Source organism: Devosia faecipullorum (assembly GCF_015158295.1).
Classification (GTDB): domain Bacteria; phylum Pseudomonadota; class Alphaproteobacteria; order Rhizobiales; family Devosiaceae; genus Devosia; species Devosia faecipullorum.
The window spans coordinates 111,991-162,448 of the sequence record NZ_JACDXV010000007.1 but is presented as its reverse complement, the minus strand read 5'-3'; the positions used below and the strand labels follow the sequence as shown (position 1 = coordinate 162,448).

51 protein-coding genes, 1 tRNA gene and 4 pseudogenes (1 of these 56 cut by a window edge) are annotated in these 50,458 nt (G+C 61.6%); 32 read left to right on the top strand and 24 right to left on the bottom strand.

Annotation, left to right across the window (positions count from 1 at the left end; genetic code table 11):
* Nucleotides 1-163: 163 nt before the first annotated feature.
* Both H0482_RS14615 and H0482_RS14610 read right to left on the bottom strand, forming a co-directional pair.
* Nucleotides 164-481: a plasmid stabilization protein gene (locus H0482_RS14615; RefSeq protein ID WP_193730812.1), complete on the bottom strand. Its 318-nt coding sequence runs from the start codon at nt 479-481 to the stop codon at nt 164-166.
* A gap of 180 nt (nt 482-661) precedes the next feature.
* On the bottom strand, nt 662-1,228 hold the full coding sequence (locus H0482_RS14610) for a DNA-3-methyladenine glycosylase (RefSeq protein WP_193730811.1): 567 nt from the start codon (nt 1,226-1,228) through the stop codon (nt 662-664).
* Between the two features lie 108 nt (nt 1,229-1,336).
* Between H0482_RS14610 and H0482_RS14605 the strand changes: the two genes are divergently transcribed.
* Complete coding sequence (locus H0482_RS14605) at nt 1,337-1,879, top strand: DUF924 family protein (RefSeq protein WP_193730810.1); 543 nt, start codon at nt 1,337-1,339, stop codon at nt 1,877-1,879.
* A 92-nt stretch (nt 1,880-1,971) separates the two neighbouring features.
* Here the strand turns inward: H0482_RS14605 and H0482_RS14600 are convergent, their stop codons facing one another.
* Together H0482_RS14600 and H0482_RS16815 are read right to left on the bottom strand one after the other, a co-directional pair.
* Complete coding sequence (locus tag H0482_RS14600; protein ID WP_193730809.1) at nt 1,972-3,765, bottom strand: ABC transporter ATP-binding protein; 1,794 nt, start codon at nt 3,763-3,765, stop codon at nt 1,972-1,974.
* A gap of 406 nt (nt 3,766-4,171) precedes the next feature.
* A complete protein-coding gene (locus H0482_RS16815; RefSeq protein WP_269144704.1) occupies nt 4,172-4,294 on the bottom strand; it encodes a hypothetical protein in 123 nt (40 codons plus the stop codon).
* Nucleotides 4,295-4,446: 152 nt separating this feature from the next.
* Here H0482_RS16815 and H0482_RS14595 point away from each other — a divergent pair, with 152 nt between their 5' ends.
* Complete coding sequence (locus H0482_RS14595; RefSeq protein WP_330998270.1) at nt 4,447-5,688, top strand: aminopeptidase; 1,242 nt, start codon at nt 4,447-4,449, stop codon at nt 5,686-5,688.
* 172 nt (nt 5,689-5,860) lie between these two features.
* Here H0482_RS14595 and ppk2 read toward each other — a convergent pair whose 3' ends face one another.
* Nucleotides 5,861-6,715, bottom strand: coding sequence for a polyphosphate kinase 2 (ppk2, locus tag H0482_RS14590; protein ID WP_193730807.1), 855 nt, complete (start codon nt 6,713-6,715; stop codon nt 5,861-5,863).
* A gap of 69 nt (nt 6,716-6,784) precedes the next feature.
* Here ppk2 and H0482_RS16980 point away from each other — a divergent pair, with 69 nt between their 5' ends.
* A complete protein-coding gene (locus H0482_RS16980; protein ID WP_193730806.1) occupies nt 6,785-8,086 on the top strand; it encodes a sensor histidine kinase in 1,302 nt (433 codons plus the stop codon).
* Between the two features lie 219 nt (nt 8,087-8,305).
* Here H0482_RS16980 and H0482_RS14580 read toward each other — a convergent pair whose 3' ends face one another.
* Nucleotides 8,306-8,866 (bottom strand): GcrA family cell cycle regulator, encoded by a 561-nt coding sequence (locus H0482_RS14580; protein WP_193730820.1) that lies wholly within the window; start codon nt 8,864-8,866, stop codon nt 8,306-8,308.
* Between the two features lie 357 nt (nt 8,867-9,223).
* Here H0482_RS14580 and H0482_RS14575 point away from each other — a divergent pair, with 357 nt between their 5' ends.
* The 6 genes from H0482_RS14575 (at nt 9,224) to H0482_RS14550 (ending at nt 16,113) form a co-directional block, all read left to right on the top strand.
* Nucleotides 9,224-10,423, top strand: coding sequence for an aspartate aminotransferase family protein (locus H0482_RS14575; protein WP_193730805.1), 1,200 nt, complete (start codon nt 9,224-9,226; stop codon nt 10,421-10,423).
* Nucleotides 10,424-10,547: 124 nt separating this feature from the next.
* Entirely contained in the window at nt 10,548-11,477 is a 930-nt protein-coding gene (argF, locus tag H0482_RS14570) for an ornithine carbamoyltransferase (RefSeq protein WP_193730804.1), read from the top strand.
* Between the two features lie 185 nt (nt 11,478-11,662).
* Nucleotides 11,663-12,658 (top strand): Hsp33 family molecular chaperone, encoded by a 996-nt coding sequence (locus H0482_RS14565; RefSeq protein WP_193730803.1) that lies wholly within the window; start codon nt 11,663-11,665, stop codon nt 12,656-12,658.
* A gap of 103 nt (nt 12,659-12,761) precedes the next feature.
* Nucleotides 12,762-13,481 carry a helix-turn-helix transcriptional regulator gene (locus tag H0482_RS14560; RefSeq protein ID WP_193730802.1) on the top strand — a complete coding sequence of 240 codons (720 nt, stop codon included), beginning with the start codon at nt 12,762-12,764 and terminating at the stop codon, nt 13,479-13,481.
* 97 nt (nt 13,482-13,578) lie between these two features.
* Nucleotides 13,579-14,223, top strand: a complete 645-nt coding sequence (locus tag H0482_RS14555; protein WP_193730801.1) for an acyl-homoserine-lactone synthase — start codon at nt 13,579-13,581, stop codon at nt 14,221-14,223.
* Between the two features lie 15 nt (nt 14,224-14,238).
* Nucleotides 14,239-16,113, top strand: coding sequence for a glycosyltransferase family 2 protein (locus H0482_RS14550; RefSeq protein WP_193730800.1), 1,875 nt, complete (start codon nt 14,239-14,241; stop codon nt 16,111-16,113).
* Here the strand turns inward: H0482_RS14550 and H0482_RS16665 are convergent.
* On the bottom strand, nt 16,040-16,315 hold the full coding sequence (locus tag H0482_RS16665; protein ID WP_407925736.1) for a hypothetical protein: 276 nt from the start codon (nt 16,313-16,315) through the stop codon (nt 16,040-16,042). The two genes, H0482_RS14550 and H0482_RS16665, sit on opposite strands and share 74 nt — an antisense overlap.
* Nucleotides 16,316-16,415: 100 nt before the next feature.
* Here H0482_RS16665 and H0482_RS16660 point away from each other — a divergent pair.
* The 3 genes and pseudogenes from H0482_RS16660 to H0482_RS14530 form a co-directional block, all read left to right on the top strand.
* Nucleotides 16,416-16,550 (top strand): annotated as a pseudogene (locus H0482_RS16660) (IS5/IS1182 family transposase); the annotation flags it as partial.
* Between the two features lie 102 nt (nt 16,551-16,652).
* Nucleotides 16,653-17,648: an Ldh family oxidoreductase gene (locus H0482_RS14535; RefSeq protein WP_210319194.1), complete on the top strand. Its 996-nt coding sequence runs from the start codon at nt 16,653-16,655 to the stop codon at nt 17,646-17,648.
* Nucleotides 17,645-19,129 (top strand): NAD-dependent succinate-semialdehyde dehydrogenase, encoded by a 1,485-nt coding sequence (locus H0482_RS14530; RefSeq protein ID WP_193730798.1) that lies wholly within the window; start codon nt 17,645-17,647, stop codon nt 19,127-19,129. Before H0482_RS14535 ends, H0482_RS14530 begins: the two co-directional genes overlap by 4 nt.
* Before the next feature lie 35 nt (nt 19,130-19,164).
* Here H0482_RS14530 and H0482_RS14525 read toward each other — a convergent pair whose 3' ends face one another.
* A complete protein-coding gene (locus tag H0482_RS14525; protein ID WP_193730797.1) occupies nt 19,165-19,851 on the bottom strand; it encodes a GntR family transcriptional regulator in 687 nt (228 codons plus the stop codon).
* A 218-nt stretch (nt 19,852-20,069) separates the two neighbouring features.
* Here H0482_RS14525 and H0482_RS14520 point away from each other — a divergent pair, with 218 nt between their 5' ends.
* The 12 genes from H0482_RS14520 (at nt 20,070) to H0482_RS14465 (ending at nt 31,203) form a co-directional block, all read left to right on the top strand.
* Complete coding sequence (locus H0482_RS14520; RefSeq protein ID WP_230989665.1) at nt 20,070-20,816, top strand: SDR family NAD(P)-dependent oxidoreductase; 747 nt, start codon at nt 20,070-20,072, stop codon at nt 20,814-20,816.
* 8 nt (nt 20,817-20,824) lie between these two features.
* Nucleotides 20,825-22,210: an MmgE/PrpD family protein gene (locus H0482_RS14515; protein WP_193730796.1), complete on the top strand. Its 1,386-nt coding sequence runs from the start codon at nt 20,825-20,827 to the stop codon at nt 22,208-22,210.
* A gap of 42 nt (nt 22,211-22,252) precedes the next feature.
* Complete coding sequence (locus H0482_RS14510) at nt 22,253-23,212, top strand: branched-chain amino acid ABC transporter permease (protein ID WP_193730795.1); 960 nt, start codon at nt 22,253-22,255, stop codon at nt 23,210-23,212.
* Between the two features lie 3 nt (nt 23,213-23,215).
* Nucleotides 23,216-24,997: a branched-chain amino acid ABC transporter ATP-binding protein/permease gene (locus H0482_RS14505; protein ID WP_193730794.1), complete on the top strand. Its 1,782-nt coding sequence runs from the start codon at nt 23,216-23,218 to the stop codon at nt 24,995-24,997.
* Nucleotides 24,990-25,697, top strand: coding sequence for an ABC transporter ATP-binding protein (locus H0482_RS14500; protein ID WP_193730793.1), 708 nt, complete (start codon nt 24,990-24,992; stop codon nt 25,695-25,697). The genes H0482_RS14505 and H0482_RS14500 overlap by 8 nt, the downstream gene beginning before the upstream one ends.
* 41 nt (nt 25,698-25,738) lie before the next feature.
* Nucleotides 25,739-26,971: an ABC transporter substrate-binding protein gene (locus H0482_RS14495; RefSeq protein ID WP_230989664.1), complete on the top strand. Its 1,233-nt coding sequence runs from the start codon at nt 25,739-25,741 to the stop codon at nt 26,969-26,971.
* Nucleotides 26,972-27,052: 81 nt separating this feature from the next.
* Entirely contained in the window at nt 27,053-27,439 is a 387-nt protein-coding gene (locus H0482_RS14490; RefSeq protein WP_193730792.1) for a carboxymuconolactone decarboxylase family protein, read from the top strand.
* Nucleotides 27,440-27,507: 68 nt separating this feature from the next.
* Nucleotides 27,508-28,317 (top strand): N-acyl homoserine lactonase family protein, encoded by an 810-nt coding sequence (locus H0482_RS14485; protein ID WP_193730791.1) that lies wholly within the window; start codon nt 27,508-27,510, stop codon nt 28,315-28,317.
* A 15-nt stretch (nt 28,318-28,332) separates the two neighbouring features.
* Nucleotides 28,333-29,238 (top strand): NAD(P)-dependent oxidoreductase, encoded by a 906-nt coding sequence (locus H0482_RS14480; RefSeq protein ID WP_193730790.1) that lies wholly within the window; start codon nt 28,333-28,335, stop codon nt 29,236-29,238.
* Nucleotides 29,239-29,870: 632 nt separating this feature from the next.
* The gene (locus H0482_RS14475) at nt 29,871-30,263 is read left to right on the top strand and encodes a hypothetical protein (protein WP_193730789.1); all 393 of its coding nucleotides are present in this window, start codon (nt 29,871-29,873) and stop codon (nt 30,261-30,263) included.
* Nucleotides 30,251-30,700, top strand: coding sequence for a sugar phosphate isomerase/epimerase family protein (locus H0482_RS14470; RefSeq protein WP_330998269.1), 450 nt, complete (start codon nt 30,251-30,253; stop codon nt 30,698-30,700). The genes H0482_RS14475 and H0482_RS14470 overlap by 13 nt, the downstream gene beginning before the upstream one ends.
* 17 nt (nt 30,701-30,717) lie before the next feature.
* Entirely contained in the window at nt 30,718-31,203 is a 486-nt protein-coding gene (locus H0482_RS14465; protein ID WP_193730787.1) for a nuclear transport factor 2 family protein, read from the top strand.
* Between the two features lie 261 nt (nt 31,204-31,464).
* On the opposite strand, the gene H0482_RS14460 is transcribed toward H0482_RS14465, so the two are convergent.
* The 10 genes and pseudogenes from H0482_RS14460 to H0482_RS14425 form a co-directional block, all read right to left on the bottom strand.
* Nucleotides 31,465-32,271: an amidohydrolase family protein gene (locus H0482_RS14460; protein WP_193730786.1), complete on the bottom strand. Its 807-nt coding sequence runs from the start codon at nt 32,269-32,271 to the stop codon at nt 31,465-31,467.
* A 2-nt stretch (nt 32,272-32,273) separates the two neighbouring features.
* Entirely contained in the window at nt 32,274-33,176 is a 903-nt protein-coding gene (locus tag H0482_RS14455) for a DUF6282 family protein (protein WP_193730785.1), read from the bottom strand.
* An 88-nt stretch (nt 33,177-33,264) separates the two neighbouring features.
* Nucleotides 33,265-33,615 (bottom strand): hypothetical protein, encoded by a 351-nt coding sequence (locus H0482_RS14450; protein ID WP_193730784.1) that lies wholly within the window; start codon nt 33,613-33,615, stop codon nt 33,265-33,267.
* Nucleotides 33,616-33,712: 97 nt separating this feature from the next.
* Nucleotides 33,713-34,693 carry an aldo/keto reductase gene (locus H0482_RS14445; RefSeq protein ID WP_193730783.1) on the bottom strand — a complete coding sequence of 327 codons (981 nt, stop codon included), beginning with the start codon at nt 34,691-34,693 and terminating at the stop codon, nt 33,713-33,715.
* Nucleotides 34,683-34,850: an aldehyde dehydrogenase family protein gene (locus tag H0482_RS16975; protein ID WP_330998268.1), complete on the bottom strand. Its 168-nt coding sequence runs from the start codon at nt 34,848-34,850 to the stop codon at nt 34,683-34,685. Before H0482_RS16975 ends, H0482_RS14445 begins: the two co-directional genes overlap by 11 nt.
* A gap of 96 nt (nt 34,851-34,946) precedes the next feature.
* Nucleotides 34,947-35,170 (bottom strand): annotated as a pseudogene (locus tag H0482_RS16970) (aldehyde dehydrogenase family protein); the annotation flags it as partial.
* A pseudogene (locus H0482_RS16965) lies at nt 35,114-35,295 on the bottom strand (aldehyde dehydrogenase family protein); the annotation flags it as partial. The pseudogenes H0482_RS16965 and H0482_RS16970, both read right to left, overlap by 57 nt.
* A 99-nt stretch (nt 35,296-35,394) precedes the next feature.
* The gene (locus H0482_RS14435; RefSeq protein ID WP_193730782.1) at nt 35,395-36,207 is read right to left on the bottom strand and encodes a DNA-binding transcriptional regulator; all 813 of its coding nucleotides are present in this window, start codon (nt 36,205-36,207) and stop codon (nt 35,395-35,397) included.
* Nucleotides 36,208-36,276: 69 nt separating this feature from the next.
* The gene (locus H0482_RS14430; RefSeq protein WP_193730781.1) at nt 36,277-36,672 is read right to left on the bottom strand and encodes a lipocalin-like domain-containing protein; all 396 of its coding nucleotides are present in this window, start codon (nt 36,670-36,672) and stop codon (nt 36,277-36,279) included.
* Nucleotides 36,665-38,611, bottom strand: coding sequence for a flavin-containing monooxygenase (locus tag H0482_RS14425; RefSeq protein WP_193730780.1), 1,947 nt, complete (start codon nt 38,609-38,611; stop codon nt 36,665-36,667). The genes H0482_RS14430 and H0482_RS14425 overlap by 8 nt, the downstream gene beginning before the upstream one ends.
* Nucleotides 38,612-38,769: 158 nt before the next feature.
* On the opposite strand from H0482_RS14425, the gene H0482_RS14420 reads away from it, so the two are divergent.
* Complete coding sequence (locus tag H0482_RS14420) at nt 38,770-39,711, top strand: DUF6282 family protein (protein WP_193730779.1); 942 nt, start codon at nt 38,770-38,772, stop codon at nt 39,709-39,711.
* A gap of 47 nt (nt 39,712-39,758) precedes the next feature.
* Here H0482_RS14420 and H0482_RS14415 read toward each other — a convergent pair whose 3' ends face one another.
* The 4 genes from H0482_RS14415 to H0482_RS14400 form a co-directional block, all read right to left on the bottom strand.
* Nucleotides 39,759-40,736: a Bug family tripartite tricarboxylate transporter substrate binding protein gene (locus H0482_RS14415; RefSeq protein WP_193730778.1), complete on the bottom strand. Its 978-nt coding sequence runs from the start codon at nt 40,734-40,736 to the stop codon at nt 39,759-39,761.
* 70 nt (nt 40,737-40,806) lie between these two features.
* Entirely contained in the window at nt 40,807-41,751 is a 945-nt protein-coding gene (locus H0482_RS14410; RefSeq protein ID WP_193730777.1) for a DUF6282 family protein, read from the bottom strand.
* 22 nt (nt 41,752-41,773) lie between these two features.
* Complete coding sequence (locus H0482_RS14405) at nt 41,774-42,670, bottom strand: cupin domain-containing protein (RefSeq protein ID WP_193730776.1); 897 nt, start codon at nt 42,668-42,670, stop codon at nt 41,774-41,776.
* Nucleotides 42,671-42,693: 23 nt separating this feature from the next.
* Nucleotides 42,694-43,470 (bottom strand): HpcH/HpaI aldolase family protein, encoded by a 777-nt coding sequence (locus H0482_RS14400; protein ID WP_193730775.1) that lies wholly within the window; start codon nt 43,468-43,470, stop codon nt 42,694-42,696.
* 181 nt (nt 43,471-43,651) lie between these two features.
* Here H0482_RS14400 and H0482_RS14395 point away from each other — a divergent pair, with 181 nt between their 5' ends.
* From H0482_RS14395 to H0482_RS14370, 7 genes and pseudogenes are all read left to right on the top strand, one after another.
* Nucleotides 43,652-44,395 (top strand): SDR family NAD(P)-dependent oxidoreductase, encoded by a 744-nt coding sequence (locus H0482_RS14395; protein WP_193730774.1) that lies wholly within the window; start codon nt 43,652-43,654, stop codon nt 44,393-44,395.
* Nucleotides 44,392-45,753 (top strand): MmgE/PrpD family protein, encoded by a 1,362-nt coding sequence (locus H0482_RS14390; protein WP_193730773.1) that lies wholly within the window; start codon nt 44,392-44,394, stop codon nt 45,751-45,753. Before H0482_RS14395 ends, H0482_RS14390 begins: the two co-directional genes overlap by 4 nt.
* A 12-nt stretch (nt 45,754-45,765) precedes the next feature.
* Nucleotides 45,766-46,149 carry a carboxymuconolactone decarboxylase family protein gene (locus H0482_RS14385; RefSeq protein ID WP_193730772.1) on the top strand — a complete coding sequence of 128 codons (384 nt, stop codon included), beginning with the start codon at nt 45,766-45,768 and terminating at the stop codon, nt 46,147-46,149.
* A 21-nt stretch (nt 46,150-46,170) separates the two neighbouring features.
* Nucleotides 46,171-46,680, top strand: a pseudogene (locus tag H0482_RS16960) (MBL fold metallo-hydrolase); the annotation flags it as partial.
* Nucleotides 46,589-46,921, top strand: coding sequence for an NAD-binding protein (locus H0482_RS16955; RefSeq protein ID WP_330998273.1), 333 nt, complete (start codon nt 46,589-46,591; stop codon nt 46,919-46,921). The pseudogene H0482_RS16960 and the gene H0482_RS16955, both read left to right, overlap by 92 nt.
* A 19-nt stretch (nt 46,922-46,940) precedes the next feature.
* On the top strand, nt 46,941-47,405 hold the full coding sequence (locus H0482_RS14375; RefSeq protein WP_193730770.1) for a tripartite tricarboxylate transporter TctB family protein: 465 nt from the start codon (nt 46,941-46,943) through the stop codon (nt 47,403-47,405).
* A gap of 2 nt (nt 47,406-47,407) precedes the next feature.
* Nucleotides 47,408-48,913, top strand: a complete 1,506-nt coding sequence (locus H0482_RS14370; protein WP_193730769.1) for a tripartite tricarboxylate transporter permease — start codon at nt 47,408-47,410, stop codon at nt 48,911-48,913.
* Between the two features lie 163 nt (nt 48,914-49,076).
* On the opposite strand, the gene H0482_RS14365 is transcribed toward H0482_RS14370, so the two are convergent.
* Both H0482_RS14365 and H0482_RS14360 read right to left on the bottom strand, forming a co-directional pair.
* A tRNA-Gly gene (locus H0482_RS14365) sits at nt 49,077-49,150 on the bottom strand.
* Between the two features lie 169 nt (nt 49,151-49,319).
* Nucleotides 49,320-50,458: the 3' portion of an ROK family transcriptional regulator gene (locus tag H0482_RS14360; RefSeq protein ID WP_193730768.1), read on the bottom strand. Its footprint extends 52 nt past the window's final position; the window shows 1,139 of its 1,191 coding nt (coding positions 53-1,191); its start codon lies beyond the right edge, outside the window — the gene reads right to left on this strand; its stop codon occupies nt 49,320-49,322.

The window sequence follows — 50,458 nt, the reverse complement described above, 5'->3', positions numbered from 1 at the left end:
GTCTTCCCCCGCCTCTCCGCCGTCGCCGAAGCCGGCTGGACAATCCCCGAGCGCAAGAGCTGGGACCGCTTCCAGGCCCTGGTCGGCCTCATGCCCATCATGTACGGACATTGGGCAGAGGAATAAGCGGTCCGGGCAACGACCAGCAGAAAGCGGGTGCATCTCAATGATGCGCCCGCTGCTCCTCGTGGCGCTTGCGGGTGGCGGCCGCCTTCTTTGCCGACGCCGATCGTTCCGCTGCCGGGCGATTGGCTGAGGCCCTCCCGCCTTTCCGGCCGCCTTCATGCGCAGCGGGATGGCCTTTCTCCTTGCCGCGTCCGGAGCCGGATTTCTTGCCGCCGCCATCATCCTTGTTGACACTCGCCCAGGCCCGGCGCTCGGCTTCCTCGTGGGATATTCCGCGCTTTTCGTAGCTGTCCTCGATATGCTCGGCCTTGCGCTTCTGCTTGTCGGTATAGGCGCTCTTGTCACCCCGGGGCATGATCCGTCTCCTTGTGGAATAAAAGGCCGGGCGGGTGGGACAAGGACTTTGGCCTGGTTGAGAGGCTGGAGCGGGAAACCGGAAAAACCTGTCTCGTTGCCCTATACCACCATGTCCGGTTGACGCGCGCCGGCCTGCCTTTTCAACGGATTTGGGCCGCAGCCGTTGCGCTGAACGCGATCACAAAATTGCCTCTGGCCGCGGCAGGGGCCGGCTCAGGAAGGGCGATCCCGCCAGCACCAGGCGCCATGGCGCCTCGGCGCCCTTGGTGATGCCGATGCGCGGGCCGCTGGCTATGGCCGGCCGGCCCTCCGGCGGCAAGAGCGCAAAGGGTTCCGCGTCCAGCGCCAGCCCATCATGGCGCAGATCGATGCCCAAAGCTTGCGCCAGCTTGCCCGGCCCCGAGCATAATTGTTTCTCGCCCACACCGCCGCGCCGCTCCCGCATCTTTTCGAGGCCGGCAAGGGGCTGCAAGGCACGGATCAGCACCGCGCTGCCCGGACGGCAGACGAAATTGAGGCAGAAATGCATGCCGTAGATCTTGTAGACATAGGCATGGCCGGGCGGGCCGAACATTGCCGCATTGCGTGGCGTCATCCCGCGATAGCTGTGCGAGGCGGGATCGGTGCGGTCATAGGCCTCGACTTCGACGATTTTTCCCCCGATTCCGGCAAACAGCAATTCGGCCCCTATCAGGGCGGCAGAGACGTCGAGCACGGGACGGTCGAAGAAATCCTGGTCAAGCATGGCGCTATGTGGCCCAAAACGGGGCCGTGGGGAAATGGGGACGGCGTATGACGAACCATGCCGCGTTCGAATCTGTTATTGAGGGGTTCATTTTATATGGAGGTCAGAATGCAGGAACCCCAGGCATTGATCCAGTTCTGGTTCATCGATCACGGTCACGAGGACTGGTTCAGCGGCGCGCCTTCATTCGACGCCAAATGCGCCCAATTCTCCGATCTTCACGCCGAGGTGGCGCGGGGCGAGGCCTGGGCCTGGCGCGAGACGCCAGAGGGGCGGCTGGCCGAACTGATCCTGCTCGATCAGTTTTCCCGGCAATTGCATCGTGGCCGGCCCGAAGCCTTTGCCCAGGACAAGATGGCCCTGGCCCTGGCGCAGGAGGCTGTTGCCGCCGGCGCCGACGACGCGGTCCGGCGCGAATGGGCGTCCTTCTTCTACATGCCCTATATGCATGCTGAATCACTGGTGATCCAGAACGAGGGCGTGCGCCTGTTCGAATTGCATGGCGATGAAAAGAGCCTGCAATTCATGATCGACCATCGTGATACCATCGCCCGCTTCGGCCGCTTTCCGTTCCGCAACGCGGCGCTAGGGCGGCAGAGCACCCCCGATGAACTGGCCTATATGAGTGAGCAGCAGGGCCGGGTTTTCTAAAGCGCCGCGCGAAGACCTGAGCGAGCGGCGCGCACCGAAACGGAAAAGCGAGCCGCGTGCGATAGACAGAGGCCGCCCTTGGGCGGTCTCCACTACGCCACCAATCCCTTGGTCAGTTCCAGTGCCTGGCGTTCGAATAGCCGGCGATAGATGCCGCCCTCGAGACGGATCAGGGCTGCGTGATCGCCTTCCTCGACAATTTTGCCCTTGTCGAAGACGAGCAGCCGATCCAGCGCCCGCACGGTGGAGAGCCGATGGGCGATGACCAGCGTGGTGCGTCCATCCATCAGTCGCTCCATGGCCTGCTGGATCATCACTTCGCTCTCGCTGTCGAGGCTCGAGGTCGCTTCGTCGAGGATGAGGATCGGCGCATCGGCGAGGAAGGCGCGGGCAATGGCGACGCGCTGGCGTTCGCCGCCCGAGAGCTTGACGCCCCGCTCGCCCACCATGGTTTCGTATTGGCGCGGCAGGGCCATGATGAAATCATGGGCATTGGCCTGACGCGCCGCCTCCATGATCTCGGCGCGGCTGGCATCGGGCCGTGCATAGGCGATGTTCTCGGCCAGCGTACGATGGAACAGGATCGGTTCCTGCTGCACGATGGCGATCTGCCCGCGCAGCGAAGCCTGCTCGACATCGGCGATGTTCTGCCCGTCAATGCTGATGCTTCCGCCATTGATGTCGTAGAGCCGCTGGATCAGCTTGACGAAGGTGGTCTTGCCCGAGCCCGAATGCCCCACCAGTCCCACGCGCTCGCCCGGTTTGATCTCGACGGAGAAGTCGTGATAGAGTGGGCTCGTATGCGCGCCATATTGGAAAGTGACGTCATCAAAGCGGATATGGCCATCGCCAATGGCGATGGGTCCGGCTTCTGGCCGATCGGCGATCCCCAGCGGCTGGGCATGCAGATTGACCAATTCCTCCATGTCATTGACCGATTTCTGCAAGTTGCGGATGTGCTGGCCCACGTCGCGCAGATGCCCCTGCAACAGGAAGAACATGGTGAGCACGAAGGTGATGTCGCCGGCGCTTGCCGCGCCGTTCCGCCACAGCATCAAGGCCGTGCCCAGAATGGCGGTCTGCATGGCGACCATCATCACCCCCTGCATGCCGCCATTGATGGTGCCGCGCCGCCAGGTCCGCCGCGTGCGCTTGCGCCATTTGGACACCACCTTGTCGATCAACCCGTCCTCGCGCGCTTCCGCGCCGAAGGCCTTGACCACGCTGTTGCAGCTCACCGCATCGGCCAGCGCCCCGCCCACCTTGGTGTCCCAGGCATTGGAGAGCGTGGCCGCGGGGGCGACGAAACCCACCGACATCCAGACGGTGACCGAAATATAGGTCAGCGAGCCGAGGCCCACGACGAGACCCATGATCGGCCAGGACGCGCCCAGAATGATGGTCGCGCCCAAAAGCATGGTCAATGAGGGCAGCAGCGCCAGCAGGAGCGTGTCGTTCAAAAGGTCGAGCGCCCACATGCCGCGCGTGATCTTGCGCACGGTCGATCCGGCAAAGCTGTTGGCATGCCAGTCGGTGGAAAAGCGCTGGACGCGATGAAAGCCCTGCGCGGCGATGTCGCTCATCATCTTGAGCGTCAGGGGAATGATGTTGAGGAACACCAATTGGCGCAGCACCACCGAGGCGAGATAGAGCCCCGACATCAGCCAGAAGGCGGAAATGGCCGTGTCCCAGCCGCCCGTTCCCGAGGCGACGGCATCCACCAGCCGTCCGGCAAAGATCGGGCTCGTCGCTTCGGCGAGGATGGCAGTCAGGATCAGCCCGGCAATGGAGGCGATGCGGATCGGTTGGTGTCGCCAATGGCGAAAGGTGAAGCCGAGCACATTGCGGAACGCATCGGCCCGGAAATCGAGTTTCTTGCGGCTCATCTATATGTCCGGGGCCGTTTGCGGCACCCGTTTCCTTGCAAGGGATTATGAAAGAGGCAGCGCGAGCCAGGGGACATCTGAGCCCAAAGGCATAGGCGGCTGCGGAAAACGCTTGGAGCCGGCCTCTATGGGCGAGGCGGCCGAAGGCGCAAAAACCTAGTTTCGGCTCTTGCCCATGAGGGAAGCGACTTTAAATACTGTCATCCAAGGCCTCCCTGTCTCTGAAAATAAAGCGGCAGACGGTTTGTAGCCAAACCGTCTGCCCTTGCCAATGGCGTTTGCAGCACATTCTCGCTTCTGACGCAGATGCGTCACACCCTTGGTGGTGCGGGGCGATCATGCCTGCCGCCACGGCAGCCCCATTGCCGGCGCAACTCCCGGCGCGGTCCGGCAATGGAGAACAGCGTCAGTCGAGCTTGCGCGCACCGGGGGCCACGATGCCCCTTGTGGAGATTTCCGCGTAGAACAATGCTGCCGCGAAGATGCCGAAAATGCCGGTAATGGCCGCGACTAGGAAGGTGATGCTCATGAAAGCCTCCTGTGGACTGCCCATTCAGTCCCATCGCCGGGCCGCGCGAACTTTGATTTGAGTCAATGGATTTTACGAATTGGCCGGGTGGCGTCGGGCGCGGCGGGGGGATAGGCTCGCGCCAAACGATTCAAAAGCAGAGGCATGGTCCCGTGAGCAATTCCCCCATCGATCCGGTCAAGCTCGACAAGCTCGGTGAAGTCGCCGTCAAGGTCGGACTGCAACTGGCCGAAGGCCAGGATCTGATCGTCACCGCCCCGATGACGGCCGCGCCTCTGGTGCGCCGCATCGCCGAGCATGCCTACAAGGCCGGAGCCGGCCTCGTGACCACGATCTATTCGGACGAAGAAGCCACCCTCTCGCGGTTCCGTCACGCCAATGACGCCAGTTTCGACCGCGCCGCCGGCTGGCTCTATTCGGGCATGGCCGAGGCGTACCGGAACAATGCCGCGCGCCTCGCTGTTTCGGGAGACAACCCGATGATGCTGGCCAATGAGGATCCCGACAAGGTGGCTCGCGCCAACCGCGCCAATTCGGCGGCCTATCGTCCGGCGCTGGAATTGATCACCGGCTTCGACATCAACTGGAACATCGTTTCCTATCCCACGCCCAATTGGGCCAAGCTGGTCTTCCCCAACGATTCCGAAGACGTGGCCATCGCCAAGCTGGCCGACGCTATCTTCAAGGCGTCAAGGGTGGATCAGGACGATCCCATCGCCGCGTGGAAGACGCATAATGCCAATCTCAAGGCCCGCTGGACTTGGCTCAACGGCAAGAATTTCTCTGGTCTGAAATATAAGGGGCCGGGAACCGATCTCACCATCGGCCTAGCCGATGGCCATCGCTGGAAGGGCGGCGCCTCGGAAGCCAAGAACGGGGTCACCTGCAATCCCAATATTCCCACCGAGGAAGTTTTCACCACCCCCCATCGCTTGCGCGTCGACGGCATTGTCGCCGCCACCAAGCCGCTCAGCCATAATGGCACACTGATCGAGAATATCGCGGCCCGCTTCGAGGACGGCCGCATGGTCGAGCTCAAGGCCAGCAAGGGTCAGGACGTGTTCAGCCGGGTACTCGACACCGATGAGGGCGCGCGCCGGCTCGGTGAAGTGGCGCTCGTGCCCCATTCCTCGCCGATTTCGGCCTCGGGCATCCTCTTTTACAACACGCTCTACGACGAGAACGCCTCCTGTCACATCGCCATGGGCCAGTGCTATGCCGATTGCTTTGAAAACGGCAAAAATCTCACGCCCGAGCAGATTTTCGCGCAGGGCGGCAACAAGAGCCTTATTCACATCGACTGGATGATCGGTTCAGATCAGGTGGACATTGACGGTGTTCACGCCGACGGCTCGAGCGAGCCCGTCATGCGTAAGGGCGAATGGGCGTTCTAACAGAGCAGAACATCGCTCATCACCCTCGCGCTTGACCCGAGGGGCCTTGTTGACTGAGCTGCACCCATCTCCGTCATTGCCGAGGACAAACTTGTCCCCGGCAATCCATCAAGCCGCGCCATGGTCCACGCGGACTAGCCGGGTGGCGACGCGCGTTGGCACAGCCGGGATCTCATTCCCCCTCCATTCCCAGAAATTCGTCCGCACTCAATACGATCCTGCCATCGATTTTGCCGATTTCCGTCTCGTCCTTGCCTTCATAATCCAGCCCATGCAGCATGGTGCGGATGGCGTTGAGGCGCAGGCGGTTCTTGTCATTGGCGCGGATCACCGTCCAGGGCGCGTGGCGGCTGTCTGTGGCCTTGAGCATCTTGTTGCGGGCCTCTGAATACTCGTCCCACAGATCGAGCGCCTTGAGATCGACCGGCGACAATTTCCAGGTCTTGAGCGGGTCATGACGGCGGTCATGGAAGCGCTTGAGCTGCATTTCGCGGCCGATGGACAGCCAGAACTTGAAGATGCGAATGCCGTCTTTGGTCAGCCGCTTTTCGAATTCGGGCGCTTCCTCAAGGAAGTGAGCGGTCTGTTCTTTGCTGCAGAACCCCATGACCGGCTCGACCCCGGCGCGATTGTACCAGGAGCGGTCGAACAGCACCATTTCTCCCGCCGCCGGCAGCCAGTCGATATAGCGCTGGAAATACCATTGCGTCCGCTCGCGGTCATTCGGCTTGGGCAGCGCGGCGATGAGATTGTAGCGGGAATTGAGGTTCTCGAGAAACCGCTTGATCGTGCCACCCTTGCCGGCGGCGTCTCGCCCTTCGAAGACGAGAATGGTGCGCGTGCCCGCCTTGGCCATATGCGCCTGATGCAGCACCAGCTGCTTTTGCAGCTTGTACATCTGCGTGTCATAATCGTCGTCATCGAGCTTGTCGGCATAAGGGTAGCCGCCGGAGGTGAAGGCGGCTTTCCTGATGGCCTTGGGCAATTCGGAATTGTCGATGTCAAAAGCCTCGAACGGATCGGGCATTCTGTCTCTCCTCTGTCACAAAGGGCATGTTATGAAGCCGTTTCCTGCCTGTAATGCAGGCAAATGCCGGTGATCCAGCCTCCTGACATGGACGACAATCATAATTTTTCGCCCCTGACCCCGGCCCAGGCCGTGCGCAGCCGCCTCCTCGGTTACGGGCCTTTGATCGTGGGGCTGGCCGGAATTATCCTTGGCTTCGTGGTGCTTGGCAATCTGCGAACCGATCTGGCTCTGCTCGGCTTTGTCCTGCTCGTCGCCCTGCTGGCCATATTGCCGCTGCCGGTGGTGACGCTGACCCGCACGTTGGATGTGCCTGTGTCCCCGGGAGAGGCCGGGGAAGGCGCGATTGCGGCCGTCGTCGAAGCGCTGGCCGATCCTTGTTTCGTGCTCGACCGGCGCGGCGCCGTGCTCCATGGCAATAGCCCCGCCATGCGGCAATACCCCTCCCTGCGCCCCGGCCGGGTCATGACCCTGGTGCTGCGCAATCCCGAACTGGTGGCCGCCATCGAGGCCGCCCTCCGCACCGGCGAGCCGCGCAGCTTCGAATTGCATGAGACGCTGCCCGCCGAAACCTGGGACAAGGTGCTGGTCTCCCCGCTCCATCGGCCCGGCATCGACTGGCTGGAAGACGAAGGCCGGCAGGTGCTGGTGAGTTTCCAGAGTCTCACCGACCTCAAGCGCGTCGAGGCGATGCGCACCGATTTCATCGCCAATGCCAGCCACGAATTGCGCACGCCGCTGGCCTCGCTCATGGGCTTCATCGACACCCTGCTGGGTCCGGCCGCGCGGGACGAGGCGGCGCGCGGCAAATTCCTCGGCATCATGCGCAGCCAGGCCGACCGCATGAGCCGGCTGATCGATGATCTGTTGAGCCTGTCGCGCATCGAAATGCATCAGCATGTCCGTCCCACGGGCTCGCTCGATCTGGCGGGCCTGCTGCGCGAAGTGCGCGAAGGATTGCAGATTCAGGCCAAGGCCGCCGAACTCGACATCGTCCTCACCGTGCCGGATGGCCCCGTCATCGTTACCGGCGACCGGGGGCAGCTTTATGAAGTGTTCGAAAATCTCATCGACAATGCGATCAAATATGGCGCGGGCGGCAAGAGCGTCGAAGTGAGCCTGGTCCGGACCGAGCGCTCTGGTCTCCACCATCTGGTCAGCGTCCTCGATCATGGTCCAGGCGTTGATCCCGAGCACGTGCCCCGTATGACCGAGCGCTTCTATCGCATCGACGCCGAAACCAGCCCCAAGAAAAAGGGCACGGGGCTGGGCCTCGCCATCGTCAAGCACATCATCCAGCGCCATCGCGGCCAGATGACCATCAAATCCGCCCCCGGGGAGGGATTGCGGGTGGACGTGCTGCTGCCCTAACGCATCGCCCCCCTTGGACCGGCTCCACTTGATCCAGTTCCGCCGTCATTGCCCGGCTGGCTCGGGCATGATGATTGGCAGAGGTGTTCGCCGCTGTGACGGCAATTCCATGTCCCGGAAAAGCAACAGATCCTGTCCCCGCGAAGCCGGGATGCTTCGCGCAACAACAAAAAAGGCGCCCCAGGGCGCCTCTTGTTTACTGACTTCTTCGAGCTGGTTTCAGCGCTTGCGCTTGTCCAGCTGATGATAGGCCCGGCGCGAATGAAATTCGCAATAGGGACCGGTTTCGAGGCTGTGCTGGCCGCAGAAATAGAAATCCTTGGTCAACGGATCGCCGATCGGCCACTTGCAGGTATGCTCGTTGAGTTGCAGCAGGTTGAGGCGCTTGTCCTCGGGAATGAACAATTCCTGCGTCGCCGGGGCGACATAGAGATCAACTTCCATTTCCGGCGCCATGGCCAGGGCCGTTGCACCCATGACCTGCGGACGCGGCATGCTTGCCGGGCGCGACTTGGCGCTGACATGGCTCATCCCGGCCGAGGGGCTGGCGACGCGCCGCGGCGCGGGACGCGCGGCCGGGCGGGCCCGGGGCGTCGTATTGGTCGGCTTGGCGCGGGCCGAGAGCTTGAGCCGGTGCACCTTGCCGATCACGGCATTGCGCGTCACCCCGTCACCCAACTCACCCGCGATCTGACTAGCGCTGAGCCCTTCCATCCAGAGCTTTTTCAAAAGTTCGACGCGCTCGTCAGTCCAGCCCGCCGCTTGTGCTCCTGAAACCATCGTCAAAACAGAATCCTTCACTGCGCTGCCGTTAGCCTCCGGCAACTTATAAGAATCTACAGCTCGTATGTTGAGCGGGTCCGCCGCACGAGATGTCGTGCCCCCAACGCCTTGCAGACTACGCCATGGCTGGAATCAGGATCAAGAGTCGCGGGCGATTTTCCCCGTTTATTCATTGGTTAAGATTGTCCTAACAATCCATGAGTCAAATCAGCCACTTGGCGCAGTCTCATTGACTTCGGGACGATTTTTCGCCTAATTCCCATGGCGAAAATGCGCTGCCATGAGGCGCGTTTTTGTCTTTTGTGGCAGCTTTGCCACGCCCCGATCTTTGTACTTAACCGAGGAAGTTTCATCATGTCTGCGCTCTATGGCACCTATGCCCGGTCCGATCTCGCTTTCGAGCGGGGCGAGGGCATGCGCCTTTATGACCAGCATGGCCGAGATTATCTCGATTTCCATTCCGGGGTCGCGGTCAACGCCCTGGGGCATGGCGATCCGCATCTGGTCGGCGCGCTCAAGGCCGCTGCCGACAAGGTCTGGCACACGGCCAACACCTTCACCATTCCCGAGCAGGAGCGGCTGGGCCAGCGGCTGGTCGAGGCCACTTTTGCCGACAGCGTCTTCTTCACCAATTCGGGCGCCGAGGCGCTTGAATGCGCCATCAAGACGGCACGGCACTATTTCTGGGCCAAGGGGCAGGCGGATCGCTATGAGGTCATCGCCTTTTCCGGCTCGTTCCATGGCCGTACCCTCGCCACTATCGCGGCCGGCGGCAATCCGGACTATCTTGAGGGCTTCGGTCCCGTCACGCCCGGCTTCAAGCATGCCAAACCCGGCGACTTGGCCTCGGTCGAGGCGCTGATCAGCCCGCAGACCTGCGCCATTCTCATCGAGCCGGTGCAGGGCGAAGGCGGCGTCACCGCCATGAGCAACGAGTTCATGCAAGGGCTGCGCGACCTCTGCGACAAGCATGACATGCTGCTGATCCTTGACGAGGTCCAATGCGGTTTCGGTCGCACCGGGCGCTTCTTCGCCTATGAATGGAGCGGCATCACGCCCGATATCGTGGCAGTGGCCAAGGCTATCGGCGGCGGCTTTCCGCTTGGGGCCTGCCTATCCAAGGGAGACGTCGCTGCCTCCATGGTGCCGGGAACCCATGGCTCGACCTATGGCGGCAATCCCTTGGCGACCGCCATCGGCAATGCCGTGCTCGACCGCATCCTGGCGCCCGGCTTCCTCGATCAGGTCAATGCCATGGGCCAGAAACTGACCTGGCATCTCCAGCAGCTGGCCCAGAAATATCCCGATCACGTGCTCGAATTGCGCGGCAAGGGCCTGCTTTCGGGCATCAAGATCGGCACCCCGGTGCGCGATATGGTGACCCGCCTGCGCGACGATCATGGCCTGCTCACCATCAGCGCCGGAGACAATGTGCTGCGTCTTCTGCCGCCCCTGATCGTCACCGAAGCCGACATCGAGGAGGCCATGGCCAAGATCGGTGCGGCCTTCGACGCCATTGACGCCGAAGCGGCCAATCCAGCGGCGGCGTCCTGATGTATCTGACCTTTTATCATTTCGGACGCCGCCGAAGCCGGTGACATGCTTTGTTAGCCGTCACCGATCATGGTGGCGGCGTTGATCCTGAAGTGAACAAGCGTCAATAAAAGGAACCCGGCCCATGACGACCGGCGCCTCAAGGCATTTTCTGTCCATCGATGATTTTACTCATGCCGAATTGCGCGGCATGCTCAACCAGGCCGTCGCGCTCAAACAGCGCCTCAAGGAGGGCGACCGGCCCCTTCTCCTCAAGGACAAGGTGCTGGCGATGATTTTTGAGCGCCAGTCCACCCGCACCCGCGTCTCCTTCGATGTCGGCATGCGCCAGCTCGGCGGGCAGACCCTGATGCTCTCCGGCCAGGAAATGCAGCTTAGCCGCGAGGAAACCCTGGCCGATACGGCAAGGGTGATGAGCCGGTATGTCGATGCGATCATGATCCGCATTCTCTCCCATGCCGATTTGCTCGAGCTGGCCGAGAACGCCAGTGTGCCGGTGATCAACGGCCTCACCCGCCGCGCCCATCCCTGCCAGATCATGGCCGATCTCATGACGTTCGAGGAGCATCGCGGCTCGATCAAGGGTGCCAAGATCGCCTGGGTCGGGGACAGCAACAACGTGCTCCATTCCTGGGTCAACGCTGCCGAATTGTTCGAATGCGAACTGACCATTGCGACGCCCGACGAATACAGCCCCGAAAAGGATCTGATGGAGGACATCCGTCGCGCCGGTTCCTATGCGCGGCTGATCGAGGATCCTCGCGAGGCCGTCGAGGGCGCCGATCTGGTCATCACCGATACCTGGGTGTCCATGGGCGACGTGGATGCCGCCGAGCGCCGCCGGGTCTTGAAACCCTATCAGGTCAATACCAGCTTAATGGACTTGGCGAACAAAGACGCCTTGTTCATGCACTGCCTGCCCGCCCATCGCGGCGACGAGGTGACCGACGAGGTGATCGACGGTCCGCAATCGGTAGTGTTCGACGAGGCCGAAAATCGCCTCCACGCTCAGAAAGCCATTCTGTGCTGGGCCTTCGGGGTTGAAACGAACTAGGCGGAATTCCCCGCCTTTCTGCCAGCCTGTCAAAACCGCACCCCCGCGTCAGCGGGGGCCTCTTTTTGTCTGCAATGAGGGGCTCCGCTTCGGCGCGGGTGACGCGGCGATGGTTTGCTGGCATCTCGCCTCCCGAAGGCGTAGCCTTTAGGAAAGACCTTGTTATCATGTCCACGGAACCGACAATGAGCCAGAACCTGCTCGCCTCACTGGGACTCGACCGCCCCGAGAGCGGGGACGATACCGTGGTGCCCTTCACCCTCGACAAGCTCGACAGCCGCGGTCGCACCGTGCGACTGGGTGCGGCGCTCGATGCCATTCTCTCGCGTCACGATTATCCCCTGCCGGTTGCCCGTCTCCTGGGCGAGGCGGTGGTGCTGGCGGCGCTGATCGGCTCCTCGCTCAAATTTGAGGGGCGCTTCATCCTCCAGACGCAGACTGACGGACCGGTCAACCTGATCGTGGTGGATTTCGATGCGCCCGACGGCATGCGTGGCTATGCGCGCTATGACCATGACGCCTTGGTGAAGGCCTCGGAAGCGGGGAAGACCAGCCCTGCCGAATTGCTCGGTAACGGGCATCTGGCCATGACCATCGATCAGGGCGCGCATATGGAGCGCTACCAGGGGATCGTGGCGCTGACCGGCAATTCGCTGGAAGAGGTGGCCCATACCTATTTCCTGCAATCGGAGCAGATTCCTACCCGCGTGCGCATGGCCGTGGCGCAGATGAGCACCAAGGGCGATCATCGGCCGCGCTGGCGGGCCGGCGGCATGCTGATCCAGCATCTTCCTCCCAGCGGCATCGGCGCCATGGCGGACCTGCCGGGCAATGGCGATTTCGACGATCCGGCCATGGCCGATCCCGATCATGTCGAGGCCGATGGCTGGACCGAGGCGCGCTCCATGTTGGCGACGGTGGACGATCTCGAACTGGTCGATCCGGACCTGTCGCCCGAGCGGCTGCTGTTCCGGCTCTATCACGAAACCGGCGTCCGGGTCTTTCCGCCGCAGACCTTGGAAGAGCGCTGCACCTGCTCGGTCGAGCGCATCGAAGACATGCTAGTCAACAGCTTCTCCGACGAGGAGCGCCAGGACATGGCGGTGGATGGCGAAATCGAGATCGTCTGCGAATTCTGCTCGACCGCCTATCGCTTTAATCCGCACCAGTTCCAGAACTGACCCCAGGCTGGCGGCGTCTTGAAACAGGCGCTGACAGTAGCTTGCCAATAGAGCGACAAGTCTGCACATTGTGAACATTCTGACGGCGAGGGGGGTAGCCGGAATGAATGCCGACCTGATGGCAAATATCGAGGATGTCCAGCGCGCCTCCAGCGCCGGCGACATTCTCGAACTTGTCTATAAATCCATCGATCAATACGGCTTTCGGAAATTCATTATTTCCGGCCTCCCCGATCCGGGCCTCGATGTGCGGCCTTTCGTTCTGCTTTCGGGCTGGGATGCCGAATGGTATGAACGCTATACCGGCCTCGATTACGTGCATCTGGACCCGGTGGCGCGGCATTGCTTCGCCACGACCCTGCCCTTCGATTGGTCGGACGCTCCCTATGACCGCGCCTCCGACGCTCCAGCCCGCCGGGTCATGGATGAGGCGCGTGATTTCGGCATGGGGGAGGGTTTGTGTGTTCCCGTCCATATGGAAGGGGGCATGCAGGGCGTCGTCTCCCTCGTCGGCGAGACGGCCCATCTCGATGAGAAATCCCGGCTGGAACTGCATATGCTGGCGCTCTACGTCCATGGCCGGCTGCGCTATCTGCATGGCAGTGACGAGCAGGCGGCGCCCCGGCGCGCCATAACGCGGCGCGAGGCCGAAATCCTCAAATGGGTGGCCGCAGGCAAGACGGCGGCCGAGATCGCCGATATTACCGGGCTCACGGCCCGCACCATCAACCAGCATTGTGAAAACGCCCAGCGACGCCTTGGCACCAATAACCGTCTGCAAACGGTGGTCGAGGCCATCCGGCACAAATTGATCACGCTCTGAGCGGGTTTGCGTCCTTGGGATTTATGCCAATACCGGACCCCATATCGGCTATGCGTTACTGAAAGGAAAAATTAACGGAATTCTTGGGGGGCGAGCGATGCAGGTGCATATCGTCCGCAATTCGGCGGACCGGCAGAGCTTTGATCTGCTGGAATGGAATTATCGTCTGCGGCACAGGATTTTTGTCGATTTGCAGGGCTGGCATGGCCTGCGCCGGCCCGACGGGCGCGATGTCGATGAATTCGACAATGACGATGCCGCCCATATTCTGATTGTCGATGGCGAGGAATTGGTGGGCGGCTCGCGCATGACGCCGCTCGATCGGCCAAATCTGCTGCAAACGGTCTTTTGCGACCTGGTGCAGGCTGAATTGCCGGATCATCCCTCGCTGGGCGTCGATTGGACGCGTTTCTATGTCCGGCCCGATCGTCGCGAAGGCCGGCGCCGCGCTCCCGAATCCGCAACCCTTTTCTGCTCGGTGATGGAATATGCCCTCCAACAGGGCTTCAGTTACATCACCTTCGTGTCCTCCATCTACATGCTGGAGCATGGCACCGCGGTCGGCTGGCGGATTACCCCGCTCGGAAAGCCCCGCGACATCGATGGCAAACCCACCGTCGCCGCCTGGATCGAAGTCGATGAGGAGGCGCTTCACAATGTGCGGCGAGCGACCGGGCTGAGCCGCGCATTCCTCGCTCCCGCCGACAATATCGCTGCAAACGCGGATCGTCCCGCTCTTTGACCCATGGAGGCGGATATGTCCGAAGCGGCCAGTCTGATGCAGGCGGTGCTGGGGCCCGCCCATGGCTCCCAGGATGCCGTCGCCTTCCTGGAGCGGGCATTGTGCAGCGAGGTCGATCCCCTGCATTTCTGCGCCGTTCATCTCGGTCTCAGTCCGTCCGAAATCATGCGCCGCGCCGCGGCCTGGGCCGGACTGAGCTATTATGACGTGGTGCCGCGTCTGGCGCTCGGCGCCATCCAGCCGCCGCGGCTCGAGGTTTTGAGAGATGTGCGCATGTTCAGGGTCAGGGTGCTGGATCGGAACGTGGCCTTCACCTCCCCCGATTTCTTCGGTTTGCTGCGGTTGAAACGCGCCTACGAGGCCAATCCCCGACTGCACCGCTCACTCTGTCTTGTCCCTGCTCCTGCGCTCCGCGAACTGATGGTGGATCTGGCCCAGGAGGGGCTGATCGATGGCGCCCGGCAGACGCTGTCGCGGTCATGGCCTCACGCCGCCGCACAACTGGACCTGCCCCGTCCGGTGCGCTGGGGTTTCGTGTTCGGTCTGGTCTTGTTGGCCGTGCTCGTGCTGGCCGCGCCCCTCACCGGCCAATATTGGCTGCTGCCCCTGTGGCTCCTCCTAGTGGTTCTGCCGATCCTGCTCCGGCTTGGCGCGCTACTGACCCCGGTTACGCCGCCTGCCGCCAATGTCTCGGAGATCGAGGATACGGACCTGCCGGTCTATTCCGTGCTCGTGCCGCTGCGTGACGAGGCCAATATGGTGGACCAATTGTGCCGCAGTCTCGGTCAGCTCGACTATCCCCGCGAAAAGCTACAGATCATTTTCGTGGTGGAAAGCCGTTCGCCTGAAACCATCGCCGCGGTGCGCCGCCATCTCGACGATGCCCGTTTCTCCCTGACCGTGGTGCCCGACGCGCCGCCGCTCACCAAGCCCAAGGCGCTGGATTTCGCCCTGCCGCTATGCCGGGGAGAATTCGTGGTGGTCTATGACGCCGAGGATCGCCCGGCGCGCGATCAATTGCGTGCCATAGTCGGCCAGTTCGCGAGCCAGCCTGATCTGCATTGCATCCAGGCACGCCTGCTGATCGGCAATGGTGCAGACGGTCCCTTGCCGGCGCTGTTCGCCGGCGAATATGCCGGTCTGTTCACCGTCATCCTGCCCGCCCTTGCCCGCTGGGGCGCCGTCATGCCGCTGGGAGGAACCTCGAACCATTTTCGTCTGGAGACGCTGCGGCAACTGGGTGGCTGGGACGCCTATAATGTTACCGAGGATGCCGATCTGGGGGTGCGGCTGGCGCGGCGGCGGCGGCGGACGGCCACCCATGTCAGCGTCACCATGGAGGATGCGCCAACCGCACTGGGCCCCTGGCTGGGGCAGCGAACGCGCTGGACCAAGGGCTGGATGCAGACTTACGCGGTGCACAATCGCCGCCCTCTTCTGCTGCTGGCGGATCTGGGCTGGTGGCGCTTCGTGCTGTTTCAGGTCACCATGCTGGGCATGCTGCTGGCCCCGCTGCTGCATTCGGCCTTCTCGATAACCGTCCTGACGGTGCTGGTCGGCGGCCTTCCGTCCGTCATCGAGCCCCATCCCTGGCTCATTGCCTGTGTTGCGGCCTGCCTCGTCGGTCAACTTGCGGCAATCGCCACCAATCTGGTGGGATTATATCGGACGGGGCAGACCGATCTGGTCCGGTGCCAGGCGCTGCTGCCACTCTATTGGCTGCTGATCGCCTGGGCCACCTTGCGGGCGCTGCGTGAATTCGTCCACCAGCCATTCCATTGGTTCAAGACTCCGCATGAAGCCAATCCCGCCACCCTCATTCTCCGTTCGGGCCGCCGGGCCGCATCGCCGAGCCCTGCTGCGATTCAGGAATCGGACGCCGGCTCATGATGAGCCGCCTTGGCCTCACGATGATGGAACTGGCCAGATAGTCGAATTCCGCGCGCTGGATGCGGCGGTCGAAAGCGGTGCAGTCGGGAAATTTTTGCAACAGGCTGGTCATGCACCAGCTGAAGCGTTCTGCCTTCCAGATGCGGGCCTGCGCTTGGCGGAATAGGAGGCGGTACGGGGCACTCCGGGCGTCAATGGTCATTTCCACTACCAAGCAACTGCTAAACACGTGCAGGTCGGGCTGATGTGAGGTCTTGCCGGGGAACTGGTGCTGCGTCGCATCTGGATTCTTTCCGTCAGTCTATCGCCGCAGACACCGGATCGAAAGCCTCTTCGCTCGCCTCAAGGACTGGCGGCGCATCGCCACTCGCTATGACCGCTGCGCAGGCACCTTGATGACCGCAATCACCATCGCAGCCATCAGAATCTGCTGGATCAATAAGTCCCAAGTCGGGCAGCGATATTCAATATGGCAATCATACAATCATTCTTGTTCTCCATCGGCAGCCGCTCTATAGGGGGGTGTGAGGGGAATGATGATGAAAGTTGAACTTGCCCGCGCCCGCGCACTGGCCGAGAACGGGCTGGGAGCCCTGGGCTATGCCGACGAGGAGCGGAAGCTGATCGCCGGCCATCTTCTGGACTGCGAATTGCGCGGACTGGGATTTTCCGGGCTGGCTCGCGTGCTGTCCATTGCCGAGCGGCTTCAGGCCGCGCCCAACACGCCTCGCCCGATGGCGGTGCTGCGCGAGACCGGTGTTTCGGCGCGGATCGATGGCGGCGACAATCTGGGCTATCTCGTGGCCGAGCGCGCCACCGATATGGCAATCGCCAAGGCCGAGGCCGCCGGCATCGCCGTTATCGGCGCCAGCGATACCTGGTATACCGGCATGCTCTCCTATTATGCCGAACGGATTGCCGCTGCGGATCTGGTGGCGATGATTGCCTCCAATGCCTCGCCCTGGGTGGCGCCCGAGGGTGGCTCTGAGGGGCGCTATGGCACCAATCCGATCTGCTTTGCCTTTCCCTCGGCCGATGAGTCGGTGATCTGGGATATCGGCACCTCCGCCATTATCCACGCTCAGGTGGTGGAGGCCCTGCGCCTCGGCAAGCCCTTGCCGGAGGGATTGGCGCTCGATGGCGCCGGGGCCATGACCATCGACCCCCAGGCGGCGCTCAATGGCGCTTTCATGCCCTGGGGCGGGCACAAGGGCAGCGGACTTGGGCTGGTGGTGCAGATGCTGGGCATGCTGGCGGGATCGCCCATGATGCCCGGCCAATTGCAGGATTTTGGTTTTCTCGTCATCGCCATAAAGCCGGACCTTCTGGTTGATATTGACATGTTCAAGCGCCAGATCGCCGATTATGCCGATAGCGTCCGCAGCACGAGGCCGCTGGCCGACGGTGCCGCCGTGCGCATGCCATTCGACCGGTCCCGCGCCGAGCGGGCCAGACGCCTTGCCGAAGGCTTCATCGAAGTTCCGACGGCCATCATCGCCGCACTGGACGATTTGCAGAAGGATTTCCGACCATGACTGTCTCGTCCGCCCTGGCCTCGCGCCTCTCCGATCCTCGCCTGCTGACCGATCGCGCCCTTGTGGGCGGCAAATGGATGAGCGCGGAGGAGGCTGGCAAGAGTTTCGAAGTGACCAATCCCGCGACCGGCGAGGTGCTGGCCGTCCTGCCCGACATTCCGGTGGAGGAGACGCGCCGCGCCATCGATGTCGCGGAACAGGCGCAGAAGGCCTGGGCGCGGCGGACCGGCAAGGATCGTTCCGCCGTGCTCAAGGCCTGGCACCGGCTCTGGACCGAAAGCGCCGATGATCTGGCCGCCATTCTGACGGCGGAACAGGGTAAGCCCTTGGCCGAGGCCAAGGGCGAAGTGCTCTACGGCGCCGCCTATCTCGAATGGTTCGCCGAAGAGGCCAAACGTATTTATGGCGACACCATCCCCGGCCATGCCGAAGATGTGCGCATCATTGTGCTGAAGCAGCCGGTCGGGGTCGTCGGCGCCATCACCCCCTGGAACTTTCCCAATGCCATGATCGCCCGCAAGGTGGCTCCGGCGCTGGCGGTGGGCTGCGCCATGGTGGCCAAACCGGCCGGCGAAACGCCGCTTTCCATGCTGGCCCTGGCGGTTCTGGCCGAACGCGCCGGCGTGCCCGAGGGGCTGTTCTCGGTGATCACCACCAGGAGCGGATCAAGCTTTGGCAAGGAACTGACCGACAATCCCAAGATCGCCAAGATCACCTTTACCGGCTCCACCGAGGTGGGCCGCATCCTGATGCGCCAGGGCGCCGAGCAGATCAAGAAACTGGGGCTCGAACTGGGCGGCAACGCTCCGTTCATCGTCTTCGATGACGCCGATATCGATGCCGCCGTGGAGGGCGCGCTGGCCGCAAAATACCGCAATGCCGGCCAGACCTGCGTCTGCGCCAACCGCATCTATGTGCAGGCCGGCATCTATGACGCCTTCCTCGACAAGCTCGTGGCCCGTGTCGGCCAGCTCAAGCTGGGCGACGGCTTCGAGCCTGGCGTCACAATCGGGCCGTTGATCAACCAGGCCAGCGTCGACAAGGTTCGGGAACATATCGCCGATGCGATCGAAAAGGGCGGGCAAGTGCGGCTCGGCGGCGACGCGAGCGCGCGCGGTCCGTTGTTTTTCAATCCCACGATCATCGCCAATGCCACGCGCGACATGAAGGTCGCGACCGAGGAAACCTTCGGTCCCCTGGCCCCGGTCTTCCGCTTCGATACCGAGGATGAGGTGATCGCGCTGGCCAATGATACCGAATTCGGGCTGTCGGGCTATTTCTATGCCACCGACATCGCCCGCGTCTTCCGGGTCGCCGAGGCGCTGGAAGTGGGCATTGTCGGGGTCAATACCGGGCTGATCTCCACGGAAGTCGCGCCCTTTGGCGGCGTCAAGCAGTCCGGCCTCGGGCGTGAGGGTTCCAAATATGGAGCCGACGACTATGTCGAGATCAAATATGTCTGTATCGGCAATGTGAAGTAAGGCGGGCGGGCAGGGCGCTTTCGGGCGCCCGCCCATCAGGCCAGATTATAGCTCATCAGCGCCGTGCGGGCGGCCTGCTGCACGTGGAAGACGGCGAGCCGCCGAGCCTCCGCCCCGTCATGGGCATCGAGCGCGGCAATGATCTGTTCGAGCTCCCTGAGGCTCTCTTCCGAGCGCGCCGGCATCTGTAGCGACCGGCCGCGCAGGATCATGGCGCGGGCATTGAGCATGTGAAGCAACGCTCCCAGCGCTTCATTGCCCGATCCCTGGATCAGACAATCATAGAACCGGTTCTTGGCGGCGAGTCGGGTCAGCACATCGCCCGTTTCATAGGCGCGACGCACCGCCTCGAAGGCAATATGGAGGGCCTTGCGATGCGTATCGCGGGCGCGCGTCGCAAACAATTCCGCCGCCAGGCCTTCCAGCACTTCGCGCACCTGATAGATGCCGATGGCCTGCTCGGCGCTGATCGTGGCCACGACCGGCCCCTTATGGGCGATAACCGTGACAAGCCCCTCTGATTCGAGCTGCCGCAGCGCCTCCCGCACCAGGGTGCGGCTGACGCCGGTCATGTCACAGAGATCCTTTTCCGGCATGCGGTCGCCGGCGCCAAACCGGCCTACGGCAATGGCCTGGCGAATGCTTTCGGTTACGCTGTGGCGAAGGGTGGAGGCGGGCCGATCCACCTTGAAATCATATTCTTCGCCGTTGACCTGGCTCATTTTTTTCCCCGGGAAATCCCCGATTATCAACATGGGCCGCTCTGTCGCAATGCGTCGCGCCGCTTCGGAACTTCTACACGGTCCGTGTCACCTCATCAAACGATATGCTCGTCATACAATCCTAAAATCATCTTGTAATAGCCGATCTGATGTTTTAGGGTTCCGGAAATTGCGGCTGAGTGCCGGACTGAGCGCCAAAGGCGTCGTGGAGGTTTATCTTGAAGCTTGCTGGCAAGGCAGCGGTGATCACGGGTGCAGGTGGCGGATTGGGTCAGGCTATGGCCAATACCTTTGCCGCCGAGGGTGCTCAGGTCGCTCTGCTCGACGTCAATGCGGACCTGGTCACTGCCGCTGCTGCTGCCGTTCCGGGCGGTCGTGGTCGTGCCTATGTTGTCGATGTGCGCGACCGTCTCGCGGTAAAGGCCGCCATTGATGATTTCGCCGCGCGTCAGGGTGGTCTGGATATTCTGGTCAACAATGCCGTGGCCTTCAGCTATGCGCCGCTTGTGGACATGGAAGAAGATATTGTCGATCGCATGCTCGATATCGGCATCAAGGGCGTGTTCTGGTCGTTGCAGGCCGGTACGCCCCATCTGATCGCCCGTGGCGGCGGTGCCGTGATCAATCTGTCGTCCATCGCCGTCTCCTTCTCCATCAAGAATGCGGCTGTCTATACCTCGATCAAGGGCGCGCTCGATGCCCTGACGCGCCAGCAGGCCGTCGAACTCGGCGCTCATGGCATTCGTGTCAACGCCATCGCGCCCGGTTCAGTCGAAACCCCCGGCGCCAGCTCGGTCATCGATGCGCAGGGCTGGGAAAGCCGCAAGGCGCGCACCCCGCTCAAGCGTTTGGCGACGCCCGAAGAGGTTGCGGCAGCGGCATTGTTCCTGGTGTCCGACGATGCCAAATCCATTGCCGGGGTGACCCTCAAGATCGATGCCGGCATAACAATTGCTGGTCCCTGAGGTGCATGATGGGGGGTCTTTGGGATCGGCGTTCAGCGACCATTGCCGGCCGGATTGCCGCCGAGGCGCATTCGGCAGGTGATTTTGACGCGGCAATAATCAACAAGGCAAAGCTCTGCCTCATCGATTATCTCGCCTGCGCCCTGGAATCGCGCGATCTGCCCTGGGCGGTTCAGGCGGCGGGGATTGCCGGTGAAAGGCCGGTCGGTGCGTCCCTGATCGGTCGCGCCAGAAAGGCCGGCGCCGCCGATGCCGCGTTCGCCAATGCGGTCGCCGGCCATGGTCTGGTGCGTGAAGACATGCATACCGGCTCCATTGCCCATCTCGGGGTCGTGGTCTGGCCCGCGCTGTTGGCCGCGGCGGCAAGTCACAAGGCTTCCGGCGCCGCCCTGCTCGATGCCGCCATCGTTGGCTATGAGGTTGGCGCCCGCGTCGGTCGCGCCCTGATGACGGCCGAACTGGCGCGGCTTTTCCGGCCCACTGGCCTGGTCGGGGCTCTCGCCGCCGCCGCCGCCGTCAGCCGGCTCCACGGGCTCGATGCTGACCAGACGCTCAACGCGCTCTCCCTCGCCGCCAATACCAGCGGCGGCCTCAATCAATGGCCGCATTCGGGCGGGTCCGAAATGTATTTCCATCCCGGCTTCGCTGCCCGCAACGGCATTGTCGCAGTCGAGCTGGCCCGCGCCGGCGCCATTGCCTCGGCGGATATTTTCGAAGGTGAGGCCGGTCTTTTCCGCGCCTTTGCCCGCCGCCCGCTGGCCGAGCCGATCAGCTTGTTTGCCGATGGCGCGGAAATTCTCTCGGTCTTCAACAAGGCCGTGCCCGCCTGCAATTTTGCCCAGACGCCCTGTCAGGCTGCGCTCGAAGCCGCCCGTAAACGGGGCGGGCTGCGGGTCGAGTCCATCCATATCGCCGCCTCCGATGCCGCCCTGCGCTATCCCGGCTGCAATGCGACCGGTCCCTTCGGCAATGCGCTCCAGGCCAAGATGAGCATTTTCTTCGGCGTGGCGGCGAGCATTGCCCGCGAGGCCATCGCCGAGGACAATTATTCCCGGCTCAATGATCCGGAAATTGCCCGGCTGATCGGCGTTACCACGCTTGTCGCCGACCCCGCCTTCAGCGCTGCCTTTCCCGGCCGCCAGGGCGCGACGGTTACGCTGGGTCTGGGGGACGGCAGCTCGGTTTCCGCTTCGCTCGCCGACGTGGTGCCGGCCAGTCCCGAACTCATCCGCTCCCGCTTCCAGGAAGCGGCGGGCAATGTTCTCGGCTCCGCCCAGGCGGACGAGCTCCTCACCATGATCGACTTGCTCGAAAACGAGCCTGATTGTGGCCGGCTCGATGCGCTTTGCGCGTCATCAGGCCCCACCAAATCCCTGCGGCAGGCCTCAACTTGACGATGCCTCTCGCTGCTTTCACTCCAGCCAATGGGTCAATCCATGACTGAGTTACAAATTGCTACCGAGGCCTTTCTGCAGGCCCTGGCGACCGGCCTGCAGGTTGGCGCCATCTATGGCCTGATGTGCGTCGGCCTCGCCATGATCTTCGGCATTATGCGGGTGATCAACTTCGCCCAGGGCGATTTCATGATGCTGGGCATGTTCACCGCCCTGTTCTTTTTCTCCCTGCTCACCCAGGCGCTGTTCGGTTCCTATATCGGCCCCTATGTGGCGGTGGCGCTGGCCGCGCCGATCATGTTCGGGGTCGGCTATCTGGTCCATATGACGCTGGTGTCCCGCGTCACCGGCAACCGCACCGCCAAGCTCGACGGCGAAGGCCATTATGCCCAGCTGATCCTGACGCTCGGCATTTCGCTGATCCTGCAGAACGGCGCCATGATGCTGTTCGGGCCGCAATTGGTGTCCATCCGCACGCCCCTTTCCTCGCGCGCCATCGAAATCGGGCCGCTCTGGGGAGAATGGGTGACGGTCTTCATCAATCAGGGGCGCGGCATTGCCGCCATTATCGCGGTGATCGTCATCGCGGGCCTGACCATGATGATCAATCGCTCGCGTCTGGGCAAATCGCTGCGCGCCGCCGCCGACAATCCGGAAGCCTCGACCTATATGGGCATCGACGTGAACACCGCGCACCGCGTGGCCTTTGCGCTCGGCACCATGATCACCGCGGTCGCCGGCGGCCTGCTGGCCACCAATTACCCTTTCCACCCCTTTGTCGGCGTGGAATTCGTCATCATCATGTATGCCGGCGTGGTGCTGGGCGGGGTCGGCTCGATCCTCGGCGCCTTCTGGGGCGGCATGGCCATCGGCCTGGTGCAGCAGCTCTCCACGCTGGTCCTGCCCACCCAATTGCAGAACGCGGCAATCTTTGTCGTCTTCCTTTTGATCGTAACGCTCAGGCCGCAGGGTCTCTTCGGGCGCGTGTCGGAAAGAACCTGACCCATGACCATCCTGCGCTCACTTCTTCCCGTCTTCATCATCGGCGCGCTCTATCTCGCCACCGCGATGATGGTGACCAATTCCTACCATCAGCTCCTGTTCACGCTGGTGCTGGTCTGGGCCTGTTTCGGCCTCGCCTGGAACATGCTGTCCGGCTATACCGGGCTCATCTCCTTCGGCCATGGCGCCTTCTTTGGTCTGGGCGCCTATGCCACGGTGCTTGCCCAGATCAATTTCGGCATCTCGCCCATCATCATGATCCCGGTTTCCGGCCTTATCGGCGCGGCGGCGGGTCTGCTGATCGGCCTGCCGACCTTCCGGCTGCGCGGGCATTACTTTGCCCTCTCCATGCTCGCCTACCCGCTGGCCATGGTCTATGTCTTTGACTGGCTGGGCTATCAGGAAGTGACCTTCCCGCTGGTGCGCGAGAATGCGGCCTGGTTCATGCAATTCTCCGATCCGCGCGTCTATACGATCATCGCGCTGCTCATGCTGCTGGCCTTCGTCATCGTCACCCGCATGGTCGAGCGCAGCCGCTTCGGCATGTCGCTCATCGCCATCAAGCAGAACGAGGCCGCTGCCGAAGCCGCCGGCATCAACACGCTCGAATGGAAGCTCAAGGCCATTGCCCTTTCAGGCGGCATGGCCGGCATGGTCGGCGCCTTCTATTCCATCGTGCTGCTGGTGGTGACGCCGCAATCGGTGTTCGGCATGCTGGTCTCCGCCCAGGCGCTGACCGTGGCCATGTTCGGTGGTGTCGGTACCGTTTGGGGCCCGATCATCGGCGCGGCCTTCATCATCCCGGTGGCCGATATTCTTCATGCCGAGCTGGGCTCGTCCTTCCCCGGCATCCAGGGCGTGCTTCTGGGCATTGCCATCGTGCTGGTCATCCTGATCGCGCCCGAAGGCGTGTTCTGGAAGGTCCGGGACCATCTGGCTCGCCGCAAGGGGGGCGCGCCTGCCGATGCAGCCGCGACTGTGGAAGCCGCCGCCGCCGAGGCCGCCTATGCAGCCGCAGGCAGCGCCGAAGTCGCGCCCAAGCGCGTCATCTCGGACGAAGTCATCCTCGACGTGCGCAATATCTCGAAGAGCTTTGGCGGCCTCAAGGCGGTCCAGAATGTCTCCTTCGAAGTGCGTCGCGGCATGATCCTGGGCATTATCGGTCCCAATGGCGCCGGCAAGACGACACTGTTCAACCTGCTCAACGGCTTCATCAAGCCGGACCAGGGCAATGTCATCGTCAAGGGCGTCGAAATGGTGGGCAAGCGCCCCCATGCGCTGGCCTCGGCGGGCGTCGGTCGCACCTTCCAGGTCATGCGTCCCTTCATGCGCATGACCGTGGCCCAGAACGTCAAGGTTGGCGCCTATGTGCGGGCCACGTCCGAGGCCCATGCCGAGGAACTGGCAGCCGAAGCCGTCCGTCGCGTCGGTCTTGCCAATGTGGCTGGCGAACTGGCCTCCGCGCTCACCACCAAGCAACTCCGGCTGATGGAACTGGCGCGGGCTCTGGCCGGTCAGCCCGAAATCCTGCTGCTCGATGAGACGCTTGCCGGGCTGGGCCATTCCGAAGTCGGCGACGTCGTCGATGCCATCAAGTCGCTCGCCGATGAAGGCGTCACCATCGTCATCATCGAACATACCATGCAGGCCATGGTGCGGCTGGTCGATGAATTCCTCGTGCTCGACCACGGCGAAGTCCTGCTCCAGGGCGAGCCGTTGGCCGTCACCAAGGATCGTCGTGTCGTAGAAGCCTATCTGGGCAAGAAGTGGAGCGAAAATGCTTAAGATCAGCCAGTTGCGCTCCGGCTATTCGGCCGTCCCCGTCCTCAAGGATATCGACGTCGTGGTCGAGGCCGGCCAGTTCGTTTCCATCGTCGGCCCCAATGGCGCAGGCAAGTCGACCCTGTTCAAGACCATCTCGGGCACGGTCGAGGCAATGGCGGGAACTATCGAGTTCGAGGGAACAAACCTGCTTTCCGTGCCGCCCGCCAAGCGTCCGCACATGGGCATCGCCCATGTGCCCGAGGGCCGGCAGGTCTTTGCCTCCCTCACCGTGCGCGAAAATCTTGAAATGGGCGCCTATACCCAGGCCGGCCAGGACAATTGGGCCCGCAATATCGAGCAGATCTACGAATGGTTCCCCAAGCTCAAGGAGCGCGAGGACCAATTGGCCGGCACCCTGTCGGGCGGCGAGCAGCAGATGGTGGCCATCGGCAGGGGCCTCGCCTCCTCGCCCAAGCTGCTGATGCTGGACGAGCCATCCATGGGCCTGGCGCCCGCCGTGGCCGACTTCATCTTCGACCGCCTCATGGACATCCGCAAGGCGGCGGGCCTGACCATTCTTCTGGTCGAACAGCGCGTGGCCGAAGCCCTGCAATTTGCCGACCACGCCTATGTGCTCGAAACGGGCCAGATCGCGCTGGAAGGCGACAATGAAACGCTCAAGGCCGATGACCGCATCCGCCAGGCGTATCTCGGCATGTGATGCCGCAATCTGCAAGAAACCATTCTAAGGGGAGTGAGACTATGACCAGAATGAACCGCCGCATGTTCGGCATCGGCGCCATCATGGCGCTGCCTCTGAGCTTCATCGGCGCCTATGCGCCGGCGCTGGCCCAGGACGTGGAATCCGTCAAGGTCGGGCTGATCGCTCCGACTTCGGGCATCTATGCCCGCTTCGGCCAGATCATGCAGATGGGCGCCGAAATGGCCATCGAGGACATCAATGCCGCCGGCGGCGTCGCCGCTCTGGGCGGCGCGCCGCTGGAACTGGTGGTCATCGATTCCGGCGACACCACGGAAAAGGCCAAGGCCTCGGCGCAGCGCATGGTCGCCGACCATCCCGAGATCGTCGCCGCCACTGGCGCCTATCTGTCCTCCTTCACCCTGGCGGTGACCGAAGTGACCGAGCGGGCCCAGCTCCCGGTGCTGACCTTGTCCTATTCCGACCAGATCACCGCCCGTGGCTTCAAATACGTTTTCCAGACCTCGGCTTCGGCCGGCGCTCAGGCGGGCATTGCCATCCCGGCCATTCTCGATCTGGCTGAAGCCACCACCGGTGTGCGCCCGACCACGGTCGGCATCATCACCGACAATACCGCCGCTTCGCTCTCCTCGGTCAACGCCATGAAGGAAGGCGGCCTGCTCGCGGCGAACAATCTTGAACTGGTGGTGGATGAAGTCTTCACCCCGCCGCTGTCGGACGCCTCTTCGCTGATCCAGCAGCTGCGTTCGCGCAAACCCGACCTGTTGTTCTTCCTGCCCACGGTGATCTCGGATTCCAAGCTCATCCTCGAGAAGATGAACGAGTTCAACGTCAAGATCCCGACCGTCTCCTTCGGCACCGCCATTGCCGAGCCGGACGTGCTCAACACGGTCAGCCCCGACCTGCTTCAGGGCGTGATTTCGGCCGTGGGCAATTATGCCTTCAAGGGCCATGAAGGCCTGATCGAGCGGATGAAGACCGAATATAACGAGCCCTGGATGTCGCAGAACGCCATCTCGACCTATGGCGATATGTGGATCTTCAAGGAAGCGCTGGAAATTGCCGGTGTCGCCGATCGCGAAGCTGTTGCCGAGACGCTGCGCACCATGGATGCCGGCCCCTCGCCCTATTTCCCGGGCGGCACGCTGGCCTTTGACGAGACCGGCAAGCGCGAAGGCGCTGGCCTCACCATCATCCAGTGGCAGGATGGCGTGCCGCGCACGGTCTTCCCGGCCGATATCGCGCTTTCCCCGCCGCTCTGGGAAACCAACTGACCTCACCATACCGCCCGGCGCCGCGGCGCCGGGCCATTCTAAAACGCTCCTCCCGTGGCGTTGCATCAAGGAAGTAAGATTATGAGCAAAGAAGTTTTTGAACGCGGCCTGGAAATCCGCAAGAAGGTTCTCGGCGCCGAATTCGTTGAGGCCTCGTTCAAGGCCGCCGATGAATTCAACCTGCCGATGCAGGAATTGACCACCGAATATTGCTGGGGCGCCGTCTGGGGCCGCGATGAGCTGTCGCACAAGCAGCGTTCCATGCTCAACCTGGCCATGATCGCGGCCCTCAACCGTCCGCACGAGCTCAAGATGCATATCAGGGGCGCCCTCAAGAATGGCGTGTCCAAGCTGGAAATCCGCGAGATATTCATGCAGGTCGCTATCTATTGCGGTATTCCGGCGGGCGTGGATGCGTTCCGCCTGGCCAAGGAAGTGTTCGAGGCCGAGGCTGCCGCCGCCAAGTGACTTTGGTCAGGGCGATCGCCGTGCCCCCGGGGGCGCGGCGTCTCCGCCCGATTTCAGAATGTGAGAGAATGAGCGACGATATCTACGAAGCCTTCGCTGTGGCCTATGCGCGGGTCGATCGCAATGCGAGCGAGAACTTCATCGGCGGTGATCCGCACAACGCTCCCATGCCGCTCAATTATTACGTCTGGGTGGTGCGCAACAGCGCCCGCACCATCGTCATCGATACCGGCTTCGACCAGCGCGGCGCCGAAATGCGCCATCGCACCATCGTGCATCCGGTGCGCGAGGGGCTGGCGGCGCTGGGTATCGATCCGGCCAGGGTCGATGATGTCATCATCACCCATATGCACTACGACCATGCCGGCAATAACGACCTGTTCCCCAATGCCCGGTTCCATCTGCAGGACCAGGAAATGGCGTTCGCCACCGGCCGCTGCATGTGCCATCAGGCCATGAACCATCCCTATGAGCTGGACGACGTCCTGACCATGGTGCGGCGTGTTTATGCCGGGCAGGTCTGTTTCCATGATGGCGAGTCCCAACTCTTTCCCGGCATCAGTCTGCATCACATGGGCGGGCATTCGCGCGGGCTCCAGGCGGTTCGTGTCAAGACCGCGCGCGGCCATGTCGTGATCGCCTCGGATGTGGCCCATCACTACGCCCATCTCCAGCAGCGCCGCGTCTTTCCGGTCATCGACAGCGTCTCCGCCGTGCTCGAAGGCTATGATCGCGTCGAGCGCCTGGCGAGCTCCACATCTCACGTCATTCCCGGACACGATCCGCTCGTCGCCTCGATCTATCCGGCATTTTCTCCCGCCACCCAGGAATGGATCGTGCGGCTTGACCAGCAGCCCCTCCCGCTTCCGGCACATTAGGAAAGAACATCTTCTATGGCTGATCTCATCGTTGGTTTCGTCGGTCTCGGACGCATGGGCGGCAATATGGCCGCACGCGCCCTCGCGGCCGGATTTCCGCTCGTCGTCTTCGACACCGCCGATGCGGCGACCAAGCCGCTGACCGATGGCGGCGCCACACGGGCGGCGTCCCCCGCCGATGTCGGCGCCAAGGCGGACATCGTCTTTGTCTCGGTGCCGACCCCCGACATCGTCCATGCCGTGGCGCTGGGCGAATCCGGTATCGCCAAGGGCGGCCGCGCCAGGATCATCATCGATTTGTCCACCACCGGCCCGTCCATGGCCAAGCGCGTCTCAAGCGAACTCGCGCCCCTGGGCATTTCCTGGATCGAGGCGCCGGTTTCGGGCGGCATCAAGGGCGCGCGCGAAGGCACGCTGGCCGTCATGGTCTGCGGCCCGAAGCCTGCCTTTGACACTGTCGAGCCGGTGCTCAAGAATTTCGGCAAGCTGTTTTATGTCGGGGAAGCGGCCGGCCTCGCCCAGGTGGCCAAGCTGGCCAACAACCTGCTCGCCGCCTCGGCCATGGTGATCTCGTCGGAAGCCATGGTGATGGCCGCCAAGGCCGGAATCGAGCCCGAAATCATGCTCGACATCATCAATGCCGGTTCGGGCCGCAATTCCGCCACCCAGGACAAGTTCCCCAAATCGGTGCTCCCGCGAAGCTTCGATTTCGGCTTCGCCACGGGCCTGTCCTACAAGGATGTCCGCCTCTGCATCGACGAAGCCGAAGCCATGGGCGTCCCCATGGTCGCCGGCGCCGCCGTGCGCCAGATGCTGGCCGTCACCCAGGCCAAATACGGCCCGACCTCCGACTTCACCTCCATCACCCGCGTCGTCGAGGAATGGGCCGGCGTGGAAGTAAAAGGCAAATCCGCGCCGTGATCGACTGAGAGCTTGAGGAGAAATATCTGGACCGGGTAAAATGCTCTGTGTGCTTTCCGGTGCCGACTTAAGTAATTGATATTCCGTTCATAGAATATGCAGAATGCAACGCGTTTTGTAACTCTAGATGCGAGCGGTGCCAGCGGCGTGGAGTGGACCCCGATTGCCCGGTCAAACGGGATCCACTCCACCGGTCCGGTCCCGCCCCCGTCGTCAGTTCCTTTTTGTCCAATGAACTGACGACGGGGAGGTCTGTTTTGCCGCGAAGACTTATCGTGCCTTACGGCTATACTGCGGGCGAGACACATCGATTGGGCTATTCGCTTAGCGTATATTTTGGACGGGAAGATCGATTTCGGCGTGATGACTCCGGCTTTTTGCTGACAAGCCCAATCTCGCCATCACTGCCATATGTTATCAGACTGAAGCCGGGCTCAAGGTTTGGCTCGCCTGGAGGCTAGTTTCGCTTCCGACTATTCTCGGTCTATGCGTGGCACGAGACGCTAGCTGTTGCGGTATCAAATTTCAGCATCAATTGCGGCCAACGCTGCATTTCATAGGACGGAATGTGCTCGCCCAACAGGTGGTACCGAAACCCTCACTCCTCTAAGTTGGAGGAAAATAGGGAAGGTATGCATCTGTCACTGTCCACATGGGCATTTGCTCGTCTGGCGCTGGAGGAAGTCCGCGCAGTTGCGAGTGCCATAGGCATTCATGCTATCGACGGCAACACGCGCTACCGGCCCGGTATCAGCGAAGACGCGCTGCTGGCCGATCCACTGGCCCCCGCAGCCCAGCTCCAGAACCTCGGGATCACGCTTTCCGACTATTTCCATAAGTTGGGCGCCGATACAGTGGACCGCAATCTGGCTCTCAAGGGAAGCATTGAAGCAAATGTCCGCGATCTGGAAAAGGTGCTGACCTTCGCCGATGCGGCTACCATACTCGCCGTCTTCTTTCTCCCCGACAGACCAATCCCGGTCGGGCAAGCCGCGAAGCGCTGCAGTCGCCTGTGGATTGTTTGAAGGCCATGATGCAAGTGGCCTCGCATTTCCGAACGCGTATCTGCATCGAGCCTGCGGTCCGTTCTCTGGCGGAAACACACTGGATCGCTGGGGAATTGGTGCGGCGGACCGGCATCGGCTTGGCGCTGGACTATTCCCACTTCGTCTGCTTGGGATACACGCAGGAGCAAATTGACACGTTGGTGCCGTATGCAAAGCATATCCATCAGCGGCAGGCGCGCCCAGGCCACCTCCAGGCGGCTTTTGACAGGGGCACCATTAATTTTCCGGCTCTTTTTGGGAAACTGCGGGATTCAGGCTATCGCCGGGCCTTGGCGGTAGAGTTCATACGCCAACTCTTTGCCAATGACAGGCCGGATGATGTCCGCACTGAGGCAGTCCTCATGCGTGACCGTTTCAACGGGTGGGCAACCGGTTTCCCCGACGGGTCTCTCTAATTCAGGTAGTAGCAGATATGGATGTTTCCGAACGCAGTGCTCTTTCGAGATACCTCGAAGAGAAGGTCATCGCCTATTGGCACGAGGTGGACTTCCGCTGGGGCGAGCGCGCGGAGGAGCACTACACACAAATGGCCGTCTTCGTGAGCCCGAATGCCAGATACGAAGGGCGCGACCAGATCCGCGAGTTCTACTCTTGGCGCAAGAGCAGGGGGGCGCGGGTCAATGTCCACCTCGTCAACAACTTCCACCTTCTTCATCTCGAGGGGGGACGGGCTGAAGTGAATTGGATCTGCACGCTCTTTGCAAGCGACGGAGAAGCGCCACAGCCATCAGCGGCGCCGGTGGCCATTTCGCTTGTGCATGACCTTTTCCTGCGACAGGAGGACGGCGAGTGGCTTTGTGAGGAGCGCCGCTGGCAAACCCTCTTCCGTGGCGGCGAAACAACGGCTCTTTCCACGAAAGAAATGGCGCGCCGGCTCGCCAGCAAGCCGGCTTCCTGACAGCTCACTCCGCCAGACGAAACGCATTCCGCCATTCCTCGGCCAGACCCTTTGCCCACGGTGTCCCCAGTGCACCCATAGGTGGATAAAGAATGAACAAGAGGGCCTTTATTCCGGGGGCTGACGGAGGTGTCGAAGCGGCCAACGCCAGGCGGCTGCTGCATGAGGTTGGGCGGCATGACGAGGTCTTCACCGAAGCGGTTTAAAGAGAAGGGGCCGGCTTTTGAGCCGGCCCCTTTGTTTGGCCAGGGTTCAGTGTGCCTACGCGAAGTAGAGCTTGAGCGGCGTTCGGCCGCCGATAGCGTGGCGCATATTGCTGTCCGGAACCCAACGCTTCAGTGCCGAAATCGTGTCTGCATAGGTGACGGTGCCTTCAAAGCCTGCAAAAGGCCAGTCGCTGGCCCAAACGAGACGCTCCCAACCGCCAGCGGAAACGAGGGCTGACGCACATCGGTCCGCCAGCCCAGGCTGCTTGAACCGGAAGCCTGCCGACAGCTTTACCCAAGTACGTCCCCGATCAATCGCATCCAGGATTGCGCGGAATGCAGGGTCGTCGATGCCGGCCTCGGTGTCGATGAGCCCGATGTGGTCGAGCACGACGCGAACGCCTGCCGCCTCGATAGCCCGGATTGTCGCGTCTATCCGATTCGGCCGATCTGTCAGGTGGATATGCCATCCCAGATCCGCACAGCGACGCAGCAGGCGGCGATATTCCTCCGAGGCAAGGTCCGGAATTGCTTCCAAGGGCCGCCACAGGAAACGCAAGCCGACAAAGCCGTCAGCGCGCAGGCTTTCGAGCTGGTAGATGTCCCAGGCGGTATCGACCATCGCGGTGCCCCGCAGGCGCTTGTTCGCCTTGATAGCCTTTCGGACATAATCATTGTAGGTACCATAGAGGCTGGCCGCGGAGACAACGCCAAAGCTTACCCCGTGCGCATCGAACGTGGCGAGGCATTGTTCGATGGAGGCGTCGTGATCGGGATGATGCCAGGCGGATTTCGCCAACGGCATGTCGGTCGTGTAGAGGTGAAAGTGAGAATCCACCAGTGGCGCGTCGTATATGGTCATTGTCACCTGTCTCTCGTCGGCAAGCCCAATAGCCGACCGGCATTGGTAGACACCATCTGTCGAATTTCCTCTGGGCTGTAACCGAGGTCCAACCCGCATCGAATGGTCGTGGCCATCCGGCCAAAGATACCGTCCTCATCAGTCCGGCTCTGCCTTGGGACCAGAATGGTCCGATCGATACTGATTGCCGAGATGAAGGCGCGCGAATGCTCGAACGGAGCGTAGTCACCCAAGCAGTCGATGCCGGCATCGGGGCAGTGCTCGACAAAGGCGCCCAGGGCCGCAAAGTCACGCATGTCCGACATGCTCATGCCGACGTCTATGCCCGAATGCGTGATCAGCATGCGACTGACGCCGCGCTGGCTCGCTGCATGGAGCAGGGGGCCAATCTCGCTTGTGTGGAGAAAGCCGGTCGCAAGCACCGCGTCGTGCGCGGCGATGATGTCGAGAATTTCCTTTACCGCATCGAGTGGTTCGCCGAATGGGTCGAGTACTTCGAGGGCCGGGTGCCGCACTGCATTCTGACGGTCGAGCGATCTGCGCCCGATCTGGCGGAAATAGTTGGCGGCAGACGTCGTGGGCATGCTCACGATGCGCCCACCAATCATGAGTTCGTGCTCCGCGGCGTAGACGTTTAGCCCACCAACGCAAATATTGAGCTCGATGCCCGACAGCAGGCGCGTTTTAGTGTCGGCACATTCATGTCGCTTGAGCGTCTCCACGAGTGGCGTCGGCGAGAAGTGCGGATCCATGAAGGTGATGGCTGCAAGGCCAGCTTCCGAGGCGTCACGCGCAATGTCGAGAAGATCTTTCGAGTTCCCCTTGGGAGCAACGCTCCGGCCGTGCAGATCGATGGAGCCCGCGACCAGAGGAATGAGCGCGTTGTTCGAGAGGTCGAAGGTCATGCTGAGAGGTTCCGTCAATACACCTCTAGTATGACATTGATCACGTGGGGGCCGCACCATGCCGACGCCTGTGTTTCGGTGCGTGAAATCAATTCAAGGATTCATCGAGGCGCGTCGGGAATTCGGCTCGACCGCGCTCGGGCCTGTCCAGCAACAGATAGTGTGTGGAATTCTTTGCCTGCCCGTGGGTTACATCCGATGTGCGATAGAGGTCATGGCAGAAGACGTCCATGTCGGTGTCGCGGCAGCGGCCGTCATATTTCGGGTTCGCGATGAAGACCGGGCGGGTGATCTGGCGGGCGTGAAAGAGTTTTTGACCAGTTGTGCCCATTAGATAGAGGTTCTCGAGCATGCCATTCGGGCTGCGATAGGTTGGTGGATCCCGATCGCACGTGGTCGGGTCGCCGTCCTGCAGGACCTCCCGGAAGACGGTGACCATTGCCGGATCGCGCCATGCCGCCTTGTCGGCAAGGGCAGGCTACCGCGACGGAGCGGCGAGCAGTTTGGAGAGATCGGCGCCGCAAGGTCGGGCGAGATCAGCCGTGACCGGCGACGGGTCGCGGTTGGTAAGGCGCCTCGAGTTCAGCGATGTCTTCGGGAGAGAGGGTGACCTTCAGTGAGGCCAACGCGAATTCAAGTTGTGCCACCGAGGTAGCGCCAAAGATCGGGGCGCTGACGGGTTGTTTCTGTCGCACCCAGGCGAGGGCAATCTGGCTGCGTGCCGCTCCGTGCCGCTCAGCTACCCGGCCAACCGCGTCGATGATTGCGACGTCAGCAGCATCATTTTCGCCATACATCCGGGCTGTGACCCGGTCGGTCTGATCACGGCTGGTCTGCTCGCCCGCAGGGCGGGCCAGCCTGCCGCGTGCCATCGGACTCCAGGGAAGGAGGCCGATATTTTGGTCGATGCAGAGGGGAATCATCTCCCGCTCCTCTTCGCGATAGAGAAGGTTGAGATGGTTCTGCATGGTCACATAGCGCGCCCAACCATGCCTTTCCTGCAGATTCAATGCCTTGGAGAACTGCCAGGCGTACATGGATGAAGCGCCGATATATCGCGCCTTTCCGGCGCGGACCACGTCGTCCAAGGCTTCGAGGGTTTCCTCGACGGGGGTATTCGGGTCCCAGCGATGCACCTGGTAGAGATCGATGTAGTCGGTTCCCAGGCGTCTGAGGCTGGCGTCGATCTGCTCCATGATGTGGCGACGAGACAGGCCCGCTCCATTCGGACCGGGACGCATCCGGCCATGAACTTTCGTCGCGATAACAACGTCTTCCCGTCGGGTGAGGTCCTTGAGGGCGCGGCCAACAATCTCCTCGCTCGTTCCTGCCGAATAGACGTTGGCAGTGTCGAAGAAATTTAGCCCTGCATCGAGTGCGCGACGAATGATCGAGCGGCTCTCCTCTTCGCCTAAGGTCCAGCTGTGGTCGCCTTCGGTCGCAACGCCAAAGCTCATGCAACCAACGCATATTGGTGAGATTTCCAGGCCGGTATGGCCGAGGCGTCTATAATTCATGCCCGTCTCCCAGGGGGTGCCGTCCGCCGAGGCAGACATATTTCAAGTCGAGATATTCATCGATGCCGTATTTGGAACCTTCGCGGTCGAGACCCGACTGCGTGACCCCACCAAGGGGCGCCATGTCGTTGGCAAGTGCTCCGCGATTGACGCCCACCACCCCGACTTCCAGGGCCTGCCGCCGAGTTCGAGCGACAGTCGCATGATCGTGTCGGCCCCGTTGCGTATCGGCCGGCGACCGACTTTGGTCGATCCAGTGAAGGTAGTTTTGGCGACCTTGGGATTGCGACAGAATTTTTCTCCGATCGGCCGGGAGGGGCCGGGGATGACAGAAAAAACGCCGGGAGGTCCGCCGGCCCGTACGGCTTTCCATGTTCGCGGGTCAGGATCAGCGCGAGGTTCTCTGGGTTTTCGATGATCAGTTCGTGCCAGCGGCGGAGGGTCTGAGCCCGCTCCTTGGCCGTCTTTTGCGCCCATGCGGGCTGGGCCGCTGCCGCCGCGCCAATGGCCGCTCGTGCCTCATCCACGCAAAGGGCAGGCACTGTGCCGACAAGTCCACTGTCAAATGGATTGGTGACGGCTATCGTCTGGCCCTTGGGCATCGTTTGCCAGGCGCCGGCAAAATATGCCTTGCTGGTCAAAAGTGTCGGGTCGTTGAGGGCGAAGTTGCTCATTGGTTGTCCGGGTTTGGCGAGCCGGCGCTAGTGCACGAGCTCCGTTTCGACATCCATGGCCGCTTGCATGCGTGAGACGTTTTCGCTGATCCCGGAGGCCGCGATTTTGAGTTGCGGTACGTAGCGATCGAGAATGTCCGCACGCTTCACGGCGCTCGCGTAGTAGGTTAGGCCGATAGTGCCAAGCACACGGTCGGAGCCGTGTTGATAGATTGGCACGGCGACGCTCGATGAGGCCTCAGGTTTGACCGCGCGTTGCCTCTCGGCAAAGTCCTGGCGGCGCGTCATCGCGATCATCCGATCTACTGCCTCCGGGGCGGTCATCAGTTCCTCGTCGGGATGTTGTTCGGTCGCCAGAAGTCTATAGATCAGGCGCCGTTCTTCGGGAGGACAGAATGCCAGATAGGCTCTGCCAAGCGCCTTCGTGATGAGCCCAAGTCGCGTATAGATCAGCCCATGATAGGGCGCGATCGGGCTGTCACCGCTCGTCGTGTAGCAGACCAGCATCGCGTTCCGATCAAGGACGGCGATGGCTGCCGGCCAGCTGAACATGCGTGTCAGTTCCAGCGCCCAAGGGCGGCCAGCCTCCACGACCTGCGGAGCTCCATGAAACCCGCAGCTCAGCTCCCCAACTTGCGAGGTGACCTGATAGCCCTTGCCACGTGTGTCCCGCGCGACATAGCCGGCGGCCATCATGGTCTCAAGAAGCCGAACGATGGTTGGTTTGGGCAGGCCAGTCAGCCGGTGCATGTGCTCGATGGTGGAAACGCGCTGGCGATTCAAAATCGCCAACAGCTCCAGTGAGCGCATTACGGACGTAACCGGTTCGTAGGATGTCATGATTTTCCTCCCAAAAATCACAAACACGATGGCTTCAGCTGGCCCGCTCGGCAAGCAAAACTCACCCCGTCAGGCGATCTTCTCCCAGGTGAGATCGCGATATTGGATGATGCCATCGATCTCGACCGGCGGCGCCGTCAGAATGACGCGGTTGCCGTCGAAGCGCGCCGGGCGAACCTGATCGGTCCCGACGCGTGGCGGATTGGTCAATGTCGAGCAATCAACTGCCGTCACCAGGGTCGTGCCGTCAAACCGGTAGGTGCCCGCGTAGGAAGTATATTCGCGCTGGGTCATGCCCTCTGGAAGGTGCTCGCGTCCGTCGCAGATCACCACCATCATGCGATTGTGCTCGGTGAAGGTGATAAGCCCCATCTTGAGCGGACCGTAGGATGGCGGCAGGATATTGCCGTCCTTGTCCTTGTTGGTGATGTCGACGAGGCGCCAGACGCCAATAAGATTATGCACTTTTGCGCTCCGTTTCAGATGTTTCGCCTGCCCGAATGAATGTGTAGGCCGCTCGATCTGGCTGGCGAGTCATGTGCCAGTAGTCGACCAGAGACCACGGCGAGTTGGTCGTCACTCGACCTGTCGAATTCTTGTACCAGTTCGTCACGCCTTCAAAGGACCACACCATTTCCGCCAGGGTTTCATCGGCCTTGGCGTTGTAGGCGTCGTGCGCATCTTGTGTGCAATCCATGGCATCGGCACCAGCATCCGATAGCGCCGCCAGGCACGACAGGATGTAGTGAACCTGACACTCGGCGTGGAAGATGATGCTCCCGCCATGAGCCAAATTGGTATTGGGCCCATAGGTGAGAAAGAGGTTGGGGAAGGCTGGGACCGTAATGCCGAGATAGGCGCGCGGATTATCGTCCCCCCAGAGGTCCCGGATCTTCCGCCCCCCAACCCCGACGATGTCCATGGGGTAGAGCATGCGGCTGGCCTCAAACCCCGTTGCATAGACGATGACGTCCGTGGGGTAGTGGCGACCGTCGCTGTCGATGATCCCGTCGGGAACGATCTCGGTGATGGACTTGTTGACCAGCTCAACGTCCTCGCGGCGCAGGGTCTGGTACCAGTCATTGTCGCGAAGCGACCGCTTGCCATAAGGCGGATAGTCGGGAACGACCTTTGCATAGAGTTCCGGCAGGTCACCCATTTCCGCTTCGACATATTTCAGCCAGAGCTTGCGGGTCTCGGCGTTTCGCTCGGAGATGGAGCCAGCAGACTTCCATGAGCGGTCGATCTTGAGCAGCGGGTAAACGCCATCCCCATACGCCCAGAACAGGAGAAACCTGTACCAGCGCGCATAGTGAGGCACATGAGCGAGGACCCATTTGACGCTATCAGTGACAGTGTTGTGGTAATTGTGCCGCGGCAAAACCCAGGGCGCCGAGCGCTGGAAAATGGTGAGGCGTTCCACCTCGTCGGCAATCGCGGGTCCGACCTGCATGCCGCTTGCGCCAGTGCCGATCATCGCGACCGACTTGCCCTTGAGGTCGACATCATGGCGCCACCGGGCAGTGTGCATGCTGACGCCGGCAAAACTGTCGATGCCCTTCAGGCGTGGAAACGCCGGTTGGTTCAACTGCCCGACCGAACTGATCACAGCGTTGACGACAACTGTGCGCTCGGCGCCATTGGCCACGCGGATGGTGACGTGCCAACGGGCAGTCTTTTCGTCATAGCGTAGTGATGTGACTTCCTCGCGCAGTCGGACATACGGCATCACCCCGTACTTGACCGCACAGTCGTGGAGATAGTCGCGAAGTTCGGCCTGCTTGACGTAGTAGCGCGACCAGTTGTGGTTGAGTTCGAACGAATAGCAGTAGAGATGGTTCGCGCTGTCGACCCCACATCCGGGATAGGTGTTCTCGTGCCAGACACCGCCGACATCGTCATTTCGCTCGATGATCTGGAAGTCGATCCCCGCCTCTTTGAGGCCGATGCCCGCGCAAATGCCCGAGGCCCCGGCGCCGATGACCAGCACCTTGAAATCAGCCGCTTTTTTCCCCTGGTCGGAGCTGGCAGGCGCGAGCGGTGGCTCCGATTTGCGGAAGCCCAGGTCTTCAAGCAGCATGGTGAGATGAAGATCGGAGATGTCTTCGCCAACAAAGGCTGACATCATCCGACGCAGCACTTCCGGATCAATCTCATGCGGCGCTGGCGTTGCATCCGTTAGACGTTCTGCCAGTCGGTCCAGAAGTTCATCCAGCATAGGCTGCGGAATGGAGTGGGTGAACTCGCCGGGACGACCCAACAAGGGCGCGTAGCGATCCAGCAGGTCCATGTCGCCGGTCAACTGCACCAGTACCATCAGCAAAACGGAAACGTCTGCATCTGCTAGTGCCGCACGTACCTGGGATGGTTCGCGGTCGATCGGCAATGCTGCACTTTGTGTCATGGCAATCCCTGCCGTGAATGAAGGTGGACCATGCCTATCCAAGCCTTCAAACCGGATCGTCCGCCGTGTCGGCTGATTTCACTAGGTGAAATTAAGGGGCTTCAAGGCTGTGTATCGGGTGGGAGTGCGATGAGGTTCTGGAAGCAAAAGGGGATCAAATGTCTGACACTCACGATCGCGCTGAACTGGTTGACCTCCTCCTGCGCGGTGCAGTGGACCTGCACTGTCATTCCGGTCCTTCCGTGATGGAGAGGAAGCTCGATCACCTTGAGCAGATCGCGGACGCAGAAGAGGCAGGTCGCCATGCCGTGCTTTTTAAGGATCACTTCTATTCCAACGCGCCCGTCATGAATGTTCTTTCGCGGTACAGGCGCGGCAACCGATCCATCCACCTGTTGTCTGGCGTGCCGCTGAACAATCAGCTCGGTGGCTTCAATGCCCATGCGGTCGAGTACGGTCTTTCGCTGGGTGCGCGCATGGTGTGGATGCCCACCTTGTGCTCGCGCAATCACCTGACGACCGCATTTCGCTACAATCTCCATGGACGCCTGGGCATGCGCGCGCCACAAGCGCTGAGCGTGCTGGATGACTTTGGGCACTTGCGGGACGAGGTGAAGCCAATCCTCGAGCTCATCGCCGAATACGATGCCGTGCTGTGCGGCGGGCATCTGCATATCAGCGAAATGTATCCGCTATTCAGCGAGGCAAAGTCGCGCGGTGTTCAGCGGATGGTCGTCAGTCATCCTACATATTGGATAGAAGCCAGGCGTGAGGATCTTGCAGAGCTTTCGGCGATGGGGGTCTATCTGGAACACTGCGCCTGCATGTTGATCGAGGGCGTGTCGCGGAAGTTCGATTTCGACACCCTGCGCGATTATGTCGACGTTGCCGGCATTGACCGAACCATAATCGGTTCAGATCTCGGCCAGACGTTCAATCCGCGGCCTGTTCCGGGTTTTAGGGCCGTTATCGAACTCTGTCTTGATCTCGGGTTTACCCCGCAGCAGATCCGGCAGATGACCTGCGAGAACGCGTGCCGGCTGGTTGGTATCGACGCGCCGGAAGGAGTCGAGTTTCGCAACGTGGCGCCAACGGCATGAAAAAGGGCGGCCAACGAGGGCCGCCCGATTTATCTGCTGATTGGAAACTACTGAAGGGTAATGCCGACGTCTTTGATGATCGGACCCCAGGTTTCTAGCTCCTTGGTGATGGTATCTGCCAGGCCCTGCGGGGCGGTGGGGCCAGGCGTGATCATCAGCTTGGCAAGCGCATCGACGGTTTCCGGCAGGCCGAGATATTCCGTCACCGTTGCATTGATGACGTTGACAGCTTCTTCGGGCATGCCTGCCGGTCCGAGCAGCGAGTACCAGATGTAGGAGTCGAACTCGATGCCACTCTCGCGCATGGTTGGGACGTCGCCGGGCATTAGCGGATTCCGCTCTGGGCCGAGCTGTGCGAGGTAGCGAACACTGCCTTCCTGAACATAGGGCAGGTAGGAGGGCATGCTGTCGCTCGATGCCTGAATGTGACCAGCCAACAGATCGGGTATGAGCGTACCAGAACCGGTATAGGGGATGATCTTCACGTCGATCTCGGCTTCGCGCTTGATGTATTCCATCGCGACGTGGCCAAGTCCGCCGATACCGGGATGGGCTACCGAGATAGCACCTGGATTGGCTTTGGCGTAGGCGATGAACTCGCTCATGTTGGTATAGGGCTGCTGGGCGCCTGCAGCTATGACCATCGACGATGTTCCCAGCTTCATGATCGGCTGCAGATCGGTCTGGGGATCATATGGCAGGTTGGGATAGAGCAGCTTGGCATTGGCTGCATTTCCATTGGTGGCGAAAAGAATGGTGTAGCCATCCGGCTTGGCAGAAGCCACCACCTCGGCTCCGATCGTGCCTGATGCGCCGGGGCGGTTCTCCACCACCACAGGGACACCGAGCTTGTCAGTCATGTATTCGGCGATCATGCGGGTGAACACGTCCGCTCCGCCCGGCGGGAAGCCGATGACAATAGTGATCTGCCGTTCGGGAAAGGCAGCGAGGGCCGTGCCGGTGGCAAGAGGCAGGGCGAGCAAAGTCGCCATCGCCCCAAGGGCGAAGTTGCGTAGACGTTTCATGATTTCCTCCCAGGAATGTCGGGGTTCCGACGGTTGGATTTTATCGTACTTGGTATCGAAAGGAACAGAGTCAGGCTGCTGTTTCACCTGCTGAAACAGGCTCGTCGAGGTTGAGCCAGAGCGCGCCATTGCGCGAAATCATCGTGGTGATGTCGTCCGGCGCAACGCCGAGATCAAGGAGCTGGCCGACGAACGTGCGGTAGCCATCGACCGGCCGAGCCGAGCCGCTTAGCCCCAGGTCAGAGCCAAAGATGGTGTTCTCCACGCCAGCGGCCTCGATCAGATGCACCGCGAACTCCTTCTCGAATTTTTGGGCTCGCCCGGGGATGAATTGGCAGATGGAATGTTCCATCTTGGCACCGAGTTCGACCATTGCGCGAATGTCGTCGTCCGTGCAGCTGATGACGTAGGTGGGGTGGTTCACCATCATTTTTTTGACCCCACGGCGGCGGCCTTCTTCGAAGAGGATCAGCAGTTCTTTGGCACTCAGGTGGCCACCGGCCAAGATCACATCGGCGGCCGCGATCAGGTCCAACACTTGAAGCGTCTGGTCGGTCAACCGACCATTGGCGTCAAGTACGGAGAGCGGGATTGCGTCTAGTGCGCCAGCAACCTTGGGAAATGTCTTCGCTTCGGTTGCCATCTTTGCGATGTGGTTCGCCGCAGACAGGGTGGGCATCCACACGATCTTGGCGCCAAGTTTAACCGCGTGATCGACGGCGTGCGGGTTGATGCCGCCCGATGCGTTGTTGAGCGCGATGCCGGAGAACATCCGGGTTCCTGTATCCGGAAAGAGCGTTTCCAGCAGGAGGGCGTGTGGCGTACCAAGGTAAAAGTGGTCCTTGGTGACCACAGCACGGAAACCGGCCGCTGACGCCTCCATTAATTGCTCATGGTGATCGAGTATGCGCGGCATGACCGCCGGGCCACTGTGGCAATGCAAGTCTACGGCACCGACGAGCAGCGCGGAGATCGCATCATCACGCTCCTGGCCGACGAGTTTGACTGAAGTCATTTTGGATGTCCTTGGTGTCAAATCAGTCGAAGGAGGGCTCTGGGTACTCATCCGCATTGAGCACCCAGCCGGGCTGCTTGGAAAAGTCCTCGCGCGGTGGGCTGAAGATGTCGATGAGGAAATTCGTATCGCTGCCAATTGCTTCAGATGTGTGGATCACCTGGGCGGGGATAATGGTCACCGAGGGGGAGTTGCAGAGCGCGTGCTCGTCCGCCCGCCAGAGGTCCGCATCATTGCCCCAAGGCCAGCGGAGGTGATGCATGTAAGTGCCTTCAAGGCTCATCGAGCATTGCTGGAAGTCCGCATGGCTGTGCGGCGACATGCTCGAGCGCGCGCGCGGACCGCTGCGGGGATAGATGTAGTTGATCATGAAATTCCGACTGCGGAAAATACGGCCCAGGCGGCCCTCTTCTTGAGGAATGTCCATCGAGTAGTGGCGAATGCGCCAGCCGCCGACGGGCTCGGGCCACGGCTCGAGCGGGGGAACATTGGGGTCCTCGTCATATCCGGGCGGGCAGGCGGCGACGATGTCTGCCGCAGCGGTGCTGAACAGCCGAATGAGCCGTCCGCCCGACAGAACCTCGATGACACTATCGCCCGGTGGCACGAAGACGATGGCTTGCCCTCCGACTTCAACACGATCCCCGTTCCATTCAACCGCGATGCGGCTCTGCGGATCGACCAGCAGCAGCGCGTATTCGTCCGGCTGGCTTGAACGCGGGAACTTTGCGCGTGCATCTGCTTCGGAATAGACGGTCACAAAATTCTGGGCACGCGCATACCACGACCGGCTCAGGTCTGAACGTTCCTGAGGTTCCGTCTCGTAGAATCGAGCGTAGTTTGCCGAGGACTGCCGAGCGGAAGCCTTGCTGGAAGCAGAGGGTGCGAGCTTGGCGCGCGGGTCTGAGGTGACGTACATGAAATTCTTCCTCGTGGTCTAGGCTAGGTGCGGGAATGCTCGGTGAGGGACTGGGTGGCGGCGCGCCGGAGAAAGGCGAGGTCCGATCCGACAAGGAACGAAGTTGCGCCTATAGCCTGCATGGCTTCTCGATCGGCCACGCTTTCCGCCAGAGTCAGCAGCAGCTTGCCAGCGCGTCCAACCCCGTCGGCGATGGTCTTTACTGCTTCGACAACCCGGGGCGCAGAGCTGGTGATTTCCCCCATCGCGACTGAGAGATCGGCGCGTCCAATGAAGATCGCATCGATCCCCTCAACGGCAGCGATCTCTTCGACATTCTCGATCGCGGCCACATCTTCGATCATCGCAATGCAAAGGACCTGTTCGTCCTGTCGCTCGATATGTTCGGTGACGCCCGCCATGCCATATCCTCCGGCACGGCCCGTCCGTGAGAAGCCTCGCGTTCCCCCGCGATATCGGCAGGCCGACGCAACCTGACGCGCCTTCTCTGCGGTATCGACATGGGGCACGAGCACACCTGCCGCGCCGCAATCGAGCACGCTCAGGATATTGGCGGCAGAAGCATCACCAACGCGGACAAGCGTCGGCAAGTTATTGGCATATCCAGCAAGAATGATCGTGTCGATTGCTGCGCGATCAAACGGCGCGTGCTCCTGATCGATCACCACGAAATCATAGCCTACCGAAGCGATCACCTCGGTGGCATGCGGCGTGGGTATCTTGACGAATGTTCCATAGAGAGTTTCGCGCGCCTTCATGCGCTGCGCAAAGGTGGGCAACGTGCCCTCTGCTTTAGTCATTGTGACCCTTCTCGGCCTTGTGTCAGGCACAAGCTAGCCATTGACGTGGGGGCGCGGGACTTCTCAGTCCCTCCATTTCGCAGAGTGAAACGGGGTTAGGTAGCGTTCGACAGTTTGGGCTCCTGGGCCGAGTAAGCGAACCAACAAGCGGCCACCGCGAACAGCATCGGAGGACCTCCAATTGGGCAAACTACACGGCAAGCGCGCATTCATTACAGGCGCGGGCGGGGGCATTGGCGCTGCCATCGCGCGGCGTTTCGCCGAAGAGGGCGCGACCGTCGCACTGGCTGACATCAATGCCCCGCTGGTCGAAAGCGCCGCGGCTGCCATTCCCGGTGCCAAGGCCTATGTGCTTGACGTTCGCAATCGCGCCGCCGTGCATGCGGCCGTCGATGACTTTGCCTCTCAGGGCGGTCTCGATGCGATGGTCAACAACGCGGTGGCCTTTCACTACGCGCAGCTGACCGACATGCCTGAAGACATCATCGACCGCATGCTCGATGTCGGGGTCAAGGGCACTTACTGGAGTACCCAGGCAGCGACGCCGCACCTGATAGCGCGCGGTGGTGGCAGCATCATCAGCCTTTCGTCGGTGGCTGTTTCCTTCGCCATCAAGAACGCAGCAGTCTACACCTCTATCAAGGGTGCGGTCGATGCATTCACGCGCCAGCAGGCCGTCGAGTTGGGCGTCTATGGCATTCGCGTCAATGCGCTTGCGCCGGGGGCTGTAGAGACGCCGGGGGCCAGCTCTGTTATTGACGCGGAGGGCTGGGAAAAGCGCCGCAACATGACCCCGCTTGGGCGTCTCGTAACAGATCGCGAGGTGGCATCGGCCGCTGTCTTTCTTGCTTCTGACGAAGCGGCAAGCATTGCCGGCGTCACGCTCAAGATTGATGCCGGTATCACCATTGCGGGGCCCCGATGAGCCTGAATACGAGCGTAGTGGAGTCTTTTGCCGCTGCGCTCGTTGCATGCCGCACCGCCCCTATGCCGGAGCACGTGCTTGAGAAAGCCCAGCTCTGCCTTGCCGACTATTTCTCGGCTGCCTACGAGGCCCGCAACCTTCCGTGGGCGCAGCAGGCTATCGGGCACGCCGAGAAGAATGCGAGCGGCGCTGCCTCAATCCCGCTAGGTGCTTTCTCGGCGGCAGGTGACGCAGCCTTTGCCAATGCGGTGGCCGCACACGGTCTCGTTCGGGAAGACATGCATGTCGGGTCGATCGCACATCTCGGCATCGTTGTCTGGCCAGCCTTGCTGGCAGAGCTTTCCAGAACCGGCCGTCAGGTGACCGGACATGAGCTTCTGGCCGCAGCCGTGGCCGGTTACGAGGCTGGCGCAAGGCTTGGCAGTGCAATCATGACCGCCGAGCTTGCGCGCCTGTTCCGGCCGACGGGTATTGTTGGCCCGTTCGCCGCCGTGGCTGCGTTGTGCCAGTTGCGAACCCTGGATGCCAACAGCACGTCCTCGGCGCTTTCGCTCGCCGTCAACTGCGCCGCCGGCCTCAACCAGTGGCCCGTCGCCGGTGGCAGCGACATGTATTTTCACGCCGGGTTCGCTGCCCGCAATGCGCTGACCTGCGTAGATCTTGCCGCATCCGGAGCCTTTGCCACACGCGACGTGGTTGAGGGCGAAGCCGGCATCTTCCGCGCCTTTGCGCGCCGTGAACCGCAGCCGGTCAAGGGGCTTTTCCAGGATGGCTTTGAAATCCTCAAGGTCTTTCACAAGCAAGCGCCGGCCTGCAACTTTGCCCAGACGCCCAGCCAGGCGGCACTCGCCGCTCGTTTGAAGCTGGAGGTGGACAGCGCCCAAGTTGCCGCTATCCGCGTCGACGCCACCCAGGCGGCCTTGCTTTATCCGGGCTGCAATGCCGTCGGGCCATTCGACACCATGCTCGCGGCCAAGATGAGTATCCAGTTTGGCGTTGCCAGCGTAGTACGCCGAGCGCGGCTCGACAGCGACAACTATGCTGACTTGGAAGACGCGGAGATCGCTCGCCTCATCAGCCGCACCAGGCTCGTCGCAGATCCCGAACTCACCGCTGCCTATCCCGGGCGCCAGCCCGCGCGCGTCACGCTGACTACGTTCGACGGGCAGGAGATCTCATGCGCGCTCGACGATGTCGAGGTGGCCTCTTCGGATCTGGTCTACGCCCGCTTCCTGTCGTCCGCGCGCGCGGCCCTTGGCGCCAGTCAGGCTGCGGAACTGGTCGATCACGTCAACAACCTCGCCACTGGCGATGCATCCCCCCTCAATGCGCTGCAAGTGCCGCGCAACGTTCACTAAAGAGGACATCCAATGGATCAGAAGACCTTCGATATCGGCCTTGAAATCCGCAAGTCAGTATTGGGCGCCGAGTTCGTCGAGAAGTCGTTTGCCTCGGCGGACGACTTCAACCGCCCCATGCAGGAACTGACCACAGAATATTGCTGGGGCGCCGTCTGGGGCCGTGACACGCTCGATCGCAAGACCCGCAGCCTTCTGAACTTGGCGATGATTAGCGCGCTCAACCGCCCTCACGAACTCAAGATGCACGTCAAGGGTGCGCTGAAGAACGGCGTTTCAAAGGATGAAATCCGAGAGGTTTTCCTCCAGGTCGCCATCTATTGCGGTATACCGGCAGGCGTCGACTCGTTCCGCATCGCCCGCGAAGCTTTCGCCGATATCGACGCCGGCAATTAACGATTAAGCGGTTTGCCGGTCATGAGCGATCATCTCTGCGAGGCCTATGTCATAGCCGATGCCCGGCACGACCGCGGCGCCGCTGAGAATTTTATCGGCGGTGATCCGCATAAGGGCCCCATGCCGCTCAATTACTACGTCTGGGTGTTGCGCAACGCCCATCTGCGCGGGCGGATGATCACGCATTCAGCCCGCGAGGGGCTGGAAGCGCTGGGTGTTGACCCCGAGACGATCGAGAACGTGGTCATCACTCACATGCACTACGACCACGCCGGAAACGATGGCCTGTTTCTACGCGCTCGCTTTCACATCCAGGACAGCGAGATGGGGTTCGCCACCGGGCAGTGCATGTGTCATCCGGGTATGAGCCATCTCTATGAACTGGATGACGCCGTGGTGTGGGTGCTCCGCGTCTGTGCTGGCAGGGTGTGCTTCGACGATGGCGATACCGGACTGTTTCCCGGCATCACCCTTCACCACATTGGCGGACATGCTGGGGGGCGGCAGGCGCTTGGGGTGCAAACGCAGCACGGCCCTGTCGTCGTCGCCTCGGACGCCGCGCATCGCTACGCTCATATTTGCGACGGGCCTTTTCTTCAAAGACGTGCGGATGTGCGTCAACGAGGCAGAAGCCATGGGCGTGCCCATGGTGGTAGGTGCCGTCGTGCAACAAATGCTCGCAGTAACAAATGCCAAATACGGCCCCAACTCCGATTTCACCTCCATATGCCGGGTGGTTGAGGGATGGGGTGGTGTCGAGGTGCGAGCCTGACGCTCTAGGGGGAGTAAGGATGTCAATCAACCGCAAGGATCTCGCCACGGGGCTGATCTTCATCGCGTTCGCTTTGACCTATGGTTACATGTCCGTTGGCACGATGTCGGTGGGGTCGCTGACTCAGATGGGACCGGGATTTTTCCCGGCCATGCTGGCGGGCTGCCTTGGATTGACTGGTGTCGTCGTCATCGGACGCGCCTTCTGGGTCGCGAGTGAAAGTCCCTTCGGCGTTGTGCCATGGCGCGCCATGATCTTCATCTCGGTCGCCACGGTGATTTTCGCGGCCTTTGTGGATGACCTGGGGATGCTCCCCGGTACGTTTTTGACAAGTTTCATCGCGTGCTGGGCTGATCCTCGTATCTCCCTCCGAAACAATATCCTGACCAGCATTTGCATCGCCGTCTTCTGCAGCGCGGTGTTCAGCTTCGGTCTCGGAGTGCCGCTGCCGATCTTCGGTGACATTTTTGCGTGGAGGGCGTGACCATGGACGTCTTTGGTAACCTCGCACTCGGCCTTGCCGTCAGTTTCCAGCCCATCAATCTGCTTTATTGCTTCATTGGGACCTTGCTGGGAACGGTGATCGGCGTGTTGCCGGGTATCGGGCCGCTCGCGACAATTGCCATGCTCTTGCCGATCACCTTCGGTCTTTCGCCCGAGGGCTCCCTGATCATGCTGGCGGGCATCTATTACGGCTCGCAATATGGCGGCTCGACCACCGCTATTCTGCTCAAGCTACCCGGCGAAACCTCGTCGGCGGTCACGACAATCGACGGCTACAAGATGGCGCAGCAGGGCAGGGGCGGGCCGGCCCTCGCCGCCGCGGCCATCGGGTCGTTCTTTGCCGGCACCGTCGCGACGCTTCTCATTGCGCTGGTCGCCAAACCACTGACGCTTCTAGCTTTCAACTTCGGACCAGCAGAGTATTTCTCGCTGATGGTGGTTGGCCTGGTCTCCTCCATAGCCCTGGCTTCCGGCTCCATCGTCAAGGCGCTGGGCATGATCTTCCTGGGGCTCTTGCTGGGCCTGACAGGTACCGACATCTATACCGGGGCCGCTCGCTTTACCTTCGGCGTTCGCCAGATGCTCGACGGCCTGGAATTCGTCGCCATCGCCGTCGGCCTTTTCGGTATCAGCGAAATCATGCGCAATCTTGAGCAGCGCGATGGCTCCACTGGGAGCGTTGCCAAGGTAATGCGGCTTATGCCAACGCGCGAAGATTTCAAGCGCATGATTGCGCCCATGGTCCGCGGCACTGCGATCGGCTCCATGCTGGGCGTTCTGCCCGGGGGCGGAGCGCTCCTGTCATCCTTTGTCGCCTATACGGTGGAAAAGAAGGTCTCGCCGCACGGGAAGGAGATGGGACATGGCGCGATCGAAGGTGTTGTTGCGCCTGAATCCGCCAACAATGCGGGCGCGCAAACGTCCTTCATCCCGATGCTGGCTCTGGGGATCCCGTCCAATGTGATAATGGCGCTCATGATCGGCGCATTGATCATTCAGGGCGTCGTGCCCGGTCCCGGTGTCATCAACAACAACCCGACCCTGTTCTGGGGGCTTATTGTCTCCATGTGGGTCGGCAATGCGATGCTGCTGATACTGAACCTACCGCTTGTCGGACTTTGGATTAAGCTCCTGCAGGTGCCTTACACCGTGCTCTTCCCCATCATCATCGCCTTCTGCTGCATAGGGGTCTACAGCGTCAACAATTCGTCTTTCGGGGTCTACCAGATCACCATCGCGGGCCTTCTCGGCTACGTATTGATCAAGCTCGAATGCGAACTCGCGCCACTAATTCTGGGCTTCATCCTTGGGCCCATGATCGAGGAGCATTTCCGGCGCGCAATGCTGATTTCGGGTGGCGATGCGTCCGTGTTCGCAACCCGTCCCGTCAGCGCATTTCTGCTGGTGCTGGCGGCGGTCGTCTTGGCGATCATTCTGCTCCCAGCGGTTACCAGGAAGCGAAATGAGGTCTTCGTTGAGGAAACCTGAGGCGTCGGGTGCCTTCTAGAGACCCCTCCGTAGCCAGTGGTCCTTCGATTCTGCTGCCGCTCAGGAACCGGATATTCCGGTTTCTGTAGCTTCGAATGCTGGGAGCAAATCTCGGCAACCAAATTCGATCCGTCGGTGCCGGCCGGACGATGACTGTAGATTCTGGAGCGGGTGAAGGGAATCGAACCCTCGTCGTAAGCTTGGGAAGCTTCTGCTCTACCATTGAGCTACACCCGCCCGAGACCCTGATGGGTCCGCGCCTCCGGTTTCGGAAGCGCGCAATCAATGCTGGAATTCGGCCGGGGCGTCAAGCGGCCTTGGCGCCGGTTTTGGGCACCGGCGAGAATAGCGCGTGCCGGCTCTTGCAGGGCCCGAGGCGCATTGCGGCCAACCTGGGCGGCGCGCGCTACAGCCGGATATTGCCGTTCATGAAATAGCGTTCGAAAAGCGGGCTTGTTGCCGCGCCGATGGCCCTGGCATTGCCGCCGACGGCACCGGCCTCGATGCGTGGAACGATCAGGCCGCGCATGTCCTGATTGACCAGGTAGCGCCGCGTCCGCTCGACCAGTTCCTGCTTGACCGTTTCGGGGAAAGCCCCGTCGATCAGAATGGCTTCGAAGTCGATCACCGCGCAGACCGAAAGGCTGGCCCGCGCCAGTTCCTGCGCGGTGCGGCCAAGCCAGGGTTCGACGAAACGGGCGAAACGGCTCCAGTCCTGCGGCTGGTCCCAGAGTTCCTGTGGATCCTGTCCGTTTTCGGTGAGCCGGGTTTCCAGGAGATGGATCGAGGCGGTGTCGATCAATTGCTGGCTTTCGCCCTGCGGCCCGAAACTGCGCAGCGATCCCAGCGCCCCGGCATTGCCGTAATGGCCCTGATAGACCGAATGATTGAGCACGATGCCGCCGCCGACAAAGGCGCCGATAAAGAAATAGGCATAGTCGCGGAATTCCTTGCCACGCCCATAAATATGCTCGGCCTGGCAGCCTGCCGTCGCGTCATTGACCACGCTGACCGGCAGGTCGGTGAATTTTCCCAGTTCGGCGGCGAAGTCCACATCCTTCCAGGCGATGAATTCGGCGGCGGGCGCGCCCACCAATTCGTTCCATCGCCACAGCTCAAACGGGGTGCCGATGCCGACGCCACAGATGCGCTGCCGCTCGGCGGCGCTGCACTGGCCCAGAATCGTTTCGAGCCCGGCGCGCAAAAAGGCAAAGATCGGGCCGGGCAGGGGATAATTATAGGTCAGCTGCAATTCGTGACGCACCGTTCCGCGAAAATCGGCCAGCAGCAATACGGCGCTGCGCCGCCCGATCTTGACGCCGAAAGAGAGCACTCCGTTTTCGGCCAGGCTCATGGGCACGGAGGGTTTGCCGACCTTGCCCTTGACCGGGGCGCCGCGCGCCAGCAGCCCTTCGGCCTCCATCTCGCGCAGGATGATGGAAATTGTTTGCGGAGAAAGGTTTGCGAGCCGCGCCAGCTCGCTTCCGGCAGTCGGTCCATTGCGCTGCAACAGCGTCAGCAACAGGCGTTCATTATAGTCGCGAA

Excerpts from the sequence above, each read along its gene's own strand:
- H0482_RS14515 (WP_193730796.1), top strand. The coding sequence starts at position 20,825 with ATGGGGGGTCTTTGGGATCGGCGTTCAGCGACCATTGCCGGCCGGATT.
- H0482_RS14480 (WP_193730790.1), top strand. The coding sequence starts at position 28,333 with ATGGCTGATCTCATCGTTGGTTTCGTCGGTCTCGGACGCATGGGCGGC.
- H0482_RS14385 (WP_193730772.1), top strand. The coding sequence starts at position 45,766 with ATGGATCAGAAGACCTTCGATATCGGCCTTGAAATCCGCAAGTCAGTA.
- H0482_RS14425 (WP_193730780.1), bottom strand. The coding sequence starts at position 38,611 with ATGACACAAAGTGCAGCATTGCCGATCGACCGCGAACCATCCCAGGTA.
- H0482_RS14600 (WP_193730809.1), bottom strand. The coding sequence starts at position 3,765 with ATGAGCCGCAAGAAACTCGATTTCCGGGCCGATGCGTTCCGCAATGTG.
- H0482_RS14390 (WP_193730773.1), top strand. The coding sequence starts at position 44,392 with ATGAGCCTGAATACGAGCGTAGTGGAGTCTTTTGCCGCTGCGCTCGTT.
- H0482_RS14435 (WP_193730782.1), bottom strand. The coding sequence starts at position 36,207 with ATGACATCCTACGAACCGGTTACGTCCGTAATGCGCTCACTGGAGCTG.
- H0482_RS14580 (WP_193730820.1), bottom strand. The coding sequence starts at position 8,866 with ATGGTTTCAGGAGCACAAGCGGCGGGCTGGACTGACGAGCGCGTCGAA.
- H0482_RS14415 (WP_193730778.1), bottom strand. The coding sequence starts at position 40,736 with ATGAAACGTCTACGCAACTTCGCCCTTGGGGCGATGGCGACTTTGCTC.
- H0482_RS14465 (WP_193730787.1), top strand. The coding sequence starts at position 30,718 with ATGGATGTTTCCGAACGCAGTGCTCTTTCGAGATACCTCGAAGAGAAG.
- H0482_RS14615 (WP_193730812.1), bottom strand. The coding sequence starts at position 481 with ATGCCCCGGGGTGACAAGAGCGCCTATACCGACAAGCAGAAGCGCAAG.
- H0482_RS14605 (WP_193730810.1), top strand. The coding sequence starts at position 1,337 with ATGCAGGAACCCCAGGCATTGATCCAGTTCTGGTTCATCGATCACGGT.
- H0482_RS14490 (WP_193730792.1), top strand. The coding sequence starts at position 27,053 with ATGAGCAAAGAAGTTTTTGAACGCGGCCTGGAAATCCGCAAGAAGGTT.
- H0482_RS14455 (WP_193730785.1), bottom strand. The coding sequence starts at position 33,176 with ATGACCTTCGACCTCTCGAACAACGCGCTCATTCCTCTGGTCGCGGGC.
- H0482_RS14505 (WP_193730794.1), top strand. The coding sequence starts at position 23,216 with ATGACCATCCTGCGCTCACTTCTTCCCGTCTTCATCATCGGCGCGCTC.
- H0482_RS14500 (WP_193730793.1), top strand. The coding sequence starts at position 24,990 with ATGCTTAAGATCAGCCAGTTGCGCTCCGGCTATTCGGCCGTCCCCGTC.
- H0482_RS14575 (WP_193730805.1), top strand. The coding sequence starts at position 9,224 with ATGTCTGCGCTCTATGGCACCTATGCCCGGTCCGATCTCGCTTTCGAG.
- H0482_RS14485 (WP_193730791.1), top strand. The coding sequence starts at position 27,508 with ATGAGCGACGATATCTACGAAGCCTTCGCTGTGGCCTATGCGCGGGTC.
- H0482_RS14375 (WP_193730770.1), top strand. The coding sequence starts at position 46,941 with ATGTCAATCAACCGCAAGGATCTCGCCACGGGGCTGATCTTCATCGCG.
- H0482_RS16815 (WP_269144704.1), bottom strand. The coding sequence starts at position 4,294 with ATGAGCATCACCTTCCTAGTCGCGGCCATTACCGGCATTTTCGGCATC.
- H0482_RS14525 (WP_193730797.1), bottom strand. The coding sequence starts at position 19,851 with ATGAGCCAGGTCAACGGCGAAGAATATGATTTCAAGGTGGATCGGCCC.
- H0482_RS14405 (WP_193730776.1), bottom strand. The coding sequence starts at position 42,670 with ATGTACGTCACCTCAGACCCGCGCGCCAAGCTCGCACCCTCTGCTTCC.
- H0482_RS14445 (WP_193730783.1), bottom strand. The coding sequence starts at position 34,693 with ATGAATTATAGACGCCTCGGCCATACCGGCCTGGAAATCTCACCAATA.
- H0482_RS14400 (WP_193730775.1), bottom strand. The coding sequence starts at position 43,470 with ATGACTAAAGCAGAGGGCACGTTGCCCACCTTTGCGCAGCGCATGAAG.
- H0482_RS14495 (WP_230989664.1), top strand. The coding sequence starts at position 25,739 with ATGACCAGAATGAACCGCCGCATGTTCGGCATCGGCGCCATCATGGCG.
- H0482_RS14550 (WP_193730800.1), top strand. The coding sequence starts at position 14,239 with ATGTCCGAAGCGGCCAGTCTGATGCAGGCGGTGCTGGGGCCCGCCCAT.
- H0482_RS14475 (WP_193730789.1), top strand. The coding sequence starts at position 29,871 with ATGCATCTGTCACTGTCCACATGGGCATTTGCTCGTCTGGCGCTGGAG.
- H0482_RS14420 (WP_193730779.1), top strand. The coding sequence starts at position 38,770 with ATGTCTGACACTCACGATCGCGCTGAACTGGTTGACCTCCTCCTGCGC.
- H0482_RS16665 (WP_407925736.1), bottom strand. The coding sequence starts at position 16,315 with ATGACCATTGACGCCCGGAGTGCCCCGTACCGCCTCCTATTCCGCCAA.
- H0482_RS14450 (WP_193730784.1), bottom strand. The coding sequence starts at position 33,615 with ATGGTCACCGTCTTCCGGGAGGTCCTGCAGGACGGCGACCCGACCACG.
- argF (WP_193730804.1), top strand. The coding sequence starts at position 10,548 with ATGACGACCGGCGCCTCAAGGCATTTTCTGTCCATCGATGATTTTACT.
- H0482_RS14510 (WP_193730795.1), top strand. The coding sequence starts at position 22,253 with ATGACTGAGTTACAAATTGCTACCGAGGCCTTTCTGCAGGCCCTGGCG.
- H0482_RS14460 (WP_193730786.1), bottom strand. The coding sequence starts at position 32,271 with ATGACCATATACGACGCGCCACTGGTGGATTCTCACTTTCACCTCTAC.
- H0482_RS14565 (WP_193730803.1), top strand. The coding sequence starts at position 11,663 with ATGAGCCAGAACCTGCTCGCCTCACTGGGACTCGACCGCCCCGAGAGC.
- H0482_RS14535 (WP_210319194.1), top strand. The coding sequence starts at position 16,653 with ATGAAAGTTGAACTTGCCCGCGCCCGCGCACTGGCCGAGAACGGGCTG.
- H0482_RS14560 (WP_193730802.1), top strand. The coding sequence starts at position 12,762 with ATGAATGCCGACCTGATGGCAAATATCGAGGATGTCCAGCGCGCCTCC.
- H0482_RS14410 (WP_193730777.1), bottom strand. The coding sequence starts at position 41,751 with ATGACTTCAGTCAAACTCGTCGGCCAGGAGCGTGATGATGCGATCTCC.
- H0482_RS14610 (WP_193730811.1), bottom strand. The coding sequence starts at position 1,228 with ATGCTTGACCAGGATTTCTTCGACCGTCCCGTGCTCGACGTCTCTGCC.
- H0482_RS14555 (WP_193730801.1), top strand. The coding sequence starts at position 13,579 with ATGCAGGTGCATATCGTCCGCAATTCGGCGGACCGGCAGAGCTTTGAT.
- H0482_RS14530 (WP_193730798.1), top strand. The coding sequence starts at position 17,645 with ATGACTGTCTCGTCCGCCCTGGCCTCGCGCCTCTCCGATCCTCGCCTG.
- H0482_RS16955 (WP_330998273.1), top strand. The coding sequence starts at position 46,589 with ATGGCGATACCGGACTGTTTCCCGGCATCACCCTTCACCACATTGGCG.
- ppk2 (WP_193730807.1), bottom strand. The coding sequence starts at position 6,715 with ATGCCCGATCCGTTCGAGGCTTTTGACATCGACAATTCCGAATTGCCC.
- H0482_RS14370 (WP_193730769.1), top strand. The coding sequence starts at position 47,408 with ATGGACGTCTTTGGTAACCTCGCACTCGGCCTTGCCGTCAGTTTCCAG.